Consider the following 57671-nt stretch of genomic DNA (forward strand, 5'->3'; position numbering starts at 1 on the left):
CTGCTCCACGATGTACACCAGACCGCCGGTCTCGTGGTGCACGTTGGCCAGGAACGCCGCGGCCTCCTGGCGCTGCACCGTCGCGCTGCCGGACTTGGCGAACGCCGGGTACGCGCTCAGCGCCGCGACCAGGCCGGAGTAGGTGTAGAACGAGTTGCGGCCCGGGAACATCTGGTTGAACTGGGCCTCGGTGACCACGAAGCCGCCCGGGTTGGTCGGCGGCGGGCTGCTCGTCGGCGGCGTGCCGGAGCAGTTGTACGGGTCCCAGTACCAGGTGCTGATGATCGGGTCGTAGCCCGGGTTGTCGTGCTCGGCGATGTAGTACAGGCCGTTGGTGTAGCGCACGATCGCGCCGGTGGCGTACCAGGTGCCGGCGGCCCAGTTCGGGTAGTTGCAGGTGCCACCGGGCGGCGGGGTGGTGGTGCCGCAGGCGCCGTTGTCCTGCCAGACGCCGGTGGTGCCGGGCGGGGCCTCGTTCTGGGTCCACCACTTGGCCTGGTAGTTGCGGCCGTTGTGGGAGACCTGCATGCCGCCGGTGTACACGGCCGACGACTGCCAGGGGGTGGCGCACGCCGCGGCCGACGCCGCGGTGCTGGGCAGGATCGCCATCAGTCCACCCGCGACCGTCAGGGCCACGAGCGCGATGAGGGCGCGCAGTCTCGACATGGGGGATCACGTCCTTCGGGGGAAGGTGCTTGCCGGGTCGATGGCTGGCCATTCATCGAGATTGATGGGGAGCGTAACATCTATTCAGAAACTTTACTAACAATTCACGCCCTAAATGTACCTGAGGTTTGGAAGGGCACCTTCTACATCGGAAAGCAGTAAGAAGGTGCCCTTCCTTCCCTCAGGAAGCCCAGGGCATCGGGAGCGGGGCGGGGAAGGAGCTCGTCACCTCGACGGGGGTGCCGGACTGCTGGGAGTGGGCGGCGGCGGCGAGGATGTCGACGATGTGGGCGGCGTGCTCGGCCGAGCAGCGGTGCGGGCGGCCGTCGGCGATCGCGCCGGTGAACTCGGCGATGCCGCGTCCCCAGGGGATGCCCCGGTAGGGCTCGCCGAGCAGCGGGACCGGCTCCGGCGGCAGGCCCGCGCGGATCTCGGAGTCGAAGTTGGTCCAGTCGGCGATGTGGATCGACCCGCGCTCGCCGTGCAGCTCGATGCCGGACTGGCGGGTGCCCGCGCCGACGTAGAAGTTCGCGGTCAGGCGCACCGTCGCGCCGGACGCCAGCTCCAGAACGACCAGGGAGAAGTCCGGGGCCTGCGGGGAGAACATCTCGCCGGACAGGGTCACCCGGTCGGGCTTGAGGATCGTGCCGTACGCCCACACCCGCCGCGCCGGGCCGAGCATCGCGGTCAGCGCCGTCAGCGAGTAGACGCCCACGTCGAACAGCGGCCCGGCCCGGTACGGGCCCTGCGGCGCCGGATGCCAGGACTCGATCCGGTCGTGGTTGACCTCGGCGTACACGAGCTTGATCGGCCCGACGGCGTCGTCGCGGATCAGCTTCCAGGCGGTCTGGATGGCCTCGCCCAGGTAGGTGAACGGCGCGCAGCCCAGCCGCAGCCCCAGCGAGGCGGCCAGCTCGACCAGCCCGCGCGCCTCCTCCGGCGTCGGCGCGAGCGGCTTCTCGCTGAACACGTGCCTGCCCGCGCGCAGCGCCGCCGTGGTCACCGGCACGTGCGCGAACAGCGGAGTCAGGTTCACCACCACGTCCACGCGATCGTCGGCGAGCAGCTCGTCGAGGCTGCCGTAGATCGGCAGGCCGTGCGCGGCGCCGAACGCGGCCGCGGCTGCCGGGTCGGCGTCGTGGCCGCCCACGACCTCCAGGCCGGGATAGGTGCGCAGGTCGGTCAGGTAGCCGGCGGCTATGTTGCCGGTCCCGACGATCGCCAGCTTGGTCACGGCGCCTCGATCCCCCCGTCGGGCCGGCGCACCCGCGCCGACCACCGCTCGTGCAGGTGCGTGACGGCCGGGTACTTCGCCGCCGCCTTCTCGTCGACCTCGATACCCCAGCCGGGGGCGTCGTTCGGGTACAGGTAGCCGTTGCGCGGGTCGAGCGTGCCCGGGAACACCTCGCGCACCGGATCGGGCCACAGGTGGCCCTCCTGGATCGAGAACGCGGGGCTGCTCACGTCCAGCGCCACGTTGCAGGCGGCGCCGATCGGCGACACGTCGGCGGGCGCGTGCCAGGCCGTGCCGACGCCGGTCAGCTCGCACAGCGCGACCAGCTTGCGGGCCGGGGTCAGGCCGCCGATCGCCGAGATGTGCAGCCGCAGCAGGTCCACCCCGCCCCCGGCGACCAGCCGGGCCGCGTCGGCGACCGAGGCCACCTGCTCCCCCACCGCGATCGGCATCGGCGCGGCCGCGCGCAGCTCGGGCAGCCGGTCGTACAGCTCCAGCGGGATCGGGTCCTCCAGGAAGAACAGCCGGTACGGCTCCAGCGCGCGAGCCAGGGCCACCGCCTGCTTCACGGTGAGCCGGTGGTGCACGTCGTGCATCAGGTTCGGGGTCTCCCCCAGCACCTCGCGCGCCGCCGCGAACAGCTTCGGGGTGTCGCGCAGGTACTGCTGCACGTCCCAGCCGTCCGGGTACGGCGCGTCCGGGTAGCCGCCCGGGGTGCCGGGTGCGCCGTAGGTGCCCAGTCCCGGGCCGCCAGCCTGCAGGCGCACGTTGCGGTAGCCCGCGTCGAGGATCTGCTGCGCATCTGCGAGGGCCTGCTCGATGGTCGCGCCGGAGGCGTGCAGGTAGGTGTCGGCGGCGGCGCGGACCCGGCCGCCGAGCAGCTCGTACACCGGCATCCCGGCGCGCTTGCCCGCGATGTCCCACAGCGCCTGGTCCACGCCGGACAGTGCGCTGTTGAGCACCGGGCCGCCGCGCCAGTACGACGACAGGTGCACCATGCGGGTGATGTCCTCGATGTCGGCCGGATGCCGCCCGATCAGCATCGGGCCGACGTGCTGGTCGACGGCTGCCACGACGGCGTGGAAGCGCTGCGTGAACGTGGCGCAGCCGAAGCCGTACAGCCCCGGGTCGCTGGTGTCGACGCGCACCACCACCAGCGGCAGCCCTTCGGGCGCGGTGACGATCGCGCGTACGCCGGTGATGCGCAGCCCGTCCCGCGCAGGCCACGGCGCCTGCGTCTCCGGCATGACGGCCGGAGCTCGCTCCTCTGACATTGACTGTCCTTCGTCGTGTCGGTCACCGGAGCGGGAGCGGCCGCGGTTCCGGCAGGATCATCGCGACCCTACCCGGATCGGCTCCTTCCGCAAGATCGGGCCATCGGGCGCGGTATCACCCGTTCGAGTAGAACAGCAGGTCACGATTCGGGATGGCACGCCTTTCGATGCGGCGTAACCGACTTAGTCGATGCAGAATGGTGGGCGACGGACGCCCGGCATCCCGCCGAGCGGACACCTCCTGGGGAGGAGACGAGTGAAGTTGACCCTGCGCCAGCGTGTCGATCTGCTCGAAGCAGCTCATTACGACACCCGCCGGCGGCAGATCGAGGCAGAGGACCAGACCGCGCTGCTCCGCGGCGCGATCAACGAGTTCTCGGCCGACCTGCGCGCCCACCGGCAGGAATGCACCGAACGGTTCAACCAGATCGACCAGCGGTTCGACGGCATCGACCAGCGGTTCGACCGCATCGACCAGCGGTTCGATCGCATGGACCAGCGCCTGGACGGCATGGACCAGCGATTCGACGGCATGGACAAGCAGTTCAATGGTGTCGACCAGCGGTTTGAGGGAATCGAGGGGATGCTGCGGCAGATCCTCACCGTGGTCACGCTGCAGGCAGGGCCGGAGGTGGCGAGACAGGGCGTCGCCACCCCGGCGAGCTGACCTGCGGCGTACGCGATGAAGCCCGTGACCGAACCCGCGAGAGACTGCTGGCTGCACCCTGACGTCGAGGTGCGGGAGTCGGCGATCGCGGGCCGCGGGCTGTTCGCGAGGCTGTTCCTCCCGGCCGGGACCGTCGTGTCCCGGCTGGGAGGACACCTCGTCGACGGTGCCACGCTACGGGACCTGTTCGCCGAGGCCGCGCGTGAGCACCGCTACGTGGACACCATCACGGTCGGCGACGACCTGCACCTGGTGCTGCCGCCGCGCCGCCCGAACGGCTACGGCAACCACGGCTGCGACCCGAACCTGTGGTGGATCGACGCGTACACCCTGACCGCGCGGCGCGACATCGCGCCCGGCGAGGAGATCACCAACGACTACGCGACCAGCACCGCGGCGGCGGACTTCACCATGACCTGCGCCTGCGGGGCGGACCTGTGCCGCGGCACGGTCACCGGCGCCGACTGGCTGCGGCCGGAGCTGCGCGAACGCTACGGCGAGCACTGGATCCCGCTGCTGCGCGACCGCATCGCCGCGTCCTGACCGACTGCTGCAGTTTCGGGGAAGCTGCACGAATCGCCAGCCGCGAACGTGCAGTTTCCCCGAAACTGCCTGCCGCGCCGGGCGAAGCCGGGCCGCGGCGATGCGGTCGCGTACGGCTCAGCAGGTGGCGAGCATGCTGTTCAGCGCGGACTTCTCGGCGCTGTCGACGGTGAGGGCGTAGTAGTACTTCACCTGGATCCAGGCGCGGGCGTACGTGCAGCGGAACGCCGAGCGCGGCGGCTGCCACTCGGCCGGGTCCTTGTCACCCTTGGACTGGTTCACGTTGTCGGTGACCGCCCACAGCTCCGGCCCGCCGAGGTCGTTGGCGTAGGTCTGGCGCTTGGCGGTCGTCCACGCCCACGCGCCGGAGGCCCAGGCCTCGGCCAGCGGCACCATGTGGTCGACGTCGATGTCGGCGGCGGCGTACCAGGTCGCGCCGTCGTAGGGGCTGTACCACGAGCCGGAGGTCGCCGCGCAGCTGCTGTCGACCACCACGCCGGTGCCGTCGCGCTTGAGCACCTGCTCGCGGGTGTTGCAGGTGCCGCTGACGGTGATCCAGTGCGGGAACAGGTCCCGGTTGTAGGTGGACGCGTGCGACTCGGCCGCGACGGTCAGCGCGTTGAGCCTGCTCAGCGCGGTGCTGTAGGAGGGGATGTTCGGCGGCGTGGCGCCGGCGGGGGCGGCGCCGAGCCCCACGGAGAGGAGGACGGCGGCCGCCGCGGCGACGGCCGTCCTGAGGACACGGGACATCGAGGGTCTCCCGACTGTCCGCACCGCCGCCGGGTGGGGGGTCTCCGGCTGGGGTCACGGTGTGGACAGACAGGACGATCGCAGATGGACCCCGGAAGATCCAGACTTGATCAGTACGTCCGCATGAAAATCTTGTGAAATTCGATCCCTTGCCGAACGCCGCCCGCGGCGCGCGCAACGCGTCGGGAAAAGTTGACGCGTCGGAGATCTCCGACGTATCGTCGAGCGCGTGACCACCGACGTGTTCAGCGCACTGGCCAACCCGGTCCGCCGGCAGCTGCTCGACTCGCTGCGGGAGGGCCCGCGGGCGGTCAGCGACCTCGCCGGGCAGTTCTCGCTCAGCCGGCCGTCGATCTCGGAGCACCTGCAGGTGCTGCGGGGCGCCGGCCTGGTCCGCGAGGAGCCGCGCGGCCGCCACCGCTACTACCACCTGGAGCCGCAGCCGCTGGCCGAGGTCGGGCAGTGGCTGCACCCGTACGAACACTTCTGGCGTGAGCGGCTGCGGTCGCTGCGCGACGTACTCGACGAGGAGTTCTCGTGACCGAACCAGGCACCATCCACTGCGACCAGTTCCTGTCCCACGCGCCCGCGCGGGTGTGGCAGGCGCTGACCGACCCCGAGCTGCACGCCCGCTGGTGGGCGGCGGGCGACGTGCAGCCGGTCGTCGGCCACCGCTTCACCCTCGACATGGGCGGCTTCGGCCAGCAGCCGTGCGAGGTGCTGGAGGTCGTCCCCGAGCGGCTGCTGCGCTACAGCTTCGCCGAGGGCTCCCTCGACAGCACCCTGACCTGGCGGCTGGAGCCCGAGGGCACCGGCACCCGCCTGTTCCTGGAGCACAGCGGCCTCGACCTCGACTCGCCGATGGGCCGCCAGGCGTTCGAGGGCATGGGCCGCGGCTGGCCCGGCATCCTCCGCAACATGGAGAAGGCCATCGCCTGACCACGTCGGGAAGGGCACCTTCTTCATCGGAAAACGACAAGAAGGTGCCCTTCCTTCGGGTCAGGCCTCGCAGTTGACGGCGGTCTCCACGTTGGCGCAGATGTCGACGCCCGGGCCCGCGTCGCCCGTGTCGGCTCCCGCGCCGGCGTTGATGATGTCGGTGTACGCGAGATCGCCCACCAGCGTCAGCTTGTCCGCGCCCGTCTTGGCGTCGCCGTACACGGCGTCGTCGCCGTCGCCGCCGGTGAGGTTGTCGCGCCAGCCCGAGCCGCTGATGGTGCCGAGCGTCGCGCCGACGGTCTCGAAGTTGCCGTACACCACGTCGTTCTCGGTGCCGCCGGACACGGTGTTGCTGCCCGCGTCCACCGCCAGCGCGCCCTCCAGCTCGAAGGTCAGCGTGCGCGCGTCGCCGTAGAGGGTGTCGACGCCGGGACCGCCGAACACGCCGTCGTTGGCGAAGACCACCCCGGGCGCGACCAGCGTGACGACCGCGTCGATCGCGTCGCCGTAGATCGTGTCGTTGCCCTCGCCGCCGTAGATCTGGTCGTTGCTCCCGGTGCCGCCGGTCACCGCCGGGAACTCGACCGCGCCGAAGTCGCCGACCACCGTGTCGTCGCCGGGCCCGGCGAACACCGTGTCGCTGCCGCCGGCCGCCGCGACGTCGAGCGCGGCGGACTCGCCGTACACGGTGTCGTTGCCCTCGCCCGCGCAGATGGTGTCGTTGCCGCCCAGGCCGCTGATGGTGTCGTCACCGGCCAGGGCCAGGATCACGTCGTCGCCCGGGGTGCCGACGATGACGTCGGCCTCGGCGGTGCCCAGGTGGGTCACGGGTTTCTCGTTGCACATCGGCGCGGCGTGCGCGGGGGCCTGCACGGCGGCGATGCTCAGGGCCGCGAGCGCCACGGCCAGGGCGGTGCGTGCGATACGCATGGACTGTGCCTCCAGGTAGGTGGGATCGGACGAGGCCCCTGGCGCGGGCTCGGACACCACCCTCCAACGGCGGCACGCACGGCCGGGGCAATCCGAGATCAGATGCTATTGCCCCATTTTTCCCATTCCTGGGAACCACGCCGATCATGTCCTGACCTGCGTCTTCCGACCCTGCCGAGGTGACCCGGCACCGGCCTGGCAGGATGCGCCACATGATCACCCCTGCCGCGCCCGCCGTGACCCTCGTGCCCGTCGACGCCGCGAACTGGCGCGCCGTGGCCGCCCTCACCGTCAGCGAGCCGCAGCGGCAGTGGGTCGCCGACCCGGCGTACTACCTGGCGCTGTGCCACTACGGCACGGCGGGCTGGCAGCCGCTCGCGGTGACCGGACCCGACGGCACGGTGCTCGGCTTCCTGATGTGGACGGTCGACCCCGCCGACGGCGCGGCCTGGCTCGGCGGCATCATCATCGACACCGCCCACCAGGGCCGAGGCCTCGGCAAGGCCGCGGTACGCGCCGCACTCGACCTGCTCTCGGCCCACCACGGCCAGACGAGCTTCGCCCTGTCCTACGAGCCCGCCAACACCGCCGCCCGCCACTGCTACACCGCCGTCGGCTTCACCGAAACCGGCGAAACCGAAGACACCGAACTCGTAGCCCGCCTGAATCTCCCCGGCTGACCCGATTCAAGATCACGTCGATCTTGCGCGAAGTGTTGCCCTATTGCCCTTTTTGAGCGTGTCGCACCCACAACCCACGCAAGATCGGCGCGGGGTAGGGGTGGGGCGGGGGGGTCAGCGGAGATATGGGTCTAGGAGTTTGCGGGCGCCTAGGGCTAGGAGTTCTTCGGCGGCCTGGCGGCCGAGGGCGGGGGCGTGGGTGCGGTCGCCGGCGACGACGGTGTGCAGGGTGCGGTCGCCTTCGGGGGCGTAGACGGCGGCGCGCAGGGTCAGGGTGTTCTGGTCGAGGGTGGCGTGGCCGCTGACGGCGCTGTTGCAGGTGGCGCCGAAGCGGCGGAGCAGGGCGCGTTCGGCCAGGCCCGGGTCGCGGCTGTCGGGGTCGTCGAGGGCGGTGACCAGGGTGGCCGCCTCGCCGTGGACGCGGGTGGTGACGACGACGGTGCCGGCGCCGGTGGCGGGGGCCATGATCTCGGCGGGCAGCACCTCGGTGATGCGGTGCGCCTGGCCGATGCGGTGCAGGCCGCAGGCGGCGACGACGATCGCGTCGACGTCACCGGCGTCCATGCGGGCGATGCGGCTGTCCACATTGCCGCGGATCGGCTTGACGCGCAGGTCGGGCCGGGCGCGCAGGAGCTGGGCCTGGCGGCGGACGGCGCTGGTGCCGACGACGGCGTCGCGGGACAGTTCGGACAGGCCCCGGCCGTCTCGGCTGAGCAGCGCGTCGCGCACGTCGTCGCGGGGCAGGTAGGCGGCGATGTGCACGCCCTCGGGCAGGGCCACGTCGCCGGGGATGTCCTTGAGGCAGTGCACCGCGAGGTCGATGTCCCCGGCCTGCAGCAGCGCGTCGATCTCGCTGGTGAAGGCGCCCTTGCCGCCGGCCGTGGCGAGGCTGCCGGTCCACCGGTCGCCGTGCGTGGACACCGGCACCAGCAGCACGGTCAGGCCCGGGTGGGCGGCCTCCAGCCCGCGCGCGACGTGGCGGGCCTGCGCCAGGGCCATGGTGCTGCCCCGGGTCCCGAGGCGGAGGGTCGTCGTCACCTGAGGAACCCTAAGGCCCGGGTGTATGAACAGGCCGTGAAGCCGGGCAGGCGTGTCGCGGTGAAGGTTTCCTGCAGGTAACGCCGGAGTATTGACGCGCATCTCCAGTCATGGTCTTATCTGCGAACCGTTCTCACATTCGCTTTCGGAGGATCCACAGTGTCCAGATTCCGGCGCACGGCGCTGGCCGCCGCGGCCGCCCTCACCCTCGGTTCCGGCGCCCTCGCCGTCGCCTCCGCCCCCGCGACCGCCGCCCTGCCCACGGCGGCCGTCGCGATCGGCGACAGCTTCATCAGCGGCGAGGGTGCCGGCGCGTACAGCACGGTCGTCGACCTCAACGGGACCGCACAGGCGTTCCCCGGCTGGTCGGCGGCGAACAACAACGCCTACTTCTGCCACCGTTCCGCCAACGCCTCACTGCAGGTCGCGGCCCTGTCGGGCATCAACGCGCGGTTCAACCTGGCGTGCTCGGGCGGCCAGCCGCACGACATCGCCAACGCGTCGAACACCCGCACGAACGGCCGCCAGGTCGCCGCTCAGCTCACCCAGCTGCGTGCCGTGGCGCAGACCCACGACATCGACCTGGTGCTGGTCGGCCTCGGCTCCAACAACAGCTACTTCACCTTCGGCGACGTGGCGACGCTGTGCGCCAACCGGTTCATCGCCGACGCGTGGACCGGCTGGTGGGAGTTCTGGGCGTACCTGAACGGCCCGGTGCCGCAGGAGCCGTGCACCGACGCCGACCTGGCCAGCGCCGCCGAGGTCGCCTCGGCCACCACGGAGACCACGAACGCGCTGCGCCAGCTGATCACCACGCTCAACGAGGTGGACGCCGACGGCCAGCACCGGATCGTGTTCCAGGACTACACCAACCCGCTGCCCACCGACGTGTACAGCACGCTCGTCGAGGAGGACGGCCGCCAGGACGACCGGGACAAGTTCCGCGAGCTGGGCGCCGAGCGCTACGCCGCCGGCTGCCCGATCCACCGCGCCAGCCTCGCCCCCGGCCACCGCTTCTCGGCCAACCTCGGCGCCGTGGTGCGCAACTCGCACGCGAACCTGTCCGCCGAGTTCCCCGGCCAGGACCTGGTCTACCTCAACGTGCAGCGGGCCTTCGACGGCGCGCGGCTGTGCGAGAAGGCGGGCAGCCCGACCGGCGCGCTGGCCACCCCCGTGCGCATCATGGACGGCCCGAGCGGCACCTTCATCCAGAGCCTGTCCGGCTACGACAAGATCGCGATCCAGCGCTTCGCGAACACCTGCGGGACGTACTTCCAGACCTGCCAGGAGTCCTGGCACCCGAACGCGGCCGGCCACGCCGTCCTCGGCCAGTGCCTGTCCGCCGCCGCCACCACCGCCAACCGCACCCTGTCCTGCATCCGCAACGCCGGCACCGGCGCCCTCACCTTCCAGTAACGAAAGGAAGGGCACCTTCTTATCGGAATACGTAGTAGAAGGTGCCCTTCCTAACCTGCCAGGGCGCTACGCAGGTCGCGGACCACGGCAAGCGCGTCCTCGCCGCCGCCCTCCTCCCACGACTCGCGCCACTCGGAGTCGTCGCCCATGACCCGGTCCAGTGCCCGCACCGCGAGCGCCGCGACGTCGTCGGGGATCACCACGCTGCCGCCGTCGAGCAGAAAGTCCGGCGCGTACGCCGAGGTCAGCGGCTCGGCTCCGGGCCGCTGCGACAGCACGATCGCGGCCGCCGCGATGGCCCGCACGCCCTCCCGGTCGTCCAGGAAACCGGTCGTGTCCGCGGCCTCCGTCAGCGCCTGCCTGATCATCGCGAGCCGCTCGCCCGGTGCCGCGTCATCGAGAGCGCCGCACCAGTCGGCGGCGCTGTCGTTGTCGAAGGGACCCGTGTCCCATGTGCCCATCGCTACCTCCCGCGCCAGGTCGTGCCGGACGATAGCGGCCGCATGCGACATCACCGCGGGCGCGCCCGCCCCGGTCCGCGCCCCGCCGGCCGCCGTCGCTCCGTAGGCTGCGGGTATGTCCGTCACCGAGCAGCAGTCCAGCGGACCGGCCGTGACCGCCGCGCCCCGGCGGCGCGGGCCGCGGCGGGTGCCGCTGTTCCTGTTCGTGCCCGCCGGGCTGGCGCTGGCGTTCCTGGTGCTGCCGCTGCTCGGGCTGCTGCTGCGCGCCCCGTGGAGCACGCTGCTGGAGCACCTGGCGCAGCCGGCGATCCTGGCCGCGCTGCGGCTGTCGCTGCTCACCGCGACCCTGGCCACCGTGGCCTGCGTACTGCTGGGCGTGCCGCTGGCGTGGCTGCTGGCCCGCGTCGAGTTCCCGGGACGGCGCCTGGTACGCGCCCTGGTCACCGTGCCGCTCGTGCTGCCGCCCGTGGTCGGGGGTGTGGCGCTGCTGCTGCTGTTCGGCCGCCGGGGCCTGATCGGCTCCTGGCTCGACGAGACGTTCGGGGTGACGCTGCCGTTCACCACCGCCGGGGTGGTCGTCGCCGAGGCGTTCGTGGCGATGCCGTTCCTGGTCATCGCGGTCGAGGGGGCGCTACGCGGCGCGGACACCCGCTACGAGGAGGCCGCCGCGACGCTGGGCGCGGGGCGGTGGACCACGTTCCGGCGGGTGACGCTGCCGCTGGTCGCGCCCGGGGTCGCCGCGGGCGCGGTGCTGTGCTGGGCGCGGGCGCTGGGCGAGTTCGGTGCGACGATCACGTTCGCCGGGAACTTCCCCGGCCGAACGCAGACCATGCCGCTCGCCGTCTACCTGGCCCTGGAGACCGACCTCGAAGCGGCGATCGTGCTCAGCCTCATCCTGCTGGTGGTGTCGGTGACCATCCTGGCCGGGCTGCGCGACCGGTGGATCAGCAGCCCGTGACCCCGGTCACGGGCGGGTGCTGCGCTCGGACCCGGGCCACTCCGCCGCGGGCTTGCTGAGCCCGGCCGCGTCGGCACGCTGGCCGTTGACGGCGCGGCGCGGAGCCTCGCGGCGCCGGAGGCGGAACCGCCCGGCCAGCGCCAGCGCCACCCCGAGCAGCACCGACCCGGCGACAGCGCACAGCACCGCCAGCCACACCGGCATCACCCGGGACAGGACGAGCACCGCCGCCGCGGCCAGCACCGGCCCGGTCCACAGCAGCACGATCCCGGCCGGGCCGAGCAAGGCGCCACCAGCCTCGGCCGGGGCCCGGTCGGGCCGTCCCGCCTGCGCCAGCGTGTATTCGGCGCGGGCGAGGCTGATCAGCTGCTCGCCGCTCGGCTCGGCAGGCGGCCGGTGGGTCGTCTCGGACATCGGGCCACCTCCTCCCTGTAACACCAGACTGCCCTGTCTTCACTGTGCCGAACCACGTCCGGCGTCAATACGTTCCGCGGGTCACCCGCAGGTGTGAGTCCCGGTGCGGCGGCCGTCACATGATCGCGCACGCATGCCGTACTACGCTGGCCCGTATGCAGATCACCGCGCGGGAACTGGTCTTCGACGTGCAGGCGGGCGGCCCGGTGGACGGGCCGCCGGTGCTGCTGCTGCACGGCTTCCCCCAGCACGCCGGGGAGTGGGAGCTGGTCGCCTCGCGCCTGCACGACGCGGGCGCCCGCACGTACGCCCTCGACCAGCGCGGCTACTCCCCCGGCGCCCGGCCCGCCGACGTGGCCGCGTACACCATGGGCGAGTGCGTCGCCGACGCGGTCGCGGTGCTCGACGCGCTGGGCGTGGACCGGGCGCACGTGGTCGGCCACGACTGGGGAGCGGTCGTCGCCTGGCACCTCGCCGCCGAGCACCCCGCCCGGGTGCGCACGCTGACCGCGATCTCGGTGCCGCACCCCTCGGCGTACGCGAAGGCCCTGGCCACCGACGCCGACCAGCAGCGCCGCTCGGCCTACATCGGACTGTTCCAGCAGCCCGGCAAGGCCGAGGACCTGCTGCTGGAGCAGGACGGGCAGCGGCTGCGGGAGCTGTTCGCCGGCGTCCCGGCCGAGCGGGTCGAGCGTTTCGTCACCCCGATGCTGGACCGGGCCCGGCTGACCGGCGGCCTGAACTGGTATCGGGCACTGGGCCGCGGCCCGATGGCGGCCGGTCCGGTGCCCGTGCCGACCACGTTCGTGTGGAGCGACCACGACGCGGCGGTCGGCGCGGCCGCGGCGCAGGGCTGCGCGCAGCAGGTCACCGGCGACTACCGCTTCGTGACCCTGCCGGGTGTCAGCCACTGGATCCCCGACGAGGCCCCGGACGAGGTGGCCCGCGAGGTCCTCGCCCGCATGGCCACGGCCTGAGCCGGGGTCCGCGATGTTCGTCAAGATCTGCGGCCTGTCCACCCCGGACACTGTCGCGACCGCGGTCGGCGCGGGCGCCGACGCCCTCGGTTTCGTGCTCACCCGCAGCCCGCGCCAGGTCACTCCGGAGACGGCCCGCCGGCTGGCCGCCGCGGTCCCGCCGCACGTGCTGACCGTCGGCGTCGTCGCCGGGATCGGCGTCGCCGAGGCACGCGAGCTGGTCCAGGCGGCCGGCCTGCGGGCGCTGCAGCTGCACGGCGCCTACTCCCGCGCCGATTTCGCCGCCGTGGCCGACCTCGGGCTGACCCTGATCAGAGCCGTCAGCTACGAGGCACCCGACCTGCGGGTCGGCGCGTACGGCGAGGACCTGCTGCTGGTGGACGCCACCGACCCGGGATCGGGCGGCGCGTGGGACTACGCGACGCTGCGCGGGCGGGACCTGGGCAAGGACTGGCTGCTCGCGGGCGGGCTGGCCGTGGACACCGTCGCCGAGGCGATCCGGCAGTCCGCCGCGCCCGGCGTCGACGTGTCCAGCGGTGTCGAATCGTCCCGGGGCGTCAAGGACTCGGCTCTGATCAGGGAGTTCATCGCCGCCGCCAGACAGGCCGCCTGACCCTTCCCGCCCGGAGCAGGCCCGGCGTCCGTCAGCGGAGTCGCGTAGCGCCCGCCTGGCGCAGGTGGTCGAGCACCGTCGCGGTCTGGCCCACCACGGAATGACGGACGCCCGGCAGCACCCGGATGTCCGCGTGCGGCACGGCGGCCGCCATCCGCCGGGCGGTCTCGCGGGTGTCGAGCATGGCGTCGCGGTCGCCCGCGATGACCAGCACGGGCATGGCCAGCCCGCGCAGCGCGGCGTGGGGGAAGACCGGCAGCGGCTCCTTCCGGAACAGGAAGTGCTCGTCGGTGAGCACCATGCTGTCGAGGAAACGCTCCGCACCGGGCACGTCCAGGCCCGCGACCGCGCGCAGCGTCCGGCGCCGCCCCCACCGCCCGAACGGCCTGAGCAGCACCGCCTTCAGCAGCCAGCCCCAGCGCTGCCGCCCCACCCCGCCGGGGCACAGCAGCACCAGGCTCGTCACCCGGTCCGGCCGGCGGATCGCGTAGTCCAGCGCGAGCCACCCGCCGAGCGAGGCCCCGGCCAGCGCGGTCCGGCCCACCCCCAGCTCCCGCAGCACGTCGTCGAGCCAGTGGGCGTACGCCTCGGAGTCCAGCGGCGGGCGGGACGGGGCGCTCAGCCCCGGCTCCCCGATCATGTCGACCGCGTAGACGCGGAAGTGCTCCGCCCAGGCGGCGACGTCGCCCATCCAGATCGCCGCGTTGGTGCCCGACCCGTGGCACAGCACCAGCGGCGGCGCCTGCTCCGGCCCGGACACCACGACGAACGTCTCACCCTCCCGGGTCGGCACGCGCCGGTGCTCGCACGGGACGGGCCACTCGCGCAGCATCTGCTCGTACTGCTCCCGTACCCGCCGGCCGCCGGCCTCGCTCCGGTAGATCCGCGTCATCACTTCCCCTTCTCACGCATGGTCGTCAACGCACCTTAACGCGCCACGATTAGGGAGTGTTAGAGAATTTTGGGGAATGTTGCGGAACCCACTCGGGTCGCGTGCGGTCGGCTTGCCCGCCACGGCGATGATGGTCGATGAGGGTCGATCACGGGGGTGACGCGGTGGAGCTGGACCCCGACGACGAGCGCAGACTCGCCGAGCTGGAGGCGCGCACCAGCGCCGAGGACCCCTGGTTCGCGCTCGGGCTGCGCGCCGGCGAACCATGCCCGCCCGCCGAGTACCGCCGCCACCGCAAGCACCGGCTGCGGCTGCTGCTCGCCCTCGCCACCAGCGCGCTGGCCATCACGGCGTTCCTGGCCGGTTCACCCTGCGGCGGCATGATCGCCGCCCTCGGCGCGGTGCTGGCGCTGGTCACCATCCGCGACGGCTTCTTCAGCCCGCCGTCCGCCTGACCCCCCGGACGCGGATCAGCGAGCGCATCGCTGCGCTCGCTGCACCATCTCCGGCAGGCGCCTGCGCGCCAGGCGGGGTCTGTCGCTTGTGCACCGTCTTCGGGTCGCGCTCGGGGCGCTTTCCACGGGTGCCGCCTCCAGGACCAGGCATGTCCGCTGTGGTGCCATCTCCGGCCTCCCTCGTCTGCAGACCTGGGACGTTCCCCGCAGACCCTGGCGGCAAACGGATCAGCGCAGCTCAGCAGGCTCGAACCCGGCCGGCAGCGGGGCGGGCGCCGGCTTCGAGCCGCCCTCGGCGTGCCGGTGCGCGATCGCGTACCCCAAATGCAGGAAGTCGGCCCCGGCCACCGCCGTCAGCGCGGTCGCCACCAACCGGGTGAACCGGGGCGCCAGCACCAGCCCGCCGGTGAGCCCGGTCGCCATCCACATCGACAGGCAGAACGGGCAGCTGACCAGCTCGCCGAAAGCGTGCCGGGCAGGGCCCGCCTCGTCGCGCACCTCCTCCTGCACCTCCCCCGCGCCGATCGGCTTCTCATAGCGGGTGAACGGGGCGCGCAGCGGGCTGGTGACCGCGTCCTTGGACAGCAACCGGCTGGCCTTGTACGTGGCCGCGGTGATCAGGAGCACATCGCCCACGCCCGGCCGGGGTAGCGGGCGGCGGCTGAACCGCGCCGCCGCGACCAGCGCGCCCACCGCGACGCCGTACCCGGCGAGCAGGCCCAGGTACCCCTTCAGCGGGCGCCGCGCGCCCTGTGCGTACTCCTCGTGCAGTGCCTCTAAGCGATCGGCCATTCTCCGCAGGTTCCCCACCGCGCCCCGGCCAAACCGCCCCAAGCCGACTTCCACCGGCCGCGGCCGGTCACGTATGGTTGATCCTTCCACCACCTGCACCCGCCTGCCGCCGAGGTCTCGATGCTGAGAAGCCCGACGCTGCCCGGGGCCGAGCCCGCCACCGAGGACGCCCCCCGGCAGAATCTCGGCGCGCTCCTGCAACAGGTGCACCTGCACGGCCCGCTGTCGCGCGCCGCGCTCGCCGAGCGGATGAACCTCAACCGCAGCACGATCATGGCGCTCACCACGAAACTCAGCGCCGCCGGGCTGGTCCGCGAGCAGCAGCCCACCGGCGCGGGCCGCTCCGGCCGGCCGTCCCTGGTCGTCACCCCCGCCGCCGCACGCGTCTACGTGCTGGCCTTCGACGTCGCCGTGGACCGGCTGGTCGCCGCGCGGGTCAGCCTGGGCGGCCGGATCGAGGAGCGCCGCGTGGCCGTACGCTCCCGCTCCGGCCCGGACCTGGCGGCCGTCGTGGACGTGCTCGCCCGGTTCGGCCGCGAGCTGCACGACGCCGCCCCGCCCGGCGCGATCTGCGTGGGCGTCGGCGCGTCGTACTGCGGCATGATCCGCCCCGGGGACGGCATGGTCCGCTACGGGCCCTACCTGGGCTGGGTCGACCAGGCCTTCGGCACCGAACTCGGCGAGCGGCTCGGCCTCGGGCTGCCCGTCGCCGTCGGCAACGAAGCCCACCTCGGCGCACTGGCCGAACACCGGCGCGGCGCGGGCGTGGACGTCGACAACCTGATCTACCTGCACGGCGACGTCGGCGTGGGCGGCGGCATCATCGTCGGCGGCGAGGTCCTCGACGGCGAGGCCGGCTACGGCTGCGAGCTGGGACACATGCTGGTCAACCCGCACGGCGGCCGCGCCTGCTCGTGCGGGGCGCGCGGCTGCCTGGAGGCCGAGGTGGGCGAGCGCGCGCTGCTCGACGAGGCCGGGCGGCCCGCCGGCCTGATCGGGCGCGACGCGGTGCGCGAGGTGGTCCAGGCCGCCGGGCGCGGCGAGCCCGCCGCGCGGCACGCGGTGGCCGTCGTCGGCGACTGGCTCGGCATCGGCGTGGCCAACCTGATCAACCTGTTCAACCCCGGCGTGCTCGTCTTCGGAGGCATGATGCGCGACGTGTACCTGGGCGCGCAGGCGCAGGTCCGCGACCGGATCGCCGCCCACGTGCTGCCCGTCTCCCGGGAGCGGGTCCGGCTGGCGGTCGCCGCGCTCGGCGACGACACCACCCTGCTCGGTGCCGCCGAACTCGCCTTCACCGACCTCCTCACCAACCCCCTCACGGTGATGGCCCGCACCGTCACCTGACGGCCGCTGCACCTTCCCCGAAACTGCAGCCCGAAGCCCGGCCGGCGGTGCAGTTTCCCCGAAACTGCGGTTCGGATGCCCGGCCGGCGTGCAGTTTCCCCGAAACTGCGACGCCGGTCAGCCCGCGGCGCGGTACGCCCGGCCGGCGGCGGTGGGCGTGGTGCCGCGGTAGAGGGCGGTGCCCTGGTGGCCTTCCGTGGGCCAGGGCAGGGCGAACCAGGCGTAGCGCTCCACGTAGGACAGGCTCTCCATCATCTTCGTGGAGCCGGTGACGAAGGCGGCCTGCTGCGCGTCGCTCGGATACACCGCGCCGCCGCTGCCCCACTTGATCAGGGCGTACTCGGTGACCCAGATCGGCAGCCGGTAACGCTGGTAGACGGCCTGGAGGTAGTTCTTCAGGTGCCCGACGGCGGCGGTGGAGAAGTCCGAGCCGTACCAGTGCAGCGTGATGAAGTCGACCCGGTAGCCGCGGGACTTCGCGCCGCTGAGGAAACGGTCGAGCCAGCCCCCGGCCCGGTCCGCGCCGACGGCCACGGCCGGGCTGCCCAGCCGCATACCGGTGGCCTGCAGCCGGGGCCACAGCTCCAGCGCCCGCTCCACACTCATGTTCGCCTGGCTGCCGAAGTCGGGCTCGTTGAAGCCGAGCAGGACGTTGCCGTTCCGCTTCGCACGGGCCAGCTCGGCGTCGGTCACCGACTTCTCGCCCCAGATCATCGGCACGAACGCCGCGCTGGTGCCCGCGCCGCTGGTCGGGCCCGCCGACCAGTTGTAGTACCAGCTCGCGCGGACGTCCTTGAGCGCGGTCGCCAGGCCGCTCGCGGGCCAGACGGTCGCGCCCTTCTTCGACGACGACTTCGCGGGGGCACCGGCGGGTGCCTTGGTGGCGCTCGGCTTCGCCGAGGGTGCGGCGCTCGCGGACGGGCTCGCGGCGGCCGTCGCGGATGCCGCGGCCTGTGGCGTCCCCGGCACGGCTCCGCTCTCGGTGACCGCGACCGGCTCCCCGGCGGCGGCCGGGGTGGGCGCGTCGTCCAGCAGCCGGACGGCGGCGTAGGAGCCTCCGATCAGGACCGCGACCGCCAGCGGGATCACCAGCCACCACAGCCTGCGCCGGTCGCGCCTGACGTGCCTGCCGGGATGCCGCTGCGAGGTCTCGTCCACGAGCGCACACCCTAGCGGCCTGCCGTGAACGCGCTCTCTCCGTCCCGGATGTCGGTGGGCGCACCTTCTCTACGTCGTCCTAGGTAGCTGGGTTGGGAGGTTGATCGCGGTCTCGTGTCGAAACCTGTGGTCTGACCACACTTTCTGACACGAGACCGCGATCGACACCGCAGCCCGCGGGATCACGCCGTGACGGGGGTGTCCCAGTCGATGCGGTAGTCGAACTGCCAGGCCATCTTCTCCGGCTTGGCCAGCAGCTTCATCGCCGTGGGCAGGATCAGGTCGCGCAGCACGCGCGCCACCGGACCGGCGGCCTTGTCGCTGTTGGTACGCGCCGCCGCCGCGATGATGCGCTCCACCCGCTCCCGGCGCAGCCGCTCGTACGCCGGGAACGCCTGCTCGGCGGGCAGGTCGCGCAGGCAGCGGGCGAGCTGCACGGCGCTCTCGGCGGCGAGCGACGCGCCCTGCCCCGACGACGGGGACGTGGCGTGCGCGGCGTCGCCGACCAGCACCATCCGGCCCCGGTGCCAGGTCGGCACGCGCGGGATGTCCTCCATGCCGCCGATCGACACGAACTCGGCCGGATCCGACTTGCGCAGGATGTCCAGCACCGGCATGCGGTCGTCCGCGAACGCCGCCCGCAGCACCCGCAGCCACTCCTCGGGGCTGGTCCGGTTCGCCTCCGACCAGGACATCGGCGTCGGGTGCGGCAGGTTGGCGAACCAGCCGCAGCGCCCGTCGGGGAAGACCTGGTAGCCGAAGAACGCCCGCTTGCCGAACATCATGTACATCGCGTCGCCGGTGGAGGCCAGGCCGGTGTGGTCGGACCAGCCGCCGAAGCCGAGCAGGCCGGTGTAGCGCGGCTGCGGCGCGGCCGGGTCGATGATCGCGCGCACCGTCGACCGGATGCCGTCCGCGCCGATCAGCACGTCGGCCTCGGCGGCCGTGCCGTCGGCGAAGTGCGCGCGTACACCCGTCGGGGCGTGCTGCGGGCCGAGGTGCTCGGCCGACACCAGGCGCTTGCCGTGCGCCACCTCGATGCCGCGCCCGGCCGCCTCGGCGTAGAGCGCCCGGTAGAGGTCCGGCCGCATCACGAAGCGCTGCGGCTCCATGCCGCTCGGGCCGCCGAACGCGGCCAGCCGCTTGCCGGTCCAGCTGTGGATCACGATGCTGTCCATCGGCAGCCCCACGGCGCGCACCGCGTCGTCGGCACCGATCACCGACAGCGCCCGCAGCCCGTTGGGCGCGATGCTGAGGCCGCCGCCGACACCGTCGGCGGTGCTGTCGTACGCCTCGTACACCCGCGCCTCGATGCCCGCCTGCCGCAGGGCCATCGCGGCGACCGGGCCGGCGATGCCGCCGCCCACGACCAGGGCGGTCCTGACCTTCGTCATTGTTCTCTCCCAGGGATGAGCGCACCGGTCGCGTGACCGGTGCGGGTACGGACTCGCGTCCGGACCGCCCAGGGGAAACCCGGCTATCCTTGCGGTTGCCACCTCTCGTGGCCGGGTCCCTGGTGGTTCGGTGCGAGGGTCGAAGGTCTCCGGCGCGGTGTTGGTGCACCGCGCCGGAGACCGGTCTCGGGGGTCACTCCAGCGGGACCCCCCGCTCCATCAGCTCCGCCAGCTCGGGCGGGATGTATCCGGTGTCGTGGAAGACCTGCCAGTCGGCCAGCCCGGGGAAGGTGCCCCCGGTCAGCTCGGCGAGCAGCCCGCGCACGAACCCCACCTCCGCCTCGGCGACGGCCAGCTCGTACTCGTCCTCGACCAGGAACAGCCGGGGCACCTCACGGGACGCCTCGGCCAGCCGGCCGCGCCGGTCGGCCAGCTCCCGCTCCAGCACGGACAGCCGCTGGGCGAGCAGCTCGGCGGCCTCGCCCGGCGACAGCACCGCCATCACCGACAGCCCGGCGACGAACCGGGACTGCTCCGGCTCGGGCGTGGAGATCAGCTCGCGCACCCAGTCCACCAGCTCGGCACGGCCGGGCCCGGTGATCGCGTAGACGGTCCGCTCGGGGCGGCCGCCCTGGCGAACCGTGTCGGTGGCCTCGATCAGGCCGTGCTTCTCCAGGTTCTGCACGACCGTGTAGAGCGAGCCCCACTTGATCTTCATATTGCGGTCCTTGCCGTATTCGCGCAGGACCGAGGCCATCTGGTACGGGTGCATCGGCTGCTGGGCGAGCGCGGACAGCACGGCCAGCGCCATCAGGTTGTTCACGGCGCGCCGCTTCGCCATCGCCCGTCCCTCCGTCATTTAGTCAGACTTGACTACTCGTCACCGAGTATACGCATCCGAGGCCCGGCGCCGCCAGCGCGCCGTGCTCGCGTACCCTCGGCCGGATGTTTCCGGCAGGGAGGTAGACGTTGCTGGACGACGAGACACGGCGGTTCCTGCAGGCGGCGCTCACGCTGGCCCCGGCTGCCCTGGCCCGGGCGTTCGACCGGGCCGTCGAGCTGCGCGGCCAGGGCGGGCGCGAGGCGAGCCGCGCGGTCAAGCCGTCCGCGGCGCAGAACTCGCACATCGAGCACACGGTGCGCACCGGCCTGCGCGCCCGCCTGGCCGAACTCGACGAGCACAGCCCGGAGCTGCTCTCCGACGCGAAGAGCGTCACCGCCATCGCGGCTCGTGCCGTGCTCAAGCGCGCCAACCTGACCGGCGAGCAGTATCGGATCCTGACCGAGCCGTTCACCGCCGAAGGCGTGCCGGTGCCCGAGCACCCGGCCGCCTGACCGCGACCCGGTCAGGCGGCCAGTGCGGCGTCCCACAAGGCCCGATGCTCGTCGAGATAGGCGGCGGTGTCGCGCCAGTACGGCCCGTCCTCGGTGAAGATGCGGGCCCAGGGTTGGCGGTTCTCCCTGGCCCCGGTCTCCAGCAGGTCGTACATCGCGCGGGCGCGGCGGGCGAGGGCGGCTGCCAGGGCGGGGCCGTGCGCGTGGTCGAGACCGTAGCCGTCGGTGAAGGCGCGCAGGCGGGCGGCCGCGTCGGCCGGGTCACGCTCGGGCCGCATCCCGGCCATGCTCTGCGCCGCGTACGCCAGGTCCCAGGTGCGGGAGGCGGGCGACGCCCCGTCCCAGTCGATCAGCACCCAGCCGCGCGCGGTCCGGAGCAGGTTCCACGGCGCGACGTCGTTGTGGCAGATCAGGTCCGCGCCCTCGGGCGGGATCGGGTTCTCCCACCGGGCCCCGGGCGGCGGGACGAACGACGCCGCCGCGTCGTGCAGGTCACGCAGCAGCCGGCCGATCTCCGCCAGCTCGGGGCGGGTGAACGTGCCCGTGTGGTCGCACGGCTCGCCGGGCACGTACTCCAGCACCTGGCGGCCCTGCTCGTCACGCCCCAGGGGACGCGGCGCACCCGTGAACCCCACCTCGTGCAGGTGCGCCAGCAGCGCGTCCACGCTCGCGGTCCACGGCCCGGCGGGGCGGCGCACCGTGTCTCCCACCCGGACCACGCCGGTCGTCACGTTGCCCGGCAGGATCTGGTCGTCGTACATCCCCGCAGGCTAGCGCAAACCGGCCATGACCTCGTCGATTGGTCCATCTTGGACGAGATCAGTATTGTTTCGCCGTGCTCAACCGCAAGGGCAGGATCTGGGTCGTCGCCGCCCTCCTGGTGCTGGTGCTGATCGCCGTGTTCGCCGTGGTGCGCGCCTGCGCCGGCGAGTCCGGGCAGGCGGCCGAACCCCGCTCGTACCAGCTCGCACCGGCATGGCAGGCGGAGAACGCCGGCGCACCCTTCGCGCTCGACGCCGACACCGGGACGCTGCTGCTCTGGGATGAAGTCGCGCAGTTCGATCACCGGGTCAAAGCGGTGGACGCCCGCACCGGCAAGGCGAAGTGGACCGGCCGCCCCTCCGGATGGGACGTCAACTTCGATTACATCCGGGGCGGCAGACTGACCGGCGACGCGGTGATCGTGGAGTCGAACTACCTGCGCGGCCAACCCGGCATCGCCGCGCTCGACCTCACTGACGGCGAGGTCCGCTGGCAGCTGGCCACCCCGGGGCAGCTCCCCCCACAGCTCGCGGTGACCGCCGACGTGGTCGTGGCGGCCTGGAACGACAACACGCTGCGCGGGCTGGACGCCGACGACGGTGAGAAGCTGTGGGAGACCCGGCTCGACCCCGGCTGCGAGGCGGAGGAACTGGCCGGCGACGTCACGCTCGTGGTGGCCGAGGTCCGCTGCGAGAAGAAGCGGTACCTGGAGTCCTACGACCCGGACACCGGTGAGTCGAACTGGCAGGTGCCCGTTTCGATCGAGGCCGAGAAATCCGTCGACGACCTCGACGTACACGGCGACGCGGTGATCATACGTTTCGCGAAACGGCTGCTGGTCCTCGACGCGACGGGGCGCACGCTGCTGGACGCGCCGACCACCGAACGGGTCAGCCCGCAGGTCGTGACCACCGAGGACATCGCCGTCGTGGCGTACACCGACAAGGCCGACGGGGACGTCGTGACGGCGATCGCCCGCCAGGACGCCAAGCCACGGTGGCGGCGGCAGCTCGCGGTGTCGGCCATGCGGCTCGCGCAGGGCCGCCTGTTCGCCCTCGGACCGCTGCCGGAGCCGCTGCTGCCCGCCGGGCTGTACGAGATCGACCAGGCCACCGGCCGGATGACGGTATCCCCCACGCACCTGCTGGTGCCGGATTTCCAGTCTCTGGCGACGGTGTTCGACGACGTGGCGGTGACCTACCACTGGCAGGGCGAGATCCCGCGAACGTCCGTGCTGTCCGGGTACCGGCTGACCCCGGCCCCGAGCCCGGTCGGCATCGCCGGCGGAGGACCGGCCGAGTCCTGGCCCGGCGCGTGCGAGTTGCTCACCACCGACGAGGTCGCCGCCCGCGCCACCGGCGTCTCCTACGAGGCCAAGCCGCAGCAGACGACGATCGCCGACATGGCGCTGCCGAAGCCCGCACAGTGCCGGTACGAGCCGTCGTCGGTGAAGGCGCCGGTGGTGTCGGTGGGCGTCGCCTGGTCAGGCACTGATCCGGCCCAGGCCACCGAGCTGATGGCGGACCTGCGACGGCAGTACGCCGACACGGCCGAGGTGCCCGGCCTCGGCGACGAGGCGCTCCGGCTCGCGTCGTTCGACTACCCGCAGCCGACCGTGAAGCTCTACATCCGGGTCGGCGCCCGGATCGCCCGGGTGAAGGTTCCGGACGGGCACGACGACCTCGTCAGGGAACTCGCGGCGCTGGCCGTGGCCCGGCTGGCCGCTACCTGAGCACGACGACTTCGAAGGGGACGCGCAGTGGCGAAGCAGAAGAGGCGACCGCGCGGCGCGGCCGCACCGGAGACGGCACCGGCTCCGGCGCCTGAGGGCAAGAGCCGCCGGGCCAAGGTCCTTGCCACCGTGGGCACCCTGGCCGCCGTCGCGGTCGGCGCCTTCTTCACCGGCATCGGCGAGACCATCGTCAACCGGGTCGCCGACGCACTGACCGCCGACGGCGCGCCGAGCCTGCCGGAGGAGCCGAAGGACGCGTTCAGCGTCGTGCTGACGAACGACATCGGCGAAGCCCCCGACCGCCTGGCCCTGCGGAATGCGCATCCCGACGATGCGATGGCGGCACGCCTGAAAGGCGGCAAGCTGGGCCAGCCCGCCGAGGACTTCCTCGCCGAGCAGGACGGCGCGCCCGTCGCGGACCTGCGAGTGAATCTGGTCCTGACCGGGCACCGGGCGACCGGGATCAGCATCACCGGCATCGACTTCGTGAAACTCAGGACCGAGCCGTCCCTCCACGGCACCCTCATCCCCGTCATCAGCCAGGGACAGGCGGAGACGATCCAGCTCTCGGCCGACCTCGACCAGGCCCAGCCGAAGATCATGAAGGACAGGGACGAGTACTTCGCGGGCCGGCGCATCACGCTGAAGACCGGCGAGCAGGAGAGCATCAGCTTCCTGGTCACCGGATCCAAGGCGTACTACCGGTGGGTCCTCGGCATCGACTGGGTCGACGAGAAGGGCGACGCGCAGCGGCTCTTCCTCGACCGCTCGGGCCGCCGGTATCCCGACGCCGCCGCGGTGCCGGACACCGGCTGGTTCGGCCTCACCGGGGCCGCATCGGGCTACGGCGCGACGTGGGAGGTCACCGAGGGCTGACGCCCGCCGACCCGTCGCCGTACCACTGTGCGGCGGCTCCGTGGCGCAGGGCGGTCAGTTCGTCCGGCGTACACCCGGCGAAGATCTGATCGTAGGCGCCGTAGAGGTGGGCGAAGCCGCCGCGTAGGCGCTCGATGGGCAGGTCCGAGCCGAGCATGCAGCGCTGCGGCCCGAACGCGTCCACGGCCGACAGCAGCCACGGCCGCACCCGCGCCACCGTCCAGTCGCCGAAGACGGTGCCGACCGCGTCGATCCGGGTGGCGGTGTTCGGCAGGGCGGCCACCTCCTTGAGGGCGGCGGCGTGGGTACGCAGCCCGCCGTCGCTCAGGTCCGTGGGCCACCCGAAGTGGTCGACCACGACCCGCACCCGGGGCAGCGCCCGCGCGAGCCGGGCCACCTCGCCGAGCTGGTCGCCGGTGCACTCGACGGTGAGCGTCAGCCCGTGCTCGGCGAGCAGCCCCAGGTGGCCTCGCAGCCGCTCGTCGTCGGCGGGTGCCGTGCCGCCGCCCCCGCCGAGCGCGGCGACCAGCCGCACCCGCACCCCGGCCGCGCCGTCCAGCTCGGCGAAGCTGCGCACGAACGCGGGCCAGCCCGCCGACGCCGGGTCGCCGAGCGTCACCAGCCACAGCTCGATGTCGTGCCCCTCGGTCTGGCGCTGCGCCCAGGCGGCGGCGTGCAGCGGATCGGCCGCGCCCGCGTCCGACCAGACGACCCCGCATACCTCGTGCCCGTCGGTCTCGGCCAGGTAGTCGCCGAGCCGGTAGACGTCGGGCAGCGAGTCGTAGTCGCCGAGCATGTCGAGCACCAGGGTGCGGTCGGCGAGCCAGAACACCGGGTCGTCGCGCTGGTCCCAGAGGTGCACGTTGCAGTCCATGATCGGCCCCACCAGGCGACGGTACCGGCCGCACCGCACCGGCCTGGGCGGACACGCGAATCCACTCCAGGAATTCGACATGGCACGTGCAAATTTTGCGGGACGCGTTGACAGCAATCGCTTCATGGGTGCAAATTTGTGACTGCTTAGAAACATCGGTGCTTTCCGAAGTCCCGACCGCTCCGCCTCCCCGCCCGGGGCCCGCTCACCCGAGCCAGGGGGTTTCCGCCGTCCGTCCCCGACGAGGAGACTCTCCATGCCCCTCGCGTCACCGTCCCTGCACCCACCCCTGAGCAGGCTGCTGCGCCTGCTGGCGATCGCCGTGCTGGTCGCGGCCGGGATCGCCGCCGCGCCGCAGCGGGCCGACGCCGCGCCGTTCTCGGTGCTGGTGTTCTCCAAGACCGCCGGGTTCCGCCACGACTCGATCCCGGCGGGCGTCACGGCCGTCCGCAACCTTGGCACGGCCAACGGGTTCACCGTCGACGCCACCGAGGACGCGACCGCGTTCAGCGACACCAACCTGGCCAAGTACGCGGCGGTGGTGTTCCTGTCGACCACCGGCGACGTGCTCGACGCCAATCAGCAGGCCGCGTTCGAGCGCTACATCCGGGCCGGCGGCGGCTTCGCGGGCGTGCATGCCGCGTCCGACACCGAGTACGGCTGGGCCTGGTACGGCAGCCTGGTCGGGGCGTACTTCTCCAGCCACCCGGCCGAGCAGACGGCCACGGTGAAGGTGGAGGACCCGGCGCACCCGTCCACGGCGCACCTGGGCCCGACCTGGTCGCGGTTCGACGAGTGGTACTCGTTCCAGGCCAATCCTCGGACGAATGCGCACGTGCTGGCGAGCGTGGACGAGCGCAGCTACGCCCCGGGCGGCTCGGCGATGGGCGCCGACCACCCGGTCGCCTGGTGCAAGCCGTACGACGGCGGCCGCTCCTGGTACACCGCGCTCGGGCACACGGTCGCGTCCTACAGCGACACCGCGTTCCTGAACCACCTGCTGGGCGGCATCCGCACCGCGGCGGGCCAGGTCGCGGGCGACTGCACGGCGACCCGGCCGGCGAGCTTCCAGAAGGTGACGCTTGACAGCAACACCAACAACCCGATGGAGCTGGACGTGGCCCCCGACGGCCGCGTCTTCTACATCGAGCGCGACGGCCGCGTCCAGGTGGTCAAGCCGAGCACCGGCACCACGGTGACCGCGGCGACCCTGCCGGTGTTCACCGGCAACGAGGACGGCCTGCTCGGCATGCGGCTGGACCCGGCGTTCGCGAGCAACGGCTTCATCTACCTGTACTACTCCCCCACCTCGGGCGCGGCCCGCAACCAGCTCTCCCGGTTCACCGTCTCCGGTGACACGATCAACCTGGCGACGGAGAAGGTGCTGGTCCAGGTGGCCACGCAGCGCAACACGTGCTGCCACGCGGGCGGCTCGATGACCTTCGACGCGGCTGGCAACCTCTACCTGGCCACCGGCGACAACACCAACCCGTTCGAGTCCAGCGGGTTCGCGCCGCTGGACGAGCGGGCGGGCCGGTCGGACTTCGACTCGCAGAAGAGTTCCGCGAACACCAACGACCTGCGGGGCAAGGTGCTGCGGATCAAGCCGCAGGCCGACGGGACGTACACGATCCCGGCGGGCAACCTGTTCGCGCCGGGCACGGCGCTGACCCGGCCCGAGATCTACGCGATGGGCTTCCGCAACCCGTTCCGGATCGGCACCGACCCGGCGACGAACACGCTGTACGTCGCCGACTACGGCCCCGACGCGGGCACCACCGACCCGAACCGGGGCCCCGAGGGCACCGTGGAGTGGAACATCGTCGGGCAGGCCGGCAACTACGGCTGGCCGTACTGCATCGGCGCGAACTACGCCTACAACGACTACACGTTCCCGTCCGGGCCGAGCGGCGCGAAGTACAACTGCGCGGCGCCGGTGAACAACTCGCCGAACAACACCGGCCTGACGAACCTGCCCCCGGCGCAGGCGGCGACGATGGACTACGACTACGGCGGCAACCCGCTGTTCCCGGAGATCGGCGGGGGTGGCGCGCCGATGGGCGGGCCGGTCTACCGCTACAGCGCCGCGTCCACGTCCGACCGCAAGTGGCCGGCGTACTACGACGGCAAGGCGATCTTCGGCGAGTGGAACCAGAACAAGCTCTACACGATGCAGGTGACCGCCAACGGCAAGTCGCTGGTGGACATCAACCAGCTGCTGTCGTCGATGACGTTCCTGCGGCCGATGGACATGGAGTTCGGCCCGGACGGCGCGCTCTACCTCATCGAGTGGGGCACGGGCTTCGGCGGCAACAACGCCGACTCGGGCGTCTACCGCATCGACTACGTGGCCGGGGACCAGAACCCGATCGCGGTCGCGTCCGGCACCCCGACCTCGGGCGGCGTGCCGCTGACGGTGCAGTTCTCCAGCGCGGGCTCGCGGGACCCGGCCGGGCAGCCGATCACGTACGCGTGGACGTTCGGCGACGGCGGCACCTCGACCGCGGCCAACCCGTCGCACACGTACAACGCGGCGGGCAGCTACAACGCGCAGCTCACGGTGCGCGACCCCGGCGGTCGCACGGCCGTGGCCAACGTGCCGATCACCGTGGGCAACACCGCGCCGACGGTGACCCTGACCGCGCCCGCCGACGGCGGCTTCTTCGCCTGGGGCGACCAGGTCCGGTTCACCGTGAACGTGACCGACCCGGAGGACGGCACGATCAACTGCTCCCGGGTGACGCTGCAGTACTACCTGGGCCACGACGCGCACGCGCACCCGCTGCAGTCGTACAGCGGCTGCACCGGCGTGGTGCAGACGTCGATGGGCACCGGGCACGGCGACGACGCGGACATCTTCGGCGTGCTGGAGGCGAGCTACACCGACCTCGGCGGCAGCGGCGGGGCGGGTGCGCAGACCGGCCGGGCCACCATCAAGCTGCAGCCCAAGCACAAGCAGGCCGAGTTCTTCAACAGCACCGGCCGGGCCCCCGGCGCGATCGGCGGCGGCGACCCGGGCGTGCAGCGCGAGGCCACCACGGACCCCGCGGGCGGCTTCCAGAACATCGGCTTCATCGAGGACGGCGACTACTGGGCGTACACCCCGGTGAACCTGCGCAACATCACCGCAGCCCGGTTCCGGGTGGCCTCACCCGGGGACGGCGGCCGGATCGAGGTCCGCACCGGCGCGCCGGACGGCACCCTGCTCGGGACCGCCGTCTTCGGCGGCACCGGCGGCTGGCAGACCTTCGCCGACGTCACCGCGAACCTGTCCGCCAGCACCACCACCGCGCCGCTCTACCTGGTCGCGAAGAACCCGGCCGGCAACACCGGCCAGGGCTCGATCTTCAACGTGAACTGGGTCGACTTCCTCGGCCAGGGCGTGTCCGACGGCTCGCAGCTGACGGTCACCCCGGGCAGCCTGGCCTTCGGCTCGGCCAACACGGGCACCACCACGGCCGCGCAGACGGTCACCGTGAGCAACCCGGGCACGGCGGCCGCGAGCATCAGCTCGATCGGCGTCAGCGGCCAGTACACGCAGACGAACAACTGCGGCACCTCGCTGGCCGCCGGAGCGTCCTGCACGGTCAGCGTGCGTTTCGCGCCGACCTCGGCCGGGGCGCAGAACGGCACCCTGTCGGTGGCCAACTCGACCACCGCGCAGCCGCTCACCGTGTCGCTGACCGGCACCGGCACGGACGGCAGCACCAACCTCGCCATCGGCGCGGCCATGTCGGCGAGCAGCAGCAACGGCGGCTTCCCGGCGTCGGCGGCCAACGACGGCAACACGAGCAGCTACTGGGAGTCCAACAACAACGCGTTCCCGCAGTGGCTGCAGGCGGACCTGGGCAGTGCCAAGCAGGTCGGCTCCGTGACGCTCAAGCTGCCGCCGTCATCGGCGTGGGGTGCCCGCACCCAGACGCTGAGCATCACCGGCAGCACCGACGGCACCAACTTCAGCACGCTGAAGGCGTCGGCGGGTTACCTGTTCGACCCGGCGACCGGCAACACCGCCACCGCGACGTTCACCGCGACGTCGGTGCGCCACCTGCGGGTGACCATCACCGCCAACACCGGCTGGCCCGCCGGCCAGGTGTCCGAGCTGCAGATCTTCGGCGGGGGCAACCCGCCGGGCTCGGCCACGCTGTCCGCCAACCCCACGTCGCTCGCCTTCGGCAACCAGAATGTGGGTACGGCCAGCGGCGGCCGGACGGTCACCGTGACCAACACGGGCACCGCCGCGGCGAGCATCTCCTCGATCACCGCGGCGAGCCAGTTCGGGCAGACGAACAACTGCGGCGCGTCGCTGGCCGCCGGGGCGAGCTGCACGGTCACGGTCACCTTCACGCCCACCTCGGCGGGCGCGAAGTCCGGCAACCTCACGGTGAACAGCAACGCCACCAACCCGGCGCTGTCCGTCGGGCTGACCGGCACCGGCACCACCGTGCAGCAGCCGGCCACGCTGTCGGCCAACCCGGGCACCATCACGTTCCCGGACACGGCCGTCGGCGGCTCGGTGACGCGTACGACGCAGATCAGCAACACCGGCGGCACCACCGCCTCGATCTCGTCGGTCACCGTCGCGGGCACCGGGTTCAGCCTGTCGGCCAACGGCTGCGGCACGGCCCTGGCCGCCGGGGCGAGCTGCACCGTCACCGTGGCGTTCGCACCCACCTCGGCGGGCGCGCGGACCGGCACCCTCACGGTGAGCAGCAGCGCGTCCAACCCGTCGCTGAGCGTCGGGCTGTCCGGCACCGGCACCACGGCCACGCCGACCAACCTGGCGCTGAACCGGCCCGTCACGGCGAGCCAGGTGCAGAACTACGTCCCTGGCAACGCGGTGGACGGTGACGCCAACTCGTACTGGGAGAGCGCCAACAACGCGTTCCCGCAGGCGATCACGGTGGACCTGGGCAGCACCGCCGCGCTCACCTCGATCGTGCTGAAGCTGCCCTCGGCATGGGGCGCCCGCACCCAGACGCTGTCCGTCCTGGGCAGCGCCGACGGGTCGAGCTTCAGCACGCTCGTCGCCTCGGCCGCGTACCAGTTCAGCCCGCCGAGCAACACCGTGACGATCACCTTGCCGGCGAACACGTCGGCCCGGTACGTCCGCCTCAACATCACCGCCAACACGGGCTGGCCCGCCGGCCAGCTCTCCGACTTCCAGGTCATCGGCACACGCTGACCCGGAAGCGGCGCACGGCCTGGCCCCGGCCCCGGCCCGGCCCCGGCTGTGCGTCAGTTTCGGGGAAACTGCAGCAATCCAGCCCCGGAGAGCTGCAGTTTCCCCGAAAGTGCCTACCCGCCGCGAGACGCGGCGACGCGAGGCCGGGTGGGTGTGCCGGGAACGTCGGGACACCTGCCCGGTCGGCCTATGCCCCGTGCCCGGCTCCCGACGTAGGAAGAAGGTCACCGAACCGGGAGGCCGCCGTCGTGGAACCGTTCACCCTCGTGCTCGGCGCCATCGCCGGGCCCGCGATCCAGGCGCTGTTCACGGGTGCCGCGCCCGACGCCAAGGACTGGTCCGGGGTGGTCGCGACGGTGCTGCAGGCGCTGATGTCGGAGCGGCCCACCACCGAGCGCACGCTGGAGCGCATCGAGCAGTCGATCGCGGACAACCGGGCAGCCGTATCCGGTGAGCTGCTGCGCGCGGGCCTGGACTTCCTCGCGGAGGCGCGCGCCGACTGGTGCCCGCCGGAGCACCGGGACCGGCTGCTGCACGAGGCGCTCAACCGGTTCCGGGACGCCTCCTCGCGCGCCGTCGACCCGCGCTCGGAGGTGCTCGCGCACTGGCACATCGCGCTGGTGTGGATGCTGAACCGGTCCGTGCCCGGTGCACTGTCCGCCCTGGACCGGGCGCGGGACGTCGCGCTGCGGGCCGCGCTGGCCGCCCGCGACGACTGGACGCATCCGGGTGAGGAGCGCTTCGCCGAGGCGGAGCGGCAGACCCTCACCGGCACCGAGCAGGCGTGGCAGCGGCTGATCGGGGTGGGCCTGACCGAACGCCGCCGCGACGCGCACCGGCGGCTGCGCAAGCAGCTGGCCGAGAAGCTCACCGACGCGCTCGAACTGACCGCGACCGTGCAGGCCACGTACGCCGCGATCGGCCGGCCCGCCGCCGAGTGCGCGGCACCGGCCCTGCTGACGCCGCTGCCGGCGTCGGGCGACTTCACCGAGTTCCCCGAGATCGTGGTGCCGCTGGCCCCGGCCGTGGACCACGTCGTGTTCGGGTACGCCCTGACCGTGCACCAGGCGCGGGTAGCGGACCTCAGCTCGCTGTCCCCGGCGCGCTGGCGCATCGACGCCGACGTGACCATCGGCGGCCCGCAGGGCGGCGGCGAGCCCGTCCAGGTCGGGATCTCCCGGCTGGGCGCCGCCCCGGCGGCACGGCCGCGGCTCGCGCTCGCCTACCAGCGGGCCACCATCGAGGCGCTGGTCGCGCTCCCCGAGCCGCGGCTGCTCGCCGGAGGCGCGGTGTCGCCCGGCAACGGCATGGTGCGCCCGCCGGACGGGACCCGCAGCCGGGGCTGGCTGCGGCTGGAGAACGCGCAGCAACCCGACGCGCTCACCTTCCGGCTCTGGCCGTCGGGTCGCCGGACCCCGCACGACCAGGGCCTGCTCGCGGTCTACCGGCTGGGCTGAGCGTCAGGGCGCCTCGACGGCGTCCTGCCCGGACGTCGCGTCCACCAGTTGCAGCAGCTCACCGGCCCGGGGGTCGCGGGCGTGCAGCACGTGGCCCACCGGCGAGGCCGGGCCGCCCAGTTCGACCACGGAGGCGCCGCCGCCGCGTACCACCCGCAGCAGGCCCGGCGACGTGCTGAGGTCGATGCGCGACACCACGCCGGGCGTGACCCATACCGGCACGCCCGCGAGCAGGCCGGACAGCTGCAGATGGAAGTGGCCGCACAGGATCATGCGGACGTCGGTGCCGCGCACCGCGTCGGCGAGCGCGGCGGCGTCGCGCAGGTTGACCCGGTCCATGACCAGCGAGGTGGGCACCGTGAGCGGCGGGTGGTGCAGGATCACCACCGAACCGGCCGGGGCGGGCGTGGCCAGCACCTCCCGCAGCCAGGCCAGCTGCGCCTCGCCCAGCTCGCCGTACACCGCGCCCGGCACCAGGCTGTCCAGGGTGATCACGCGCAGGCCGTCGAGCTCGCTGACGGCGGCGCGCTCCGTGCCCGGCATCCGCGCGCCGAGGTCGGTGCCGTCGGCCGCGACGTGTCCCGAGCCGAAGACCTCGGTGAACGCCTCGCGGGTGTCATGGTTGCCGGTGCAGTAGTAGTGCGGGATGCCGCGCTCGGCGCAGAAGCGGCCGACCTGTTCGCGTACCCCCGCGCAGCCCTCGGCCGAGCCGTCGTCGGCGAGGTCGCCGCTCACCACGACCAGGTCCAGCCCGGACAGATGGCGCAGGTCGTGCAGGATCCCGGCGAGCGCGGCGGCCGCGTCGACGTCGGGGTGGCGCAGGTGGGTGTCGGACAGGTGCAGGATGCGGTGGACGGTCATGGGCGCGTCTCCTCAGCTCGGGGGCACCCAGGCGGCCGACGCCCCGACCGATCACTCCCCGGTGGTGCCCCACCCGCGCCAGTCGTGTGCGCCCAACCTAACGCGTCGCGCCGACTCCCGCAGCACCGTTATCGACGGATCGGCTGCTCCCCATCAGTAAGGTGACACGCCAGGATGACATCGTCACCAGGGGCATCGCTGCCGATACGCTCGGCGCACCGACTCGGCGAGGAGATCGAATTGATCCGCTGGACGTATGCGTTCATCGACCGGCCCGCCGGCCTGTTCACCGAGGCCGCGTCGTTCTGGGCCAGGGCCACCGGCACCCACCTCACCGCCCGGCGCGGCGCGGACGCCGAGTTCGCGACGCTGCTGCCGATCGGCGCGGACCCGTGCCTGAAGGTGCAGGCCGTGGGTGACGGCGGCGGCGTGCACCTGGACCTCGCCGTCGAGGACCCCGTCGCGCTGACCCGGCGGGCGCACGAGCTGGGCGCGGAGACCATCGCCGCCACCGGCACGTACACCGTGCTGCGCTCCCCCGGCGGCATGGTCTTCTGCGCGGTGCCGTGGCACGACGAGTTCCGCCGCCCGATCGCGCAGGCCGCCCCGGACGGCGCGCTGAGCCGCCTGGACCAGGTGTGCATCGACGCCGGTCCGGCCGTGTACGACGCGGAGGTGGCCTTCTGGGGCGAGCTGACCGGCTGGGGCGCCTATCCGGGCTCGCGGCCGGAGTTCCACGTCGTGGAGCAGCCCGCCGAGCTGCCGATCCGCATCCTGCTGCAGCGGCTGCGCGAGGAGCGGCCCACCTCGGCGCACCTGGATCTGGCCTGCTCGGAGATCGAAGGCGTGCGGTCCTGGCACGAGAAGCTCGGCGCGACGCATGTCGCCGACGGCGCGCGGTGGGTGGTGATGCGCGATCCGGCCGGTGGTGTGTACTGCCTCACGGCCCGTGATCCGCAGACCGGCGGCCTGCCCGGACGTTGATCGAAGTCTGGGATACGCGAGGGTGGCACGCGTCCGCATGCGGTATCTTTAGCGGTTCGAGCACAAAAAGAACGGCACGCTGAAAGCGGCCGTTCGGGCTTCGATTATAGACACTAGGGAGCCGGGTTTGTCAAGCGCCGCCACCGACGACCGCCACGACGAGATCGACCACGAGCAGCAGTACGTGTCCGTCCTCTACGACCGGCTCGACGACCTGCGCGAACGCGCCGCGCAGCGGCTGTCCGAGGCGCTGCTGCAGACCGGCGGCACGCCGCAGGAGCGGTCGCAGCGCGACTCGACCATCGGTCTTTACACCGACCGGGTCGCCTCGCTCGGCGCGGTGGAGAACGGCCTGTGCTTCGGCCGGCTCGACCTGGACGACGGCGGCAACCGGTACATCGGCCGCATCGGCATCTTCGCCGACACCGAGGACGCCGAGCCGCTGCTGGTGGACTGGCGCGCACCCGCCTCCCGGGCGTTCTACCTGGCCACGGCCGCCTCACCGCAGGGCGTGCGCCGCCGCCGGCACATCCGCAGCAGCGGGCGCACGGTGACCGCGCTGGACGACGAGGTGCTCGACCTCGCCGCCGCGGCCGCCACGCCGCCCCACCACGAGGGCCTGACCAGCGAGGCGGCCCTGTTCGCGGCGATGGACGCCGGGCGCACCGGCAGGATGCGCGACATCGTGCAGACCATCCAGGCCGAGCAGGACCGGATCATCCGCGCCGACCTGGGCGGGGTGATGGTGGTGCAGGGCGGCCCCGGCACCGGCAAGACCGCGGTGGCGCTGCACCGCGCGGCGTACCTGCTGTACACGTACCGCCAGGAGCTGTCGACCCGGGCGGTGCTGGTGGTCGGGCCCAACGCGACGTTCCTGAAGTACATCTCGCAGGTGCTGCCGTCGCTGGCGGAGACCGGCGTGGTGCTGCGCACCGTCGGCGGCCTGTTCCCCGGCGTCACCGCGACCGGCACCGAGCCCGACGCCACCGCCGTGGTCAAGGGCCGCGCCGCGATGGTCGACGTGCTGGCGGCGGCGGTGCGCGACCGGCAGCGGGTGCCCGACACCGCCCTCGAGGTCGACTTCGACGGCGAGCCGCTGCGGCTGGACCGGGCCGTCTGCGAGGACGCGCGGGCCGAGGCGCGGCGCAGCGGCAAGCCGCACAACCTGGCCCGCGAGCTGTTCGACGTCGAGGTCATCCACGCGCTGTCGGTGCAGGTGGCCGAGCGTATCGGCACCGACCCGTACGCCGACGACCCGCTCGGCGGCGACGACGCCCCCGGCGACCCGCAGCTGCTCGACGAGGCCGACCTGGCCGAGGTGCGCCGCGAGCTGTCCACCGACCCGAACGTGCAGACGGCGCTGGACTGGCTGTGGCCGGTGCTGACGCCGCAGCGGCTGCTGTCCGACCTGTACTCGAGCGACGAGCGCCTGGCCTCGGCCGCGTCCACCCTGACCGACGCGGAACGGGCCCTGCTGCGCCGGGACCGCGGCGCCCCCTGGACCCCGGCCGACGCGCCGCTGCTCGACGAGGCCGCCGAGCTGCTCGGCGAGGACGACCGGGACGCGGAGCTGATGGCCGAGCGGCGGCGCCGGCAGCGGCTGGCGTACGCCGAGGGCGCGCTGGAGATCCTGCACGGTTCCCGCTCCATCGACCTGGAAGACGAGATCGACCCGGAGATCCTGTCCGCATCGGACGTGCTCGGTGCGCTGGAGCTGGGCGAGCGGCACGAGGAGACGGCGCGGCTGACCGCCGCCGAGCGGGCCGCCGCCGACCGGCGCTGGGCGTTCGGCCACGTGATCGTCGACGAGGCGCAGGAGCTGTCGCCGATGGCCTGGCGGCTGCTGATGCGCCGCTGCCCGAGCCGGTCGATGACGGTCGTCGGCGACGTCGCGCAGACCGGCGACCCGGCGGGCACCTCCTCCTGGGACGCGGTGCTGGATCCGTACGTGGCCCGCCGCTGGAAGCTGACCGAGCTGACCGTCAACTACCGCACACCGGCCGAGATCATGGACCTGGCCGGGCAGGTGCTCAAGAGCATCGATCCGGAGCTGCAGCCGCCCCGCTCGGTGCGGCACACGGGGCACGCCCCGCAGCTGTCCGAGGTGGACCGGGCCGAGCTGGCCGAGCGCCTGGCCGAGGTGGTGCGCCGGGAGGCCGCCGCGCTGGGTGACGGCACGCTGGGCGTGCTCGTGCCCTCCGGGCGGGTCGCGGAGCTGGGGGCGGTCGTCGCGGCGGCGGTGCCGCAGGGCGGGAACGGGCAGGCGGAGCTGACGGAGGCGGTGACGGTGCTGTCCGTACGCGAGGCCAAGGGCCTGGAGTTCGACTCGGTCGTCATCGCCGATCCGGGCGGGATCGTGGCCGAGTCGCCGCGCGGCCACAGTGACCTGTACGTGGCGCTGACCCGCCCTACCCAGCGCCTGACCGTGCTGCACCACGGCGACCTCGCCCACTGGTGACCCCGCGGCCCCACCCGTCCGGCGCGCTGGAACATCCGCCTGCCGGGGCGGGGGCGTGGCGGGGCACCGCCAGGTGGCGGATGTACACGGTGGTCGCTCTCTGCCACGCTGCCCTCAGCCCGCGGTGGGAACCGCGGCCTGATCAGGAGGTCGCCGTGTCGGAGTCGCCGTCCCTCGCCGCCAAGGTCGTGCGCATGCTGGGCATCGTCGCGCACCTGGTGCTGCTGCCGTACTACCTGGCCAGCGGCCTGGTCGCGCCGCTGTGGGCGGTGATCGTGCTGGTGGCGGTGTGGGCCGCGCTGCTGGTGGTCGCGCTGCGGCTGTGGAAGACGCGCCCGTTCCTGGTGCCGCTGGTGCCGGTCGTGGCCGTGGCGATCTGGTTCGCCGCCGTCACCGCGGGCGAGACCTGGCTCAACTGGACCGCCTGACCCTCGATGTTGGGAAGGGCACCTTCTTATACGCATACGGGGTAGACCCGCATCCGCACGTTTGTGCGGATGCGGGTCTACCGTCGCGGCGCTGTTGTCAACAACTGTCGTTTGATCTTGTGCGGTGATGGTGGCGACTGTTGTCGGGCCGTCTCCGGCCAGGGTGATCTTGATGGTGGCGGTGGTCCGGCTGGTCATGATCACCTGGAGTCGGAGTGCGTCGTAGAGTTGTCGTTGCACCTCGGTCGGCAGTTCCGCCAGGTCGATGGCGGTGGTGGGGATGGCCTCCAGCAGAGTGGTGTCCTGTGTCGGGCTGTCGAGGATCTTGGCTTTGAGGCCGGTGATGCGTTCGGCGACTTCGAGGCGTTCGGCTTCGAGTTCGCGGTGGCGGGTGCGGATCTGCTGCCGCCAGGTGCGGTCGTCGGGGTCGGCTTGTTCGAGGTCGAGGGTCAGGTTCCGCTGGCGTCGTTCGATGTCGGCGAGGTTGCGCTGGGCGGCTTCGATCGCCGCCTGGTGTTTGGCGGTTTCGACGGCTGGTGCCGCGGCGATCTGGTCGGCGAGCAGTTGGGCGCGTTCGGCGCTGAACACGCGGCGGGTGATGACGTCGTTGACGGCGGCGAGGACGGACTCCTCGCGGATGTAGACGGTGCCGGGGTGTTGTGGGGCGCGGTCGGTGAGCTGGTCGTCGCTGTTGCGGGGTCCCCGGCAGGTGAGGTAGCGGCGGCCGTTGTTGTCCTTGCCGACCATGCGTCGGTGGCATTCGGGGCAGCGGACGTAGCCGCGCAGGCTGTAGGTGTGCTTGGTCGCGGGGTGGGTGTTGGGTGCGTTGCCGCTACGGGATCCGGCGCGGTCGAGGTCGATCATCTGGGCCTGCTGGTAGGTGCGTAGGTCGATGAGCGGTTCGTGGGTGACGTTGGGTGACCAGACCCACTCGGAGGGGCGGATCGGGCGTTTGCGTTTCTTGCGGCGTACGGTGACGCCTTCGCGGGTGGTGGAGCGGTTCCAGACCATGTGGCCGGTGTACTTGGGGTTGCGCAGCATGTCGCGCACGACCGGCCACCGCCAGCGCCGTTCGCCGTGCTCGCGGGTGGGTACCGGTGGTGGGTAGCGGTCGGGGTCGGCGTTGAACAGGTCGGCGATCTCCCGATAGGTCTTGGCGTCGTGTACGCGCAGCATGAACATCTCGGTGATCACTTCGCCGCGTTGCGGGTCGGCGACCAGGCGGGTCTTGGTCGCGCCTTGCGCGGCCCGCGCGGCGGCGGGGTGGCGCTCACGGGCGGGCAGGTACCCGTAGGGTGCGCGGCCGATGTTGTACCCGGCCCGGGTGTGTTCGGCGGTGCCTTCCCAGGCCAGTTCCATGGTCTGGATCGCGAACATCTCGCCGAACGCCTGCTTGACTCGCCTGATCAGGATCTTGGTGGCCTTGCGGCCGGACTTGCTCTCGCCCTCGTCGACGGCGATCAGGTCGATGCCGCACTTCTGCAGTTCGTGCTCGACCTTGGTGTTGTAGTACATGACGCGGGCCAGCCGTTCGGCGCTTTCGCAGATGACCAGGTCGAAGGCGCGGTCCTTGCGGCCTGCCTCCTCGATCATCTCGTGCATGCCGCCGTCGCGCTGGTGGGGGACGTTGAAACGGGCCAGGAGTTCGTCGGTACCCTGGCCCCGGTCGTCGAACTCCATGCGCCCGGACTCGATGTCGATGAAGATCCGGGTGACGACCATCAGCGGCAGGATCCGTTTCTTGCAGTTGTCGAACTGCCGATTGATCGACCCGGGGATGTTCTGCAGCTCGCTGTCGGACACCCGGAACAGAAGCGCGACGTTGATCACCTGGCCGGGCACCAGGGGCGAGATGCTCGTCCAGGGGGTGGGGTGGGAGTTGGGGCGCGGACCGAAGACATCCGGGCCCAGGGGTGGGTGTTCTTCTTCCGGCTGGCCGTTCATGCCAGCACCTCCTTGAGGATCATTTGTGCGGTGGGATTTGTTCGCCGGGTGAGGCGACCTTGGCGGTCGCCTCGCCCGTCACGGGGTCAGCGCCGAAGCCGACGACCGCGCTGCGAAGCGGGCCGGGTGCTCAGTTCTCGGCGCTGTTGTCGCGGCTGGCTATCCATGCCAGGACCTCCTTGATCGCCAGGGTTTGTTCGTGTTGAAGGCGGGCGGCTTGCGGGCCGGTGACCTTGGTGATCTCGACGGTGGCCTCGATCGGTTCGGGCCGGCGTTTGTCGTTGTCCCGGCGGCGGCGCTGTGGGCTGGCCGGGCCGGGTTCTGGGGTGGTGATGTCAGCCTCCACATGCCGGTGGGATGGGTCGGGCGTGTGCGGTTGCTGCGCATCCGGTTCCTCCTCGTGGTTGCGGTTGCGTGCCGCCTTGCGCGGGCGGTGGTCTGGTGGCGAACGGGAAACAGGGCCGGTGTCGCACCGGCGGTACGCGGGGTCGGGGCCGCCATGGCCCCACCGCGCGGTCCATTGACGCTCTGCTCGCCGACGTGTTCAAGCCCGCCGTGGTGCGGCAGGCAGACGACGTCGTATCGCATCGCGTGGATATCGCGGCGTAGATTGATCGGGCCGACCAGGTCAAGCGGGGTGTTCGTGAGCGCGCGGCATCGGCCCGATGCGGCGTGCGCGTCGTGGCGTCGGTGTCGTGCCGTGGGGCGGCCAGGGCGGTCGTGCGGCCCGTCGCGGGCGGATCGTGCTCGGTGGTGCCACGCGGCCTGCTGCCGACCCTGGGGTGGGCGGCGGGCTCGGTGGACCTGCGCGGTCGCGCATGTGGCGGGGGTGGTGCGGCCCGGTCCGGGCGGGCGTTCCGTTGAGGCGGCAGGTGCTCCGCTCAGATCACCCGCTGGGGGTCCCTGTCGGGCCTGCGCACCCGGAACTCCCGCGCATTGCGGGGTGGTGCCGGTGGGCTTGATGATTCAAGTGCCTCCACCATGGCTCGACCCGCTGACAGCGCAAGATCGTCGAAAACGCGCTGACCTGCACTGTCAGCGAAACCCCGATTTCTGTCAGGGAATTTCTCAAGATCTTTCGAGCTCGAGCACCCTCACTTTGTTCTATTTGAGCTCATTTGCGCGCTTCCAGGGACCGTTCGCCGTGAAGTTGCGTCAGCGGAAAGGCCGCCGCGCAGCGGCCGGTCAGCGTGTCGCGGTGTTGTGCGCTTTCTAGCGGCACGCGTAATGCAGTCCATCGGGCGGTTGCGCGCTGCACTGGGGCGGCGCGCGTGGCCGCGAACTGCGCCAGCTTCGGCGCGGCGAGTCCATGGCGGTGTCGCGCAGTTCGGTGCGGCAGGTCGCTTCCACGGAGCGGCGGGCTGCCCGCAGGCCACGGCGTTGACGAGCGAGCCGAGGCAACTCGCCGACCGCTGCCGTGCCGCTGGGTCATAGCGCTCCGCGACCGACCCGCCGGACCGCGGCTGTCAGTAACGGCGACGCCGTACGGTGTCGACGCCTCTTCACCCTCAGGGAGGACTCCCTATAGGGAGTGGGACTTCGCGCGGTGCTCATGAGGCGCTGACAATGCAGGCCAGGCGGCCTTCACCGGCAGGCCGAGAGCCGATCATGGACGACAGCCACACGATGACCAGTCCGACAGCAACCCGACATGCAAACGACAGCGATACACGCCGATGCACGCCCTACGGTCAGTGACGTCCAGCCGAACGAGCGGCTCGGTGGGGCGTCCGCCCGGCAGTCCGACCCCGAGTGCCGGTCCGGTCGGCCCGAAGTGAGGAGCGTGGCGGCAGTGTCGTGGCGGTGCGCGACCGTGGCAGCCGATGAGCGCTGTCGGTGACTGCGTACGTTGTAACCGCCACCATGTCTTACCCCCAGGGAGAACTCCCGATAGGGAGTCTGACTTCGACCGGCGGCACTTGACGGCCTGTCAGTGCAGCTAGGTGGGTGTGGGCAGCCATGGTCCGGGCGGATCTTGGGCGACGGCTGCCCGACGACCAGCCCGACAGCAGCCCGCCATGCAACCGACAGCGACAAGGTCCGATACATGGTTGCTGTGGGTGAGGTCCCCGGCCGCGCCGCCGGGGACCCGTGCTGTCAGAGAGTGGTTTCTGGCTCGGCGGTGGTGCGGTGGTTGCGGCGGTCGCGGGCGCGTTCGAAGGGCCGGTCGGCCACCGTGGCCGCACCGTGGGCCGGGTCGTAGCTCACGCAGCCCGCCTGGCGGTCCTTGGCGTCGTGCATGGCCAGGTCGGCCTGGTGCAGCAGCAGTGACAGGTCCGTGCCGGGCCGATGCTCGGCCACGCCGATCGACATCGACAGGGTCAACAGCCCCCCGCCGGGCAGCGGCATCGGGGTGGAGGAGATGAGGTGGCGCAGGTGCTGGGCGTGGATGAGGCTGTCGTGGAGGGCTGTGGGCCAGGCGAAGACAAACTCGTCGCCGTGCAGCCGCCATACGGCGGTGTCGGGTGCGTGGGCGCGGAGGAGGGTGGCGATGTGGCGCAGGGCCTGGTCGCCGGTGGCGTGGCCGTGGTCGTAGTTGAGCTGCTTGAACCGGTCGAGGTCGGCGAAGCCCACGCACACCGGTTCCTTGCCGGTGATCATCGCGGTGATGCGGGCCTCGGCGTCGGCGCGGTTGGGCAGGCCGGTGAGGGCGTCGATGTGGCGCGCCCGCCACAGTTCCTCGTCGCGCAAGCGCCTGGCGGCGGCCAGGCCCGCGCCGTGGCCGGTGAGCCAGCCCGCGAGCGCGGCGAGGCCGAGCAGGCCGAACAGCATGGTCGTGTGGGACATTGGGCAGTGCTCCTCTAGTCAGGAGCACCGAAGGCGGCAGGGCTGGCAGGCTTGCTGCCGCCTTCGGGCTACACGGGGGTCGTGCCGGCGGCAGACGCCGCCGGCGTCATGGGCGCTCCGGCGCCTGCCGAGGTCAAGTGGTCGGCGGGCGGCCGAAGCCGCGGCGGCTTTGCGCTCCTGTGCTACCTGCGCTTGCGCCGCTCCAGCACGGCGGGGGCGTACTGCCAGGTCGCTACGGCATGCTCGTAGAGCCTGCGCAGGTCGATCAGACGGTGCAGGCCCCGTTCGCCGGGGATCGACCAGATCCGGTCGGCGGGGGTTTCCGCGGGGTTGAGCCGGTCGGCGGCGATGGTCGCGACCGGCACGGGCGTGTGCAGGTCGCCGATGCGTTCGTGCAGGGCCGCCTCCCGGCGGGCCGAGTGCAGCCGGAACAGCAGCGGCCAGGGCGGGGCTTCGCTGTAGGTGATCGCCTCCTGGTATCGCTCGATCTTGCCGGTGAGCACTGACAACTGCTCGGTGCCGGTGTCGTACTCGAACAGCAGCGCCACGAACGTGTCCTGCTCGCTCCATTCGGCGTAGCCGTCGGGCTGCAGGTACACGCGCGCGGACTGGCCGGGCTCGGGGTCCCAGCGCAGCAGCCGCGCGGGCGGGTTGCGGCGGGCGTGCCCGGCCAGGTCGGTGAAGAAGCCGTTGACTCCGGCGGTGTGGGCGTGGTTGCGGCTGGTGGCCAGCCGGTGGCGGCGCGCGGCGGTTTCGGCGGGCCGTGGCGGTTTGAGGCCGTAGGACGAGGCCGCCAGCACCGCGCCGGGGTGGGCAAGGACGTAGGACCAGGGGTAGGTGCCGCCGTCGGGGCGGTGCGGCCGGAACCGGTCGATCACCTTCATGTTCATCAGTTCCAGCAGCCGCTGCTGGGCCGTGCGCGGTGACGGGAACAGCGCGGTGGTGACCTGCGGGGTGGTCAGCACCCCGTGGTCGAACAGCCAGCACAGCAGCGTCCAGTCCCGGTCGGTCAGCCGGGACTGGACCCGCAGCACGATGTCATCGCTTGTTTTCATGCGGCACCCCGCCCAGGGGAGAACCCACCTGGGTTATCGGGCTCATCTCGCCCGGCCCGTGAAGTGGGCATACGCTGCCGGGCCGCGCCTGTCAGCGGGTACGGCTGCGGGTTCGCCTCAAGGCGAGCCCAGACCCGGGGCCGTATCCGAGCGTCCCGGCGGCCGACCGGCCGCAGCGGCTCGTTCATGCTGTCAGCGGCTACCGACAGTCGTGCCGTGTACCGCAGCGGCGTGAAGCCGCCGGGGCTGCCGCCCGTGCGCGTGGTGGTCGCTGTCGTCATGGTTATGGTCGTGGTCATTTCGTGCCTCCAGGCGTCGGTGAAGGTGTGCAACTGCCCCGGACCAGGTCAGGCCGGGGGTTGGGCTCGTTGGGTGAGCAGGGCCGGTGGCTCCTGCGGCCCGGCGGCGAGCGCTCGGGTGCTGTGGTCGACGACACTGGCGCTGTCAGCGAATCGAGCGATTCGGACAGTGGACTGCTGATGCTGTCAGCGCTACTCCCCGCGCTGCTCAGCTGCCGACGTTGGGCGGCATCCTGAGCGATGGGCGCGGTGAGCGCGCCGCTGGCGACGGCGTCGCGCACGAGGCGCATAAGGTCGTTGGCGGTGGCGTTGGACAGAGCATGACCGCGAGCGCGCAGCCGCCGGGCCACACTCGCCCGAGAGACCGCCTCGCCGGCCGCTGACAGATCCCGCGCCGCCGCCAACGCGGCCGGCAGCAGCGCGGTTACCTCTGGGTCGACGTCTCGATCGGGGGGACTTGTCCGGGACCGGTCCTCGTCCCCGCCGGAGTCCGGGTCGAGGTGGCCCATGGTGTCGGCGCGGCCCATCGCGATTTTCACCATGGCGAGGAACCCCAACGCCGGGAGCATCGCCGCCAGCCAGCCGATGACCGAGCGATGCGCCTGCACGACCTGCGCCGACAGCGACAGGAACACCGCCACCACCAGCACCGCCGCCGGGAAGAACACGCCCAGCCCCAGACGTTTGCGCCGCCGCAGCTCCAGTCCCGACGCCACGGACATCAACTCGAGGATGACCGCGTCGGCCCAGGCCAGCCAGCCATGCTGCCCGTGCTCCTCCGCGAGATCGTGAACGTGGGTGAACGACGCCGCCGCGGCGGCCAACCCGATCGCCAGCATGATCGAGATCTGAACCAGGTCTTCGGTCCGGTGCCGGACCGCGGTCCGCCCCGTCCGCGTCCCGCCGCCCGGCGGTGACGGGTCGTCGGCGGGATCGCGGCCCCGGGACAACGGAACAGGTTGCTGCAAGGTCATCTCGGCCTCCAGGAGAAGAAGAGCCAGCCCGCACCGGGACCGGCGCGGGCTGGCGACAACGACGTCAAGCGCGCCTCAGGACCGAGGCGCGCTGACTTCTACCTATGGGACAGGTGCTGCCCGCCGCCGGATTCGACTACCTGTGACACAGGACACTCGACACCCGTTCGGGAAAGGGCTCGGAGGATCTGCCGCGAGACGATCTACATGCAGGCCAGCCCTTAAGACCATCGCCACGAAGGGCACCTATCGTTATTGATCGAGATATCCAGACCTGTCGATTGCATACGTCATCGGTGGGACCTCGATATGGAATCAGGGGATCTTCATCAGCACCTCCCCCAACCTGCACATCGGCCAATAACAGAGCGTGCTGCGGCACCGCTCGCGCGAGTCCAGTTAGATGCTTCCGCGGCTTCTGCCGACAGATGAGCCCTCAGACAAGTACGACCGCGCTGTCGCCGGAGGCCCCTACCAGGTGCGGTCCGGCGTGCAAGCCACCGGACAGGGTGAACCGTCCGACTGTCCCATGGCGCGAAGCCAGGGTACCGTCCAAAATCGATCTCACGCTTGCATGCGAGGTCGGCGAGAGGGAACGACGAGTGAGACTCAAGGCAGTCGAGGTACGTAACTTCAGGTCGCTCCTCGACGTATGCATCGCGATCGACATGACGACCACCTTGATCGTTGGCAAGAACAACACTGGAAAGACATCTCTGCTAGATGTATTTTCCAAGTTCGTCCACGTCGGCGGAAGCTTTGCCATCGAAGATCTATCTACGGTACGAATCAACGATCTCGTCGCAGCCGTCCATAAGTATGCGCAGAGCAAGACTGAGCGCAACAACGGCAACGAACCAGCAGCAGAAGATCTGCTCAAGCAGGCATTAGCACTGATTCCGTCCATTGAGCTAAAACTCACATTTGAGTACACGGCCGAGGACGATATCGCGCCGATAGCCAGCATCATTCTGGACCTCGACGAGTCGAGCCACGAGGCAAAGCTCTGCGCAGCTCTCGAGATGGCGAAGCCGCTGGAGTTTCTCGAAGAGACGTACGCCATAGAACCAGCAGATCAGCTAGTAAAGTACATCAGAAGAAGCTTCGGACGAGTTTTCGCCGCTCGGTACTATGCAGTTGACGCCGTAACGAGTTCACATCGCGTTGAAGTTAACAGGACCATCGTACAGAAAATATTCAGCACGAACTTCATCTACGCCCAGAATAAGCTCGACGACTCGTCCGCAGACACCACAAGGAACCTCTCAAAGACCTTTGCCGCATATTACAACTTGGCTGGTGCCGACAATCCCAGTGTCGAAGATATAGAAAACGCTCTTGCGCAAGTTGCCGTTCAGTTGGACGGCAAGTACGAAACTCTGTTCAAGCCGATCTTCGATGATCTAAACGGATTCGGCGTGGACACCATTACTCCGATACAGAATCTAAAGGTTCAGGCGTATTTCGAGGCCAATAGGATTGTCGAAGGAAATACTCGGCTCTACTATGAGTCCGGCGGACATCTATTGCCCGAAGGATACAACGGCCTGGGTTACACAAAACTGATCTTCACGATACTCCAGTGCGTGGCTTCATATGAGGCCTACTTGAAGTCGGCACCCAAGCCATCGTTCCAGGTACTCTTTATTGAAGAACCCGAGGCGCACCTGCATCCGCAGATGCAGGAGGTGTTCATCAAGAACGTAAAGGAATACATTCAAAGCAAGGCGGGATGGAATGTTCAGGTCATCATCACGACGCACTCCTCGCACATCGTAGCCAGCAGCAGCTTCGCCAATATCAGATACTTCGACAACTCCGACTCGGCGTCCATCGTCGTTAAGGACTTGTCGACGTTTCAGGGCAAGGTTTCGGAAGATGCTGATAATACGCTGAGATTCCTGCGCCAGCACATGGTGCTGAGTAAGTGCGATCTGTTCTTCGCGGATCGAGTAATTCTAGTTGAGGGGACAGTGGAGCGCCTCCTGCTCCCGGCCATGATAGCCGAATGCGTGCCAACGCTCAGGCACAAGTACGTTTCGCTAGTCGAGGTTGGCGGAGCCTACGCACACAAATTCAAGGAGCTACTCACCTTCATCAACATCCCCACCCTTGTCATCACGGATATCGACTCCGTCGACCCGAGCTCCCGCGGCAAGGCATGTGAGACGTCAGTTGCCGGTGCCGTCACATCCAATGCGACTCTGAAGACGTGGCTGCCGAAGCGGGTGTCGATATCGGACCTAATCGCGCTTCCGGAATCACAAAAAGTCGACGGGATGTTCAGGGTTGCATATCAGGTATCTGAGGCTTCCGGGGGCAAGGTCGGCAGGAGCTTCGAAGAAGCGTTCATTCTCGCAAACGCGCAGGTAATTGCAACTCAGCTTTCGAGCTTGGCGCTGAAGGACCATTTTACCGACGACGTTACCGGCGATCCGCTATCCGAGACTGACATTCAAGCCAACTCTTATGAGGTGGCCAAAAGCCTGTCTAACAAAAAGACCGACCTTGCGTTCGACATTATGTATCTTTCGAACTGGAACGTGCCCAGGTACATCAAGGAAGGGCTAGAATGGCTCAGTCGCGGGCACTGACAGAGGTAGAAGAAGCGCTGGATGAGCGGCGCAGTTTCGTAGTGGAAGCCGGCGCTGGTTCCGGTAAGACCTACGCGCTTGTTCATGGACTCCGATATCTTCTTGCAAGCCAACGCCGATATCTTGAGCGAAACAACAAGAGGATCGCTTGTATCACCTACACCAATGTAGCGAAGAACGAGATATCTGAGCGCTTGGCGGATGATCCGCTCGTTTTCGTCGGAACCATCCATGAATTCCTGTGGTCGGTCATTCAAAGATTCCAGTCAGAGCTCAAGATGCATCTTGTTGATTACAATTCGACCGTCCGCAAGCCGGTGGAGAACCTGGAAGTCCTCCTTGACGCCCTTCCGGTGGTCTATTCGGATCGCGGACGGAAATTCGAAAGAGGTCAACTGTTCCACGACGATGTGATCGAGCTGTCGTACCGTCTATTTGCCCATCACCCAAAGATCGCCCGCATTGCGAGAAGCCAATTTCCGTACATCTTCGTCGACGAGTATCAGGACACGGAAAAGCGAACGATTGATCTACTCTTGAACCACTTACTCAGAGGAGGCGAAGACGGATGTCTGGTCGGCCTTTTCGGTGATTCAATGCAGAAGATCTACAATTCGGGAGTTGGATCGGTTTCTCACGAGAGACTGACCAGAATCAGCAAAATTGAGAACTATAGATGCTCTCGACGTGTCATTGAGCTTCTCAACAAGATTCGACCTTCTCTCCAACAGGTTGCCGCCGGGAATAATCTAGACGGACAGGTCGCCTTCTTTGTAGGTGCACCCGACGTGAGCCATGACGGAAATCTTGCTGCCGTTCGGCAGATACTTTTGCGGAGTGGCTGGACGGACGACAACACCAAGGTTCTGATGCTGACCCATAGGGGGATCGCCGACCGTTTGAAGTATCGCGGACTACTTGATGTATACGATCGGCGCGGCAGCTTCGCACGCGACAACCTTCTTGACGGAACCGACGCGTTCGCCGACCTATTCTCCAAGATCGAGGTCTTGTGTCGAGCCCTCGATAATCAGGATTTTGGAACGGTTTTCTCGGTTATCGGCCGCGACAGCTTGCGGCTCAGCAGGCATAGCGACAAAGTCCATATTGCGAAGATCTTAACCGAACTTGCCAAGCTACGACTGAATAGCGACGTCGGCACGATTTTGGACTACGTATTTACCAAGAGAGTCCTTCAGAAGTCTGGTGCCATTAGGTTTATTGAAGACAGAGCCGAGGCCGAAACTCCCGAAGCGGAGAAGGACAAAGACTTTCTTGCTAACTTGCGCCTCGTCCCGTATCGGGAGGTAATAGAGTTTACGACATTCCGCGAATCCTCCACGCCATTTTCAACACAGCATGGCGTAAAGGGCGCCGAGTTCGACAATGTGCTTGTCGTTGTCGATGATGACGGCTGGAACCAATACAACATTGGTAACATGATGGCCAACACCGAGCGACTTCCACAGCGTTTTGAACGCTCGCGGAACTTGTTCTACGTCTGTTGCTCGCGCGCGCGGGATGGTTTAGCCGTCGCGTTTCTGTCGTCTCCTCCGAATGCGGCTATCGAAACGGCGAAGAATTGGTTCGGTGCGCTAAACGTTCACTATCTGTAGTGCTCGGCGCACTGGTTCAGCAACATTGATCATCGTGTGGCCGCTCAGGATTCAGTGATCGCTTCCGCTACGGCCGCCGCAGGTCGGAGACCAAAAACATGAGCACGCCTCGGCATGTCCGCTAGGTGATCGACACCTGCGCGACGAGAATTGAGCAGATGACCGCGGTTGATCCCGTATTCGTCCGAGACGGACCACTGCTGGACTGGTTCGGGGGCGTCTTCGACACCCTGACCTTCACCATCCCGGCAGGCATCCTCGGCTTCGGCCTTCCGCACCGGCCCATGAGACCGGTACACCTCAGCGGACACCTGCTCGACCCCGACACCGGCTTCGACGAACGCGACCGGATCTGGGCGGGCATCGTCCTCGCCTCCCGCGATCCCGCAACGGGAGCAAAGTTCAGGCTGATCGCGTTCGGGCTTGCACTGCCCGGCCTCATGGGCTGGCGGGCGAAAGTCCGCCCGTACGACATCGTCGCGCGCGCCGACCTCGACGCCGACCTCGCCTACGGCTTCCTGCGGCGCCTGGCCGTCATCGACCCGGCCGCCGCCAACATTGCCAGCAGGCTGCTCGACACGGCCACCGCCTACGCGGGCCACCGCCTGTCCGCGCACCTGTCGCGGCCCACCCCGACCGAGTCCGAGCACCCACCCGCGCCGCCACCCGACCTGGCCGATGCGGCACGTCAGGCCTTGCAGGAGGCCGCCGCGCAGATGCGCGCCGACGGCAACAGCCTGGCCGCCCTCGACGTGAAACTGATCGCCGCGACCCGCCTCAACGGACACCCACTGCCTGAAGCGGCCCGAGCCCTGGGCATCGCCGCCCCGGTTGCCTACAAACGCCGACAGCGCGCCGAAGCCCGCCTGGCCGCCCACCTCACCGGCGCGAGCGCCACGGCCCGTCCGGCGGCGGAGGCGGCGACAGCGACTCGTCCGCCGGCGGCAATCCCCGCCCCGCGCGCACCAGAGCCGTCACCAGCGCCTTCAGCTCCATCTGCCAACTGACGTCCAGATCAACCCGCAGCACCGCCGCGGTTCCGTCGATCAGCAGCAGCACCGGCCCGCCCGAACGCGCCACCACCGACCACGACGCCCCGTGCGCCAGGACCACCGCACCCGCGGCACCGTCGGTGACCTGAACGGTCTCGGCCGAGGGGCGCGAATGGGCAAGGTCGAACGCGTCAGCGATGACGTCGGCGGCACCGGGCCGCTTGTCGATGTCGACGGCCAGCGACTCCAGCCGCCCGCGCGCGCCCTGATCCCACAACCCCGCACTGCGATGCGTCATCTCCGTGGCCAGCGCACTGCCCAACGTCTGCCGCCGCGCACGGTCCATCACCGCGCCCTGCCGCTGCGCCTGCCCGCCCGTCACCACCCGTACAGCCTCCCACCGAAACAGCCCCAAGCCCACCCCGGGACCGCACGCACCCACACCGACCACGCAAGGCCCGATGGCGACTCGACAGCCACACCGGACTCACCCCACGCCCACGGCGACCTGACAGGACCTGACAACCGCGCCGGATGAAATCTGACAGCGCAGGTGGACAACCGGAAAGCATCGATGCGTTAGCACATCAGCATCCACTTGATCGGCACGCGACCCCGAGCGCTCATGGACCTCCCGCCACAGCCCATGGGAGACACCATGACCCGCCGCCTCGACCAAACCTACCGCGACGCCCGGCAGCTGCTCGACCGCCACCGTCGCACCCCGGACGGCCAACACTGCGACCACGCCCGATGCGCCCACGAGACATGGCCATGCACCGCCGTCACCACCGCCCGGCACGTCATCGCTGCCCACACCGACCCGCCCCCGGCGACGGGCCCCGAACCCGCCCACACCGCCGACACGGCCCGCGTGTGGCTGCTGACCACCGCCGCCTACGACGTGCCCCCCACCGCGCCCCTGGCCGCTGACAGGGGCAACCTCATTGAACTGCTACACCGCATGGGCACCGCCTCCATCGCCCAACTCGCCGTACGACTGGGCCGACCACGCCCGATCATCACGCTCATCCTGCGCGCCCTGACCACCTGTGGCTGGGCCACCAGCACCGCCACCGCCTGAAACCAGCGTGCAGCGCCCACCCCAGGCTCGGGGCGGGCGCTGCACTCATCACGCGGCTATCAGCCGTGCCCATCGTCGATGGCGGCGCCAGCAACCGCAGCCTGCCAGCCGTCATCTGGTAAGTCCTGCCCGCCCTCAAGCCGCCACATAGCACCCCACCCGGCCCGTTTGACCCGCATAACACGGGGCACGCCGCGGGCATCGTGGTTCAGCCTTACCGAGCCTACGCCCGGAACCAGCAGTTTCGGCCGCGAGGTCAGTTCTCGATCCCGAGCCAGGTGGTGAACGCGGTCAGCTCCGAGTTCGACCGGCGGTGCAAAGTCAGGAGTGCCCGGGTCGTCTCACGGACCATCGGGTGATACCGGGTCTGTTCAGGCGCGAGTCGCCTCGCGGACTCCAGAGCCGCCAGTGTCTCAGGCCGGTTGCCGATGAGCACGTGCGCACGCGCAAGATCGATAAAGTGGTGGCCGGCTCTGGTGGCGGGCATTCCGACCGGTGGAGTGAAGTCGAGGCCACGACGGATCGCGCGTTCAGGCTCGCCCAGCTCGACCCAGGCGGCCACTTCGTGGATGCGGAGGTTCGCCGGGCCGAAGGTGACGTGGTAGCGGACCTTGTCGGCCGGTGCGTAGCGCGTCAGCTCCTCCGCTGCCGCGAGGTGATCTGTGGTGGTGGTGGCGTCGCCCGCGCGGGAGGCCAAGGTGACGGCTCGAAGGTGCATGCTCCCGTACACGGTGACCGCCGCGTCCTCGTGGTCGCGTTCAACCTGGTCTGCCAGGGCGGAGCGGGCGGCGTCCAGGATGCGCAGCCCACGCTGGTAGTCGCCTGCCGACTGGAACGTGGTGACCCGCGTCCACTGGGCGAGTCCGGCCGCGAGCGGGTCTCCGGCTCGTTCGGCGGCCCAGATCAGCTTGTGCTCGATGCTTTCCGCGAGGTCGGCGTATCCGAGGCGGTACGCGAGTCCGTGCGCCACGTAGTAGGCGCTGACCAGCAGGCCGTAGGTCCGCTCGTTCTCTGTGCCGGCCGTGGCATGCACGGCCTCGGTGAGCTGTTCGATGACTGCGGGTAGTTGGGCTGCCAGTTTGCCGTACTTGCCGTCGCGGCGCAGGTCGGACATGGCCTTCACTGAGGCGCGAAGCTCGTCGTAGGAGCGCGGAGGTACGTCTCCGGCCGGTGGCAGGTCGTAGCCGCGCAGGACGACCCGCAGCGCGTCGACGGCGGTGGGAACGTCGGAGCCGTCGTAGGGCTGGCCGTAGACACGTTCGATCGGGACGTGGAGCGCGCGGGCTACAGCGGCGACGAACGCGTGGCTGGCGGGCCGGTCACCGGTCTCGACCTTGGTCAGCAGGCTGTGCGAGACGTTCGCCTCGCGGGCGAGCTTGTGTTGCGTCATGCCGGCGGCTTTGCGCAGCACTGCGATGTTGTCGCCGACTGTCAGAACCCTGTCCCTGTCCACGATCCGCTCCTTCGGCGCCCGATGGGCTCGATCTATTCCAGCTTACGGCGACTCCGACCGCCACTGACAGCGCTGGAGCTGTGACAGGTGTGAAAACTATGTGCAACTCCGTGCATCGACGTCGCTCTAACGTCAGGTCAGTCGACAGTCCAATCCAGACGGATGTCGACTCCGCTCGCGACTCGCGGGTGGATGCAACGCCGGAAGTCCCTGCCGTCGGTGGCTGTCGAGAGCGGCGGCGGTAGGAGACCCGGCTGACGGATGCGCGCCGTGAGCCTGACTGCGGCGAGCATGACCTTAGGAGAGGCCATGTGGCTGCCCAGGCGGTGGCGCAAACGGAGCTGCATCGACCCGATCGGCACCGTACAAGGTCGGGTGGCGATGCACGGTTGCCGCTGCCCATGCGCTCTGTGCGGGTTCACCGCGATGTTCGACTCGACTGCGCTCAGCAGGCCGTATGTGCTCGGGACGAGAGCACTCACAGCCGGGTCACGGCCAGGGTGACCCGCATCTTGCTCCCGGCCTGGACCTGGCACGGTCATCGCCCCCGTGAGACCACACAGGGTGTGTGGCATCCCGGGCCGGGAGCTCTCTCCCACGCGAACCGAGGAGGTGAGACATGCGAGACCGCATCCGGCACTCGAAGGTTCCGCGCGCCGGCCCGTGACGGCAGGTAAAGGCGCTCGCTGATACAGGCCAAGATCGCCCCACTGGGCACCCCGTACACCGATCCGACTTCAAGGAGACCGTCATGCAGGCAATTGACGACGTCCAGGACGCCTTCGCCCTGGACCTCCGCGTCACCGACGACGTCCCTCCGGGACTGGACAACAAGCGGTGCGGGACCAACGACGGCTGCGCGGGCACGTGCGCGTCGTCGTGCGTTACGCACAGCCCCAACTGATCCAAGGCCACGCGGGGCCGGGCTTGCCCGCCCGGCTCCGCACCCTTCCACACCGATGAGGAGGAGCAAGCCGTGAACCCTGACCGCACGCTGTTCTATCGGCACAGCGGAGCCGCGCTACTGCGTGCTGCCGTAGCTCCGCTTGATGACGGGCCGGATTGGTGGCCCGACCTCGACGACACCGGGTCGTGCAGGGACTGGCTCCGCGCGATCTGGGACCGTCCCGGCTTCGCCGATGAGGTATGGCAGTCCAGCCGCTCCCTGGCCCAGAGCATCGAGGCGATGCTGGACGGCCGCCGGTCGATCAGGGACCGCGAGGTCCGCCGTGCGTGCGTCTCTGCGATGCGCTACCTGCTGCGGGCCACCGGTCGTCCGACTCCCTTCGGCTTGTTCGCGGGAACCGCGCCGGTCGTGCTGGCAGACAGCGCCGCAGTTCGTTGGGGTCGGGAGCACCGAGCCGTGGCGCGAGTCGATACGCAGTGGCTTGCCGATGTCATCACGAAACTCGAGGCGATTCCGGATCTGCTGTCGCTGCTGAACGTGCAGTTCACGAACCTCGCCGCGCGGCGCGGAGACCGGATCGAGACGCCGTTCGGTCCCGAGCGTGCCAGCGTCGCCTACTCCAAGGCCGTTCAGACAGTGCACGAGCTCACCGCGACGCCCATCCAAGTCGGTGCGCTCAGCCAACGCCTGCTCGCGCTGTTCCCCGGCGGGAAGGTGGAAAGTCTTCACGCACTGCTGGCGGGTCTCATCAAGCAGGGCTTCCTCATCACCGACCTGCGAGCGCCGTTCACGGTGGTCGACCCGTTGTCCCATGTCATCGAACGTCTCGATGCGGTCGGCGCCGATCAGATTCCTGCCGCCTCGCCTATTCTGCGGCGTCTGGCGATGATCGGGACCGGGCTGCGGATGCACAACCGGCCGGGCCCAGGAGCAGGCCGCCGGGAGCGCCGCGACGAGATCATGACCTGGATGGCCGAGCTGTCCACGGATGGCCGGCATCCGCTGGCGGTGGACCTCGTACTCGACTGCGACATGAAGATCCCGGCGCAGGTGGCCGAAGAGATGGAGCACGCCGCGAGCGTGATGCTGCGCCTGTCGCGGCGGCCTGCCGGTGACGCGGCGTGGCAGGACTTCCACACGAGGTTCATCGAGCGCTACGGCACGGGGGTGCTCGTGCCCGTCACCGACGTGACGGACCTCGACTCCGGGCTCGGGTTCCCGGCGTCGTACCTGGGAACGGTGGCTGCCGAGCCGGTCGAGCCGCCGACCCGCCGGGATCAACTGCTGCTCGGCCTGGCGATGCAGGCGATCGCCGACGGCACCGGCGAGGTGGTGCTGACAGATGACGTGCTCGCCGAGCTGACCAAGGACAACGGCTTCGACGGCCGGCACTTTCCCGCTCACGTGGAGCTGGCCGCACGTATCCAGGCCACCGACACGAACGCGCTCACCGCAGGGGATTATGGGCTGATCGTCACACCCGCCCGGTCGGCTGGGACGCTGACATGCCGCTTCAGCGTCCTGTCCACCGGCAGCGGACTGGACGACGTGTACCGGTCGTTGCCGGTCACGGTCGACGGTGCCGTGCCGGTGCAGATGAGCTTCCCGCCCGCCTACCCGCACGCGGAGAACGTTTGCCGCATCCCGGCGTTCCTGCCGAACGTGATGCGTTTCGGCGAGCACCACCGGGCAGACCTGGCCGCGGACGTGACGCTGGACGACCTGGCGATCCTGGCAACGCATGAGCGGTTCTACCTGGTCGGCGTTTCGCGGAACCAGGTCATCGAGCCGCAGGTCCTGCACGCCCTGGCGTTGCAGAAGCAGCCCCCGCCGCTCGTGCGGTTCCTCGCGCACCTGGCGCGCGGGTTCGGTGCGCTGTGGACCGAGGTCGACTGGGGTCCGCACTGCCATGACCTGCCGTTCCTGCCGCGCCTGCGGTACCGACGCAGCGTCATCGCCCCGGCCCGCTGGCAGCTCGCCGCCAGTGTCTTGCCCGCGCCGCCGGCCGCGACCGCCGCCTGGGACTCGGCGCTGGCCCGCTGGCGTGCGACGTGGCGCTGCCCGGACGTCGTGGAGCTGCGCGACGACGACCGCACGTTGCGCCTGGACCTCACCGTCCCCGCACACCGGGTCCTGTTGCGCCAGCATCTGGACCGCCACCCCGCGGCGACCTTCACCGAGGCGCCAGGCGCGGCCGGCGACTTCGGCTGGGCCGGCGGGCACGTACACGAGATCGCGATCCCGCTCGTCACCTGCCGACCTCCGGCACCCTCGCCGCTACGCCCGGCACGGCCGACGATCGGTAACCGTCACGGGCACACCCCTGGCGCTCCGGACAGCCGCTGGATACAGCTCAAGCTGTTCACACACCCGGAACGCATGGACGAGATCATCCGCGTTCACCTGCCGAAGCTCATGCACATGATCGACGGTGACCCGCAGATGTGGTTCGTGCGCTACCGCAGCCCGCTGGACACCCCGCACCTGCGACTGAGGCTGCACACCCCCGACCTGTATCACCACGCCTCGTATACGGCAGCGGCCGGGCAGTGGGCACACCGGCTGCGAGAACGCGGTGTCCTCGGGCATGTCGTGGCCGACACGTACTACCCCGAGGTCGGCCGCTACGGCACCGGCCCGGCTATGTCCGCCGCCGAGCGGGTGTTCGCCACGGACTCCGCCGTCGTCGGCGCGCTACTACGCGGCCCGACTGAGCTCGGACTTCCACCGACGGCCCAGGTAGCGGTGTCGATGGTGTCGATCGCAGCAGGGTTCCTCGGCGGCCTCGAGGAGGCGATGAACTGGCTCACCTCGCGCCCGCCCGCCACAGGCCCCGCGATCGATCGTGACATCGCCCGCCACGTGCTCGCCTTGACCGGGCCGGGGACGGACTGGTCGCCGCCGTCGACGGAAGAAGTCGCGGCTGCCTGGCGGGCTCGGAACCTGGGTCTGGCCGACTACGCCGAACACATCGGCGGCGATGCGCGCGCTGACGTGCTCGAGTCGCTGCTTCACATGCACCACAACCGCGCGGTGGGCATCGACCCGGCCGGCGAGCGCATCGCACGACGGCTGGCGCGGCAAGCGGGTGTGTCCTGGACGACCCGGGCTGGTACCCGACTATGAGCGATGTCTTGCCACCGACCGACGATCCCGAACCGGGCTGGAGCCAGTCGCTCGCGACCGGGGCACCCGGAATCGCACTGCTACACGTCGAGCTTGCCCGCTGTGGTCTGTGCGAGTGGTCGACGGTGCAGCACTGGGCGGCCGCGACGATGCGCCATGAGGTGAGCACCCACCCCAGCGCGAGCCTCTTCCGGGGCGCACCGGCCGTGGCTTTCGCACTCCACGCCGCCGAACGCAAGGCGTACGCGCCCGCACTGGACGTCCTCGACGGTCAGATACGTCAGATCGTGCAGCAGCGGCTGGCTACCGCCCACGACCGCATAGACGGGCAGCGGCCGCCCGCGCTCGCCGAGTTCGATCTCATCTCAGGGCTGACCGGGCTCGGCGTATACATGCTGCGCCGCGACCGAGACCACGCGACCCTTCGCGGCGTGCTCAAATACCTGGTCCGGCTCACTGACCCACTGCTGTCGCCCGACGGTCTGGTGCCTGGCTGGTGGACCGCCCACGGCCCGCAGGACATGCCGTCACCGGATTGGGTGGGAGGTCACGGCAACTTCGGCATGGCCCACGGCATCGCCGGGCCGCTCGCACTACTGTCATCCGCGATGAGACGCGGGACGACGGTGGCTGGGCAACCGGAGGCCATCGAGCGCGTCTGCTCCTGGCTGAATACCTGGCGACGAGGCACCGCCGCGCAGCCCTGGTGGCCGGAGACGATCTCGCTCGGCGAACTGCGATCCGGCACATCACACGCCCGCCACCCGCACCGCCCTTCGTGGTGCTACGGCACGCCCGGCATCGCCCGAGCGATGCAACTCGCCGGGCTCGCCCTGGCCGACGAACACCGCCGGCGATCCGCCGAGGACGCCCTGGCCGCCGCCATCGGCGATGGACTTCAACTCAACCGCGTGACCGACGCTTCCCTGTGCCACGGCTGGGCAGGGCTCGCGCTGACCGTCTGGCGCGTCGCCGCGGACTCACACGATCCGCACCGGCTCACCGACCGGATGCCGTACCTGATCGGCCGCCTCGATCGCCACCTGCGAGACCACCCCGTCCGCGGGCACGGCCTTCTCGAAGGCGCCGAGGGGATCCACCTCGCCCAGCACAGCATCACCCGCACCCACCTGCCGCTGTCTCGCTGGGACGCCTGCCTGCTACTGGACGGCTGACCAGCCCGCCACACAACCGAAGACCACCCGACTGCCCGGAAGGACGCGATGAGCATCGCCACCGACACACCCGCCGAAGAGCTGCACTCGCGCATGATCGCCGCGATCAACGCGCACAGCCCGCACCGACCACGCACCATCGACACGATGAGCGCCATCCCGCGCCTGGAGTTCCTGCGCGAGATCAACCCCGACGTCACCGCCGAGGACGCCTACAATCCCGAACTCGCCGTCATCACGCTGAAGCACCCGGACACCGGCGCGACGCTGAGCTGCTCCTCCGTGCCGACACTCGTCGCCACGATGCTCGACCAGGCCGACATCCAGCCCGGTGACCGCGTTCTGGAGATCGGCTCGGCAACCGGCATCAACGCCGCCTACCTCGCCCACCTCGCCGGACCAGACGGCGAGGTGACCACACTCGACATCGACCCATGGGTCACCGACGGCACCCGCCGAGCACTCGACGCCAACGGCTACACGCAGGTCCGCGTGGTCACCCGCGACGGAGCCCTCGGCTATGCCGAAGCGGCGCCCTACGACAAGATCGTGGTCACCGTCGGCGCGTTCGACCTCGCCGCCGCCTGGTGGGACCAGCTCGCTCCCGGCGGGCGCATCGTCGTGCCGCTGCGCTGGCGCGGCCAGACGCGCAGCCTCGCCCTGGTCCGCGACCGGGACCGGCTCGTCTCGGAGTCGGTCGTGCTGTGCGGCTTCGTACCGATGATCGGGCAGGAAGGCGAGAGGTCCGCCGCGATCGACCCCGACGGCACCGTGCACCTCTACTGGGACGAGGACCAGGCCATCAACCCCGCCGCGCTCGCGGAGGTGCTCGACCAGCCGAAGACCGAGACCTGGACGGACGTCACGATCGTGGCGGAGGAGCCGTTCGACGGCATCTGGCTGCGGATGACCGCCGTAGAGCCTGGCACGTGCCGCATCGAGGCCAAGCCCGCCGCCGTCGCGTCCGGGTTGTGCAAGCCGGCCATTCCAGTACGCAGCCCGGCCATAGCCGAGGGCGACTCGCTGGCGTACTTCGTGCTGAGGATCAAGTCCGACGCGCCACAACGCCGATGGGAACTCGGCGCAGCCGCGCACGGCCCCGCCAGCCCGCAGCT

At 70.5% G+C, this 57671-nt stretch carries 47 protein-coding genes, 1 pseudogene and 1 riboswitch (2 of these 49 cut by a window edge); of the genes and pseudogenes, 26 read left to right on the forward strand and 22 right to left on the reverse strand.

Features of this window, described 5'->3' with window-relative positions; all coding sequences use genetic code 11:
* From Cba03nite_RS09970 to Cba03nite_RS09980, 3 genes are all read right to left on the reverse strand, one after another.
* Nucleotides 1-666, reverse strand: the 5' portion of a protein-coding gene (locus Cba03nite_RS09970; protein ID WP_203744465.1) for a glycoside hydrolase family 19 protein. Its footprint begins 414 nt before the window's first position; 666 of the gene's 1080 nt are visible here — the first part of the coding sequence; the start codon lies at nucleotides 664-666; its stop codon lies off the left edge, out of view.
* A 181-nt stretch (nucleotides 667-847) separates the two neighbouring features.
* Entirely contained in the window at nucleotides 848-1900 is a 1053-nt protein-coding gene (locus Cba03nite_RS09975) for a Gfo/Idh/MocA family protein (protein WP_203744466.1), read from the reverse strand.
* A complete protein-coding gene (locus Cba03nite_RS09980) occupies nucleotides 1897-3174 on the reverse strand; it encodes an enolase C-terminal domain-like protein (protein WP_239125610.1) in 1278 nt (425 codons plus the stop codon). Before Cba03nite_RS09980 ends, Cba03nite_RS09975 begins: the two co-directional genes overlap by 4 nt.
* 256 nt (nucleotides 3175-3430) lie before the next feature.
* On the opposite strand from Cba03nite_RS09980, the gene Cba03nite_RS09985 reads away from it, so the two are divergent.
* A complete protein-coding gene (locus tag Cba03nite_RS09985; RefSeq protein WP_203744468.1) occupies nucleotides 3431-3841 on the forward strand; it encodes a hypothetical protein in 411 nt (136 codons plus the stop codon).
* Between the two features lie 24 nt (nucleotides 3842-3865).
* The gene (locus tag Cba03nite_RS09990) at nucleotides 3866-4384 is read left to right on the forward strand and encodes an SET domain-containing protein (RefSeq protein WP_203744470.1); all 519 of its coding nucleotides are present in this window, start codon (nucleotides 3866-3868) and stop codon (nucleotides 4382-4384) included.
* A gap of 117 nt (nucleotides 4385-4501) precedes the next feature.
* Here Cba03nite_RS09990 and Cba03nite_RS09995 read toward each other — a convergent pair whose 3' ends face one another.
* Nucleotides 4502-5134: an HNH endonuclease family protein gene (locus tag Cba03nite_RS09995; RefSeq protein WP_203744472.1), complete on the reverse strand. Its 633-nt coding sequence runs from the start codon at nucleotides 5132-5134 to the stop codon at nucleotides 4502-4504.
* Between the two features lie 229 nt (nucleotides 5135-5363).
* On the opposite strand from Cba03nite_RS09995, the gene Cba03nite_RS10000 reads away from it, so the two are divergent.
* Nucleotides 5364-5675: an ArsR/SmtB family transcription factor gene (locus tag Cba03nite_RS10000; RefSeq protein WP_203744473.1), complete on the forward strand. Its 312-nt coding sequence runs from the start codon at nucleotides 5364-5366 to the stop codon at nucleotides 5673-5675.
* Nucleotides 5672-6073, forward strand: coding sequence for an SRPBCC family protein (locus Cba03nite_RS10005; RefSeq protein WP_239125611.1), 402 nt, complete (start codon nucleotides 5672-5674; stop codon nucleotides 6071-6073). Before Cba03nite_RS10000 ends, Cba03nite_RS10005 begins: the two co-directional genes overlap by 4 nt.
* Before the next feature lie 60 nt (nucleotides 6074-6133).
* Here Cba03nite_RS10005 and Cba03nite_RS10010 read toward each other — a convergent pair whose 3' ends face one another.
* Complete coding sequence (locus Cba03nite_RS10010) at nucleotides 6134-7003, reverse strand: calcium-binding protein (protein ID WP_203744475.1); 870 nt, start codon at nucleotides 7001-7003, stop codon at nucleotides 6134-6136.
* 212 nt (nucleotides 7004-7215) lie between these two features.
* Between Cba03nite_RS10010 and Cba03nite_RS10015 the strand changes: the two genes are divergently transcribed.
* Nucleotides 7216-7683: a GNAT family N-acetyltransferase gene (locus Cba03nite_RS10015; protein WP_203744477.1), complete on the forward strand. Its 468-nt coding sequence runs from the start codon at nucleotides 7216-7218 to the stop codon at nucleotides 7681-7683.
* Nucleotides 7684-7797: 114 nt separating this feature from the next.
* On the opposite strand, the gene hemC is transcribed toward Cba03nite_RS10015, so the two are convergent.
* Nucleotides 7798-8721: a hydroxymethylbilane synthase gene (gene hemC, locus Cba03nite_RS10020; RefSeq protein ID WP_203744479.1), complete on the reverse strand. Its 924-nt coding sequence runs from the start codon at nucleotides 8719-8721 to the stop codon at nucleotides 7798-7800.
* 159 nt (nucleotides 8722-8880) lie between these two features.
* Here hemC and Cba03nite_RS10025 point away from each other — a divergent pair, with 159 nt between their 5' ends.
* Complete coding sequence (locus tag Cba03nite_RS10025; protein ID WP_203744482.1) at nucleotides 8881-10137, forward strand: SGNH/GDSL hydrolase family protein; 1257 nt, start codon at nucleotides 8881-8883, stop codon at nucleotides 10135-10137.
* A 50-nt stretch (nucleotides 10138-10187) separates the two neighbouring features.
* Here the strand turns inward: Cba03nite_RS10025 and Cba03nite_RS10030 are convergent, their stop codons facing one another.
* The gene (locus Cba03nite_RS10030; protein ID WP_203744484.1) at nucleotides 10188-10598 is read right to left on the reverse strand and encodes a DUF4259 domain-containing protein; all 411 of its coding nucleotides are present in this window, start codon (nucleotides 10596-10598) and stop codon (nucleotides 10188-10190) included.
* Between the two features lie 115 nt (nucleotides 10599-10713).
* Between Cba03nite_RS10030 and Cba03nite_RS10035 the strand changes: the two genes are divergently transcribed.
* Nucleotides 10714-11556 carry an ABC transporter permease gene (locus tag Cba03nite_RS10035; RefSeq protein WP_203744486.1) on the forward strand — a complete coding sequence of 281 codons (843 nt, stop codon included), beginning with the start codon at nucleotides 10714-10716 and terminating at the stop codon, nucleotides 11554-11556.
* Between the two features lie 6 nt (nucleotides 11557-11562).
* Here the strand turns inward: Cba03nite_RS10035 and Cba03nite_RS10040 are convergent, their stop codons facing one another.
* Nucleotides 11563-11970, reverse strand: a complete 408-nt coding sequence (locus Cba03nite_RS10040; protein WP_203744488.1) for a phage holin family protein — start codon at nucleotides 11968-11970, stop codon at nucleotides 11563-11565.
* A gap of 155 nt (nucleotides 11971-12125) precedes the next feature.
* Here Cba03nite_RS10040 and Cba03nite_RS10045 point away from each other — a divergent pair, with 155 nt between their 5' ends.
* The gene (locus tag Cba03nite_RS10045) at nucleotides 12126-12947 is read left to right on the forward strand and encodes an alpha/beta fold hydrolase (RefSeq protein ID WP_203744490.1); all 822 of its coding nucleotides are present in this window, start codon (nucleotides 12126-12128) and stop codon (nucleotides 12945-12947) included.
* 13 nt (nucleotides 12948-12960) lie between these two features.
* Nucleotides 12961-13560, forward strand: a complete 600-nt coding sequence (locus tag Cba03nite_RS10050) for a phosphoribosylanthranilate isomerase (RefSeq protein ID WP_203744492.1) — start codon at nucleotides 12961-12963, stop codon at nucleotides 13558-13560.
* A gap of 31 nt (nucleotides 13561-13591) precedes the next feature.
* On the opposite strand, the gene Cba03nite_RS10055 is transcribed toward Cba03nite_RS10050, so the two are convergent.
* Nucleotides 13592-14452 (reverse strand): alpha/beta fold hydrolase, encoded by an 861-nt coding sequence (locus Cba03nite_RS10055; RefSeq protein WP_203744494.1) that lies wholly within the window; start codon nucleotides 14450-14452, stop codon nucleotides 13592-13594.
* Nucleotides 14453-14589: 137 nt separating this feature from the next.
* Between Cba03nite_RS10055 and Cba03nite_RS10060 the strand changes: the two genes are divergently transcribed.
* Complete coding sequence (locus tag Cba03nite_RS10060) at nucleotides 14590-14907, forward strand: DUF3040 domain-containing protein (RefSeq protein ID WP_203744496.1); 318 nt, start codon at nucleotides 14590-14592, stop codon at nucleotides 14905-14907.
* Between the two features lie 228 nt (nucleotides 14908-15135).
* Here the strand turns inward: Cba03nite_RS10060 and Cba03nite_RS10065 are convergent, their stop codons facing one another.
* Nucleotides 15136-15699: a DUF1360 domain-containing protein gene (locus Cba03nite_RS10065; protein WP_203744498.1), complete on the reverse strand. Its 564-nt coding sequence runs from the start codon at nucleotides 15697-15699 to the stop codon at nucleotides 15136-15138.
* A 120-nt stretch (nucleotides 15700-15819) separates the two neighbouring features.
* Here Cba03nite_RS10065 and Cba03nite_RS10070 point away from each other — a divergent pair, with 120 nt between their 5' ends.
* Nucleotides 15820-17046 carry an ROK family transcriptional regulator gene (locus Cba03nite_RS10070; protein WP_203744500.1) on the forward strand — a complete coding sequence of 409 codons (1227 nt, stop codon included), beginning with the start codon at nucleotides 15820-15822 and terminating at the stop codon, nucleotides 17044-17046.
* Nucleotides 17047-17163: 117 nt separating this feature from the next.
* On the opposite strand, the gene Cba03nite_RS10075 is transcribed toward Cba03nite_RS10070, so the two are convergent.
* From Cba03nite_RS10075 to Cba03nite_RS10085, 3 genes are all read right to left on the reverse strand, one after another.
* Nucleotides 17164-18204 carry a glycoside hydrolase family protein gene (locus Cba03nite_RS10075; protein WP_203744502.1) on the reverse strand — a complete coding sequence of 347 codons (1041 nt, stop codon included), beginning with the start codon at nucleotides 18202-18204 and terminating at the stop codon, nucleotides 17164-17166.
* A 182-nt stretch (nucleotides 18205-18386) separates the two neighbouring features.
* The gene (locus Cba03nite_RS10080) at nucleotides 18387-19598 is read right to left on the reverse strand and encodes an FAD-dependent monooxygenase (protein WP_203744504.1); all 1212 of its coding nucleotides are present in this window, start codon (nucleotides 19596-19598) and stop codon (nucleotides 18387-18389) included.
* A 193-nt stretch (nucleotides 19599-19791) separates the two neighbouring features.
* Nucleotides 19792-20439 carry a PadR family transcriptional regulator gene (locus tag Cba03nite_RS10085; RefSeq protein WP_203744506.1) on the reverse strand — a complete coding sequence of 216 codons (648 nt, stop codon included), beginning with the start codon at nucleotides 20437-20439 and terminating at the stop codon, nucleotides 19792-19794.
* A 128-nt stretch (nucleotides 20440-20567) separates the two neighbouring features.
* On the opposite strand from Cba03nite_RS10085, the gene Cba03nite_RS10090 reads away from it, so the two are divergent.
* Nucleotides 20568-20933 (forward strand): hypothetical protein, encoded by a 366-nt coding sequence (locus Cba03nite_RS10090; RefSeq protein WP_203744508.1) that lies wholly within the window; start codon nucleotides 20568-20570, stop codon nucleotides 20931-20933.
* Between the two features lie 11 nt (nucleotides 20934-20944).
* On the opposite strand, the gene Cba03nite_RS10095 is transcribed toward Cba03nite_RS10090, so the two are convergent.
* On the reverse strand, nucleotides 20945-21694 hold the full coding sequence (locus Cba03nite_RS10095) for a phosphotransferase (protein ID WP_203744510.1): 750 nt from the start codon (nucleotides 21692-21694) through the stop codon (nucleotides 20945-20947).
* A 74-nt stretch (nucleotides 21695-21768) separates the two neighbouring features.
* On the opposite strand from Cba03nite_RS10095, the gene Cba03nite_RS10100 reads away from it, so the two are divergent.
* Both Cba03nite_RS10100 and Cba03nite_RS10105 read left to right on the forward strand, forming a co-directional pair.
* Complete coding sequence (locus Cba03nite_RS10100; RefSeq protein ID WP_203744512.1) at nucleotides 21769-23427, forward strand: outer membrane protein assembly factor BamB family protein; 1659 nt, start codon at nucleotides 21769-21771, stop codon at nucleotides 23425-23427.
* A gap of 27 nt (nucleotides 23428-23454) precedes the next feature.
* Nucleotides 23455-24303 carry a hypothetical protein gene (locus Cba03nite_RS10105; RefSeq protein ID WP_203744514.1) on the forward strand — a complete coding sequence of 283 codons (849 nt, stop codon included), beginning with the start codon at nucleotides 23455-23457 and terminating at the stop codon, nucleotides 24301-24303.
* Here the strand turns inward: Cba03nite_RS10105 and Cba03nite_RS10110 are convergent.
* Nucleotides 24290-25189, reverse strand: a complete 900-nt coding sequence (locus Cba03nite_RS10110; RefSeq protein ID WP_203744516.1) for an amidohydrolase family protein — start codon at nucleotides 25187-25189, stop codon at nucleotides 24290-24292. The genes Cba03nite_RS10105 and Cba03nite_RS10110 overlap by 14 nt on opposite strands.
* A 244-nt stretch (nucleotides 25190-25433) precedes the next feature.
* On the opposite strand from Cba03nite_RS10110, the gene Cba03nite_RS10115 reads away from it, so the two are divergent.
* Entirely contained in the window at nucleotides 25434-30362 is a 4929-nt protein-coding gene (locus Cba03nite_RS10115; protein ID WP_203744518.1) for a ThuA domain-containing protein, read from the forward strand.
* A 248-nt stretch (nucleotides 30363-30610) separates the two neighbouring features.
* On the forward strand, nucleotides 30611-31819 hold the full coding sequence (locus Cba03nite_RS10120) for a hypothetical protein (protein WP_203744520.1): 1209 nt from the start codon (nucleotides 30611-30613) through the stop codon (nucleotides 31817-31819).
* A gap of 3 nt (nucleotides 31820-31822) precedes the next feature.
* Here Cba03nite_RS10120 and Cba03nite_RS10125 read toward each other — a convergent pair whose 3' ends face one another.
* On the reverse strand, nucleotides 31823-32680 hold the full coding sequence (locus tag Cba03nite_RS10125; RefSeq protein ID WP_203744522.1) for a metallophosphoesterase family protein: 858 nt from the start codon (nucleotides 32678-32680) through the stop codon (nucleotides 31823-31825).
* 18 nt (nucleotides 32681-32698) lie between these two features.
* Nucleotides 32699-32776: riboswitch (ZMP/ZTP riboswitch) on the reverse strand.
* Nucleotides 32777-32920: 144 nt separating this feature from the next.
* Between Cba03nite_RS10125 and Cba03nite_RS10130 the strand changes: the two genes are divergently transcribed.
* Both Cba03nite_RS10130 and Cba03nite_RS39650 read left to right on the forward strand, forming a co-directional pair.
* Nucleotides 32921-33664: a VOC family protein gene (locus Cba03nite_RS10130; protein ID WP_239125612.1), complete on the forward strand. Its 744-nt coding sequence runs from the start codon at nucleotides 32921-32923 to the stop codon at nucleotides 33662-33664.
* A gap of 127 nt (nucleotides 33665-33791) precedes the next feature.
* A complete protein-coding gene (locus Cba03nite_RS39650; protein ID WP_239125613.1) occupies nucleotides 33792-36122 on the forward strand; it encodes a HelD family protein in 2331 nt (776 codons plus the stop codon).
* A gap of 1037 nt (nucleotides 36123-37159) precedes the next feature.
* Here Cba03nite_RS39650 and Cba03nite_RS40490 read toward each other — a convergent pair.
* From Cba03nite_RS40490 to Cba03nite_RS10155, 5 genes and pseudogenes are all read right to left on the reverse strand, one after another.
* Nucleotides 37160-38494 (reverse strand): annotated as a pseudogene (locus tag Cba03nite_RS40490) (recombinase family protein); the annotation flags it as partial.
* Between the two features lie 130 nt (nucleotides 38495-38624).
* Nucleotides 38625-38840: a hypothetical protein gene (locus Cba03nite_RS10140; RefSeq protein WP_203744528.1), complete on the reverse strand. Its 216-nt coding sequence runs from the start codon at nucleotides 38838-38840 to the stop codon at nucleotides 38625-38627.
* Between the two features lie 1751 nt (nucleotides 38841-40591).
* A complete protein-coding gene (locus Cba03nite_RS10145; protein ID WP_203744530.1) occupies nucleotides 40592-41281 on the reverse strand; it encodes a GGDEF domain-containing protein in 690 nt (229 codons plus the stop codon).
* A gap of 182 nt (nucleotides 41282-41463) precedes the next feature.
* Entirely contained in the window at nucleotides 41464-42336 is an 873-nt protein-coding gene (locus Cba03nite_RS10150) for a replication-relaxation family protein (protein ID WP_203744532.1), read from the reverse strand.
* Nucleotides 42337-42631: 295 nt separating this feature from the next.
* Nucleotides 42632-43609 carry a DUF2637 domain-containing protein gene (locus Cba03nite_RS10155; RefSeq protein WP_239125614.1) on the reverse strand — a complete coding sequence of 326 codons (978 nt, stop codon included), beginning with the start codon at nucleotides 43607-43609 and terminating at the stop codon, nucleotides 42632-42634.
* A 602-nt stretch (nucleotides 43610-44211) separates the two neighbouring features.
* On the opposite strand from Cba03nite_RS10155, the gene Cba03nite_RS10160 reads away from it, so the two are divergent.
* The 4 genes from Cba03nite_RS10160 to Cba03nite_RS10180 all read left to right on the forward strand — a co-directional run bounded on the left by Cba03nite_RS10160 (nucleotide 44212) and on the right by Cba03nite_RS10180 (nucleotide 49895).
* The gene (locus tag Cba03nite_RS10160; protein ID WP_203744534.1) at nucleotides 44212-46203 is read left to right on the forward strand and encodes an ATP-dependent nuclease; all 1992 of its coding nucleotides are present in this window, start codon (nucleotides 44212-44214) and stop codon (nucleotides 46201-46203) included.
* On the forward strand, nucleotides 46182-47819 hold the full coding sequence (locus tag Cba03nite_RS10165) for a UvrD-helicase domain-containing protein (protein WP_203744536.1): 1638 nt from the start codon (nucleotides 46182-46184) through the stop codon (nucleotides 47817-47819). The genes Cba03nite_RS10160 and Cba03nite_RS10165 overlap by 22 nt, the downstream gene beginning before the upstream one ends.
* Before the next feature lie 158 nt (nucleotides 47820-47977).
* Nucleotides 47978-48826, forward strand: a complete 849-nt coding sequence (locus Cba03nite_RS40720) for a hypothetical protein (protein WP_239125615.1) — start codon at nucleotides 47978-47980, stop codon at nucleotides 48824-48826.
* A gap of 643 nt (nucleotides 48827-49469) precedes the next feature.
* Nucleotides 49470-49895: a hypothetical protein gene (locus tag Cba03nite_RS10180; protein WP_203744540.1), complete on the forward strand. Its 426-nt coding sequence runs from the start codon at nucleotides 49470-49472 to the stop codon at nucleotides 49893-49895.
* A 256-nt stretch (nucleotides 49896-50151) separates the two neighbouring features.
* Here Cba03nite_RS10180 and Cba03nite_RS10185 read toward each other — a convergent pair whose 3' ends face one another.
* Entirely contained in the window at nucleotides 50152-51348 is a 1197-nt protein-coding gene (locus Cba03nite_RS10185) for a helix-turn-helix domain-containing protein (RefSeq protein ID WP_239125616.1), read from the reverse strand.
* Between the two features lie 751 nt (nucleotides 51349-52099).
* Between Cba03nite_RS10185 and fxlA the strand changes: the two genes are divergently transcribed.
* From fxlA to fxlM, 4 genes are all read left to right on the forward strand, one after another.
* Complete coding sequence (gene fxlA / locus Cba03nite_RS10190; RefSeq protein WP_203744543.1) at nucleotides 52100-52252, forward strand: FxLD family lanthipeptide; 153 nt, start codon at nucleotides 52100-52102, stop codon at nucleotides 52250-52252.
* A 72-nt stretch (nucleotides 52253-52324) separates the two neighbouring features.
* Nucleotides 52325-55381, forward strand: coding sequence for a lantibiotic dehydratase (locus tag Cba03nite_RS10195; protein ID WP_203744545.1), 3057 nt, complete (start codon nucleotides 52325-52327; stop codon nucleotides 55379-55381).
* Nucleotides 55378-56556, forward strand: coding sequence for a lanthionine synthetase C family protein (locus Cba03nite_RS10200; protein ID WP_203744547.1), 1179 nt, complete (start codon nucleotides 55378-55380; stop codon nucleotides 56554-56556). The genes Cba03nite_RS10195 and Cba03nite_RS10200 overlap by 4 nt, the downstream gene beginning before the upstream one ends.
* A 48-nt stretch (nucleotides 56557-56604) precedes the next feature.
* A protein-coding gene (gene fxlM / locus Cba03nite_RS10205; RefSeq protein ID WP_203744549.1) for a methyltransferase, FxLD system crosses the window boundary here: on the forward strand, nucleotides 56605-57671 show its 5' portion. Its footprint extends 163 nt past the window's final position; 1067 of the gene's 1230 nt are visible here — the first part of the coding sequence; the start codon lies at nucleotides 56605-56607; its stop codon lies off the right edge, out of view.

Origin of the sequence: Catellatospora bangladeshensis (assembly GCF_016862575.1) — a bacterium.
Lineage (GTDB): Bacteria > Actinomycetota > Actinomycetes > Mycobacteriales > Micromonosporaceae > Catellatospora > Catellatospora bangladeshensis.

Excerpts from the sequence above, each read along its gene's own strand:
- Cba03nite_RS09980 (WP_239125610.1), bottom strand. The coding sequence starts at position 3,174 with ATGTCAGAGGAGCGAGCTCCGGCCGTCATGCCGGAGACGCAGGCGCCG.
- Cba03nite_RS09995 (WP_203744472.1), bottom strand. The coding sequence starts at position 5,134 with ATGTCCCGTGTCCTCAGGACGGCCGTCGCCGCGGCGGCCGCCGTCCTC.
- Cba03nite_RS10010 (WP_203744475.1), bottom strand. The coding sequence starts at position 7,003 with ATGCGTATCGCACGCACCGCCCTGGCCGTGGCGCTCGCGGCCCTGAGC.
- Cba03nite_RS10015 (WP_203744477.1), top strand. The coding sequence starts at position 7,216 with ATGATCACCCCTGCCGCGCCCGCCGTGACCCTCGTGCCCGTCGACGCC.
- Cba03nite_RS10030 (WP_203744484.1), bottom strand. The coding sequence starts at position 10,598 with ATGGGCACATGGGACACGGGTCCCTTCGACAACGACAGCGCCGCCGAC.
- Cba03nite_RS10035 (WP_203744486.1), top strand. The coding sequence starts at position 10,714 with ATGTCCGTCACCGAGCAGCAGTCCAGCGGACCGGCCGTGACCGCCGCG.
- Cba03nite_RS10040 (WP_203744488.1), bottom strand. The coding sequence starts at position 11,970 with ATGTCCGAGACGACCCACCGGCCGCCTGCCGAGCCGAGCGGCGAGCAG.
- Cba03nite_RS10045 (WP_203744490.1), top strand. The coding sequence starts at position 12,126 with ATGCAGATCACCGCGCGGGAACTGGTCTTCGACGTGCAGGCGGGCGGC.
- Cba03nite_RS10050 (WP_203744492.1), top strand. The coding sequence starts at position 12,961 with ATGTTCGTCAAGATCTGCGGCCTGTCCACCCCGGACACTGTCGCGACC.
- Cba03nite_RS10055 (WP_203744494.1), bottom strand. The coding sequence starts at position 14,452 with ATGACGCGGATCTACCGGAGCGAGGCCGGCGGCCGGCGGGTACGGGAG.
- Cba03nite_RS10060 (WP_203744496.1), top strand. The coding sequence starts at position 14,590 with ATGAGGGTCGATCACGGGGGTGACGCGGTGGAGCTGGACCCCGACGAC.
- Cba03nite_RS10065 (WP_203744498.1), bottom strand. The coding sequence starts at position 15,699 with ATGGCCGATCGCTTAGAGGCACTGCACGAGGAGTACGCACAGGGCGCG.
- Cba03nite_RS10070 (WP_203744500.1), top strand. The coding sequence starts at position 15,820 with ATGCTGAGAAGCCCGACGCTGCCCGGGGCCGAGCCCGCCACCGAGGAC.
- Cba03nite_RS10080 (WP_203744504.1), bottom strand. The coding sequence starts at position 19,598 with ATGACGAAGGTCAGGACCGCCCTGGTCGTGGGCGGCGGCATCGCCGGC.
- Cba03nite_RS10085 (WP_203744506.1), bottom strand. The coding sequence starts at position 20,439 with ATGGCGAAGCGGCGCGCCGTGAACAACCTGATGGCGCTGGCCGTGCTG.
- Cba03nite_RS10095 (WP_203744510.1), bottom strand. The coding sequence starts at position 21,694 with ATGTACGACGACCAGATCCTGCCGGGCAACGTGACGACCGGCGTGGTC.
- Cba03nite_RS10115 (WP_203744518.1), top strand. The coding sequence starts at position 25,434 with ATGCCCCTCGCGTCACCGTCCCTGCACCCACCCCTGAGCAGGCTGCTG.
- Cba03nite_RS10125 (WP_203744522.1), bottom strand. The coding sequence starts at position 32,680 with ATGACCGTCCACCGCATCCTGCACCTGTCCGACACCCACCTGCGCCAC.
- Cba03nite_RS10145 (WP_203744530.1), bottom strand. The coding sequence starts at position 41,281 with ATGTCCCACACGACCATGCTGTTCGGCCTGCTCGGCCTCGCCGCGCTC.
- Cba03nite_RS10150 (WP_203744532.1), bottom strand. The coding sequence starts at position 42,336 with ATGAAAACAAGCGATGACATCGTGCTGCGGGTCCAGTCCCGGCTGACC.
- Cba03nite_RS10155 (WP_239125614.1), bottom strand. The coding sequence starts at position 43,609 with ATGACCTTGCAGCAACCTGTTCCGTTGTCCCGGGGCCGCGATCCCGCC.
- Cba03nite_RS10165 (WP_203744536.1), top strand. The coding sequence starts at position 46,182 with ATGGCTCAGTCGCGGGCACTGACAGAGGTAGAAGAAGCGCTGGATGAG.
- Cba03nite_RS40720 (WP_239125615.1), top strand. The coding sequence starts at position 47,978 with ATGACCGCGGTTGATCCCGTATTCGTCCGAGACGGACCACTGCTGGAC.
- Cba03nite_RS10180 (WP_203744540.1), top strand. The coding sequence starts at position 49,470 with ATGACCCGCCGCCTCGACCAAACCTACCGCGACGCCCGGCAGCTGCTC.
- fxlA (WP_203744543.1), top strand. The coding sequence starts at position 52,100 with ATGCAGGCAATTGACGACGTCCAGGACGCCTTCGCCCTGGACCTCCGC.
- Cba03nite_RS10200 (WP_203744547.1), top strand. The coding sequence starts at position 55,378 with ATGAGCGATGTCTTGCCACCGACCGACGATCCCGAACCGGGCTGGAGC.